The organism is Paenibacillus sp. SEL1 (genome assembly GCF_054602535.1).
Genome location: NZ_CM137723.1, coordinates 3,814,316 through 3,871,986, shown reverse-complemented (window position 1 = coordinate 3,871,986; position 57,671 = coordinate 3,814,316). Strand labels below are relative to the sequence as shown.

51 protein-coding genes and 4 pseudogenes (2 of these 55 running past the window's edge) are annotated in these 57,671 nt (G+C 41.7%); 15 read left to right on the top strand and 40 right to left on the bottom strand.

The genetic code is table 11. The annotated features are described in order from the left end of the window. A protein-coding gene (locus tag ACYCSE_RS18060) for a restriction endonuclease (protein ID WP_254349344.1) crosses the window boundary here: on the bottom strand, nucleotides 1-505 show its 5' portion. 125 nt of this gene lie to the left of the window's left edge; 505 of the gene's 630 nt are visible here — the first part of the coding sequence; it begins with the start codon at nucleotides 503-505; its stop codon lies off the left edge, out of view. 1,047 nt (nucleotides 506-1,552) lie between these two features. Further along, nucleotides 1,553-1,675: a hypothetical protein gene (locus tag ACYCSE_RS18055; protein ID WP_302057232.1), complete on the bottom strand. Its 123-nt coding sequence runs from the start codon at nucleotides 1,673-1,675 to the stop codon at nucleotides 1,553-1,555. Nucleotides 1,676-2,174: 499 nt separating this feature from the next. On the opposite strand from ACYCSE_RS18055, the gene ACYCSE_RS18050 reads away from it, so the two are divergent. Continuing rightward, entirely contained in the window at nucleotides 2,175-2,642 is a 468-nt protein-coding gene (locus ACYCSE_RS18050; RefSeq protein ID WP_254349343.1) for a copper amine oxidase N-terminal domain-containing protein, read from the top strand. Between the two features lie 543 nt (nucleotides 2,643-3,185). On the opposite strand, the gene ACYCSE_RS18045 is transcribed toward ACYCSE_RS18050, so the two are convergent. The 9 genes and pseudogenes from ACYCSE_RS18045 to ACYCSE_RS18005 all read right to left on the bottom strand — a co-directional run. Continuing rightward, on the bottom strand, nucleotides 3,186-3,965 hold the full coding sequence (locus ACYCSE_RS18045) for a hypothetical protein (RefSeq protein ID WP_459699184.1): 780 nt from the start codon (nucleotides 3,963-3,965) through the stop codon (nucleotides 3,186-3,188). A gap of 719 nt (nucleotides 3,966-4,684) precedes the next feature. Beyond that, on the bottom strand, nucleotides 4,685-4,936 hold the full coding sequence (locus ACYCSE_RS18040; RefSeq protein ID WP_459699182.1) for a hypothetical protein: 252 nt from the start codon (nucleotides 4,934-4,936) through the stop codon (nucleotides 4,685-4,687). 13 nt (nucleotides 4,937-4,949) lie between these two features. Next, nucleotides 4,950-6,113, bottom strand: coding sequence for a WXG100 family type VII secretion target (locus ACYCSE_RS18035; protein ID WP_459699180.1), 1,164 nt, complete (start codon nucleotides 6,111-6,113; stop codon nucleotides 4,950-4,952). A gap of 461 nt (nucleotides 6,114-6,574) precedes the next feature. Beyond that, nucleotides 6,575-6,796, bottom strand: a complete 222-nt coding sequence (locus ACYCSE_RS18030) for a hypothetical protein (protein WP_459699178.1) — start codon at nucleotides 6,794-6,796, stop codon at nucleotides 6,575-6,577. An 11-nt stretch (nucleotides 6,797-6,807) separates the two neighbouring features. Next, complete coding sequence (locus ACYCSE_RS18025) at nucleotides 6,808-7,884, bottom strand: WXG100 family type VII secretion target (RefSeq protein ID WP_459699176.1); 1,077 nt, start codon at nucleotides 7,882-7,884, stop codon at nucleotides 6,808-6,810. 268 nt (nucleotides 7,885-8,152) lie between these two features. After that, complete coding sequence (locus ACYCSE_RS18020) at nucleotides 8,153-8,704, bottom strand: RNA 2'-phosphotransferase (RefSeq protein ID WP_459702547.1); 552 nt, start codon at nucleotides 8,702-8,704, stop codon at nucleotides 8,153-8,155. Nucleotides 8,705-9,333: 629 nt separating this feature from the next. Continuing rightward, nucleotides 9,334-9,642 (bottom strand): hypothetical protein, encoded by a 309-nt coding sequence (locus ACYCSE_RS18015; protein ID WP_459699174.1) that lies wholly within the window; start codon nucleotides 9,640-9,642, stop codon nucleotides 9,334-9,336. Nucleotides 9,643-9,837: 195 nt separating this feature from the next. After that, nucleotides 9,838-10,245, bottom strand: coding sequence for a hypothetical protein (locus tag ACYCSE_RS18010; protein ID WP_459699172.1), 408 nt, complete (start codon nucleotides 10,243-10,245; stop codon nucleotides 9,838-9,840). A gap of 135 nt (nucleotides 10,246-10,380) precedes the next feature. Next, nucleotides 10,381-10,529: pseudogene (locus ACYCSE_RS18005) on the bottom strand (WXG100 family type VII secretion target); the annotation flags it as partial. 611 nt (nucleotides 10,530-11,140) lie between these two features. On the opposite strand from ACYCSE_RS18005, the gene ACYCSE_RS18000 reads away from it, so the two are divergent. After that, on the top strand, nucleotides 11,141-11,557 hold the full coding sequence (locus ACYCSE_RS18000; protein WP_459699171.1) for a hypothetical protein: 417 nt from the start codon (nucleotides 11,141-11,143) through the stop codon (nucleotides 11,555-11,557). 236 nt (nucleotides 11,558-11,793) lie between these two features. On the opposite strand, the gene ACYCSE_RS17995 is transcribed toward ACYCSE_RS18000, so the two are convergent. Continuing rightward, nucleotides 11,794-11,976, bottom strand: coding sequence for a stalk domain-containing protein (locus ACYCSE_RS17995; RefSeq protein WP_231109516.1), 183 nt, complete (start codon nucleotides 11,974-11,976; stop codon nucleotides 11,794-11,796). A 515-nt stretch (nucleotides 11,977-12,491) separates the two neighbouring features. On the opposite strand from ACYCSE_RS17995, the gene ACYCSE_RS17990 reads away from it, so the two are divergent. The 3 genes from ACYCSE_RS17990 (at nucleotide 12,492) to ACYCSE_RS17980 (ending at nucleotide 16,793) form a co-directional block, all read left to right on the top strand. Continuing rightward, nucleotides 12,492-14,768 carry a preprotein translocase subunit SecA gene (locus tag ACYCSE_RS17990; protein WP_459699168.1) on the top strand — a complete coding sequence of 759 codons (2,277 nt, stop codon included), beginning with the start codon at nucleotides 12,492-12,494 and terminating at the stop codon, nucleotides 14,766-14,768. 772 nt (nucleotides 14,769-15,540) lie between these two features. Next, the gene (locus ACYCSE_RS17985) at nucleotides 15,541-16,092 is read left to right on the top strand and encodes a hypothetical protein (RefSeq protein WP_459699165.1); all 552 of its coding nucleotides are present in this window, start codon (nucleotides 15,541-15,543) and stop codon (nucleotides 16,090-16,092) included. Next, nucleotides 16,065-16,793, top strand: coding sequence for a hypothetical protein (locus tag ACYCSE_RS17980; RefSeq protein WP_459699162.1), 729 nt, complete (start codon nucleotides 16,065-16,067; stop codon nucleotides 16,791-16,793). Before ACYCSE_RS17985 ends, ACYCSE_RS17980 begins: the two co-directional genes overlap by 28 nt. Nucleotides 16,794-16,936: 143 nt before the next feature. Here the strand turns inward: ACYCSE_RS17980 and ACYCSE_RS17975 are convergent, their stop codons facing one another. Continuing rightward, on the bottom strand, nucleotides 16,937-17,185 hold the full coding sequence (locus ACYCSE_RS17975) for a CPCC family cysteine-rich protein (RefSeq protein ID WP_025676434.1): 249 nt from the start codon (nucleotides 17,183-17,185) through the stop codon (nucleotides 16,937-16,939). Between the two features lie 177 nt (nucleotides 17,186-17,362). Then, entirely contained in the window at nucleotides 17,363-17,818 is a 456-nt protein-coding gene (locus tag ACYCSE_RS17970) for a hypothetical protein (protein ID WP_322162938.1), read from the bottom strand. 156 nt (nucleotides 17,819-17,974) lie between these two features. Between ACYCSE_RS17970 and ACYCSE_RS17965 the strand changes: the two genes are divergently transcribed. Further along, complete coding sequence (locus ACYCSE_RS17965) at nucleotides 17,975-18,262, top strand: hypothetical protein (protein WP_322162936.1); 288 nt, start codon at nucleotides 17,975-17,977, stop codon at nucleotides 18,260-18,262. A gap of 306 nt (nucleotides 18,263-18,568) precedes the next feature. Here ACYCSE_RS17965 and ACYCSE_RS17960 read toward each other — a convergent pair whose 3' ends face one another. The 10 genes from ACYCSE_RS17960 to ACYCSE_RS17915 form a co-directional block, all read right to left on the bottom strand. Beyond that, nucleotides 18,569-18,793 (bottom strand): hypothetical protein, encoded by a 225-nt coding sequence (locus ACYCSE_RS17960; protein WP_322162934.1) that lies wholly within the window; start codon nucleotides 18,791-18,793, stop codon nucleotides 18,569-18,571. A 606-nt stretch (nucleotides 18,794-19,399) separates the two neighbouring features. Beyond that, nucleotides 19,400-20,770, bottom strand: coding sequence for a transcriptional regulator (locus tag ACYCSE_RS17955; RefSeq protein ID WP_446674376.1), 1,371 nt, complete (start codon nucleotides 20,768-20,770; stop codon nucleotides 19,400-19,402). Nucleotides 20,771-21,808: 1,038 nt separating this feature from the next. Then, complete coding sequence (locus tag ACYCSE_RS17950; RefSeq protein WP_459702546.1) at nucleotides 21,809-23,140, bottom strand: helix-turn-helix domain-containing protein; 1,332 nt, start codon at nucleotides 23,138-23,140, stop codon at nucleotides 21,809-21,811. A 223-nt stretch (nucleotides 23,141-23,363) separates the two neighbouring features. After that, the gene (locus tag ACYCSE_RS17945; RefSeq protein ID WP_459699156.1) at nucleotides 23,364-23,819 is read right to left on the bottom strand and encodes an N-acetyltransferase family protein; all 456 of its coding nucleotides are present in this window, start codon (nucleotides 23,817-23,819) and stop codon (nucleotides 23,364-23,366) included. A 97-nt stretch (nucleotides 23,820-23,916) separates the two neighbouring features. Next, nucleotides 23,917-24,594, bottom strand: coding sequence for a VOC family protein (locus ACYCSE_RS17940; RefSeq protein WP_459699154.1), 678 nt, complete (start codon nucleotides 24,592-24,594; stop codon nucleotides 23,917-23,919). Nucleotides 24,595-24,727: 133 nt separating this feature from the next. Beyond that, nucleotides 24,728-24,955 (bottom strand): hypothetical protein, encoded by a 228-nt coding sequence (locus ACYCSE_RS17935; protein WP_459699152.1) that lies wholly within the window; start codon nucleotides 24,953-24,955, stop codon nucleotides 24,728-24,730. Nucleotides 24,956-25,252: 297 nt separating this feature from the next. Next, the gene (locus ACYCSE_RS17930; RefSeq protein ID WP_459699150.1) at nucleotides 25,253-26,428 is read right to left on the bottom strand and encodes an MFS transporter; all 1,176 of its coding nucleotides are present in this window, start codon (nucleotides 26,426-26,428) and stop codon (nucleotides 25,253-25,255) included. A 76-nt stretch (nucleotides 26,429-26,504) separates the two neighbouring features. Then, nucleotides 26,505-26,816: an ArsR/SmtB family transcription factor gene (locus ACYCSE_RS17925; RefSeq protein WP_061831898.1), complete on the bottom strand. Its 312-nt coding sequence runs from the start codon at nucleotides 26,814-26,816 to the stop codon at nucleotides 26,505-26,507. A 131-nt stretch (nucleotides 26,817-26,947) separates the two neighbouring features. Further along, on the bottom strand, nucleotides 26,948-28,996 hold the full coding sequence (locus ACYCSE_RS17920) for an iron ABC transporter permease (protein ID WP_430151284.1): 2,049 nt from the start codon (nucleotides 28,994-28,996) through the stop codon (nucleotides 26,948-26,950). Then, nucleotides 28,993-29,988, bottom strand: a complete 996-nt coding sequence (locus ACYCSE_RS17915; protein ID WP_165176047.1) for an ABC transporter substrate-binding protein — start codon at nucleotides 29,986-29,988, stop codon at nucleotides 28,993-28,995. Before ACYCSE_RS17915 ends, ACYCSE_RS17920 begins: the two co-directional genes overlap by 4 nt. A 168-nt stretch (nucleotides 29,989-30,156) precedes the next feature. Between ACYCSE_RS17915 and infC the strand changes: the two genes are divergently transcribed. From infC to ACYCSE_RS17900, 3 genes and pseudogenes are all read left to right on the top strand, one after another. Continuing rightward, complete coding sequence (gene infC / locus ACYCSE_RS17910; protein WP_322176073.1) at nucleotides 30,157-30,669, top strand: translation initiation factor IF-3; 513 nt, start codon at nucleotides 30,157-30,159, stop codon at nucleotides 30,667-30,669. 60 nt (nucleotides 30,670-30,729) lie between these two features. Further along, nucleotides 30,730-31,179: pseudogene (locus tag ACYCSE_RS17905) on the top strand (kanamycin nucleotidyltransferase C-terminal domain-containing protein); the annotation flags it as partial. A gap of 367 nt (nucleotides 31,180-31,546) precedes the next feature. Further along, nucleotides 31,547-32,095 carry a hypothetical protein gene (locus ACYCSE_RS17900; protein WP_250267920.1) on the top strand — a complete coding sequence of 183 codons (549 nt, stop codon included), beginning with the start codon at nucleotides 31,547-31,549 and terminating at the stop codon, nucleotides 32,093-32,095. Between the two features lie 105 nt (nucleotides 32,096-32,200). Here ACYCSE_RS17900 and ACYCSE_RS17895 read toward each other — a convergent pair whose 3' ends face one another. Further along, nucleotides 32,201-32,584 (bottom strand): DUF423 domain-containing protein, encoded by a 384-nt coding sequence (locus tag ACYCSE_RS17895; RefSeq protein WP_459699143.1) that lies wholly within the window; start codon nucleotides 32,582-32,584, stop codon nucleotides 32,201-32,203. Between the two features lie 219 nt (nucleotides 32,585-32,803). Between ACYCSE_RS17895 and ACYCSE_RS17890 the strand changes: the two genes are divergently transcribed. The 3 genes from ACYCSE_RS17890 (at nucleotide 32,804) to ACYCSE_RS17880 (ending at nucleotide 35,944) form a co-directional block, all read left to right on the top strand. Next, nucleotides 32,804-33,277, top strand: coding sequence for a hypothetical protein (locus ACYCSE_RS17890; protein WP_069291559.1), 474 nt, complete (start codon nucleotides 32,804-32,806; stop codon nucleotides 33,275-33,277). A gap of 32 nt (nucleotides 33,278-33,309) precedes the next feature. Continuing rightward, nucleotides 33,310-34,161 (top strand): DegV family protein, encoded by an 852-nt coding sequence (locus tag ACYCSE_RS17885; RefSeq protein WP_336077439.1) that lies wholly within the window; start codon nucleotides 33,310-33,312, stop codon nucleotides 34,159-34,161. Between the two features lie 157 nt (nucleotides 34,162-34,318). Continuing rightward, nucleotides 34,319-35,944 (top strand): S-layer homology domain-containing protein, encoded by a 1,626-nt coding sequence (locus tag ACYCSE_RS17880; protein WP_459699139.1) that lies wholly within the window; start codon nucleotides 34,319-34,321, stop codon nucleotides 35,942-35,944. Between the two features lie 69 nt (nucleotides 35,945-36,013). Here the strand turns inward: ACYCSE_RS17880 and ACYCSE_RS17875 are convergent, their stop codons facing one another. Continuing rightward, nucleotides 36,014-37,603, bottom strand: coding sequence for an amidohydrolase (locus tag ACYCSE_RS17875; protein WP_459699136.1), 1,590 nt, complete (start codon nucleotides 37,601-37,603; stop codon nucleotides 36,014-36,016). Between the two features lie 45 nt (nucleotides 37,604-37,648). Beyond that, a complete protein-coding gene (locus ACYCSE_RS17870; RefSeq protein WP_459699134.1) occupies nucleotides 37,649-38,347 on the bottom strand; it encodes a 4'-phosphopantetheinyl transferase family protein in 699 nt (232 codons plus the stop codon). A gap of 227 nt (nucleotides 38,348-38,574) precedes the next feature. On the opposite strand from ACYCSE_RS17870, the gene ACYCSE_RS17865 reads away from it, so the two are divergent. Beyond that, nucleotides 38,575-40,041, top strand: coding sequence for an RICIN domain-containing protein (locus tag ACYCSE_RS17865; protein ID WP_459699132.1), 1,467 nt, complete (start codon nucleotides 38,575-38,577; stop codon nucleotides 40,039-40,041). Nucleotides 40,042-40,151: 110 nt separating this feature from the next. Here ACYCSE_RS17865 and ACYCSE_RS17860 read toward each other — a convergent pair whose 3' ends face one another. The 6 genes from ACYCSE_RS17860 to ACYCSE_RS17835 all read right to left on the bottom strand — a co-directional run bounded on the left by ACYCSE_RS17860 (nucleotide 40,152) and on the right by ACYCSE_RS17835 (nucleotide 46,648). Continuing rightward, nucleotides 40,152-40,667 (bottom strand): acyl-CoA thioesterase, encoded by a 516-nt coding sequence (locus ACYCSE_RS17860; RefSeq protein ID WP_013309488.1) that lies wholly within the window; start codon nucleotides 40,665-40,667, stop codon nucleotides 40,152-40,154. Between the two features lie 100 nt (nucleotides 40,668-40,767). Further along, nucleotides 40,768-41,316, bottom strand: coding sequence for a helix-turn-helix domain-containing protein (locus ACYCSE_RS17855; RefSeq protein ID WP_039269838.1), 549 nt, complete (start codon nucleotides 41,314-41,316; stop codon nucleotides 40,768-40,770). Between the two features lie 243 nt (nucleotides 41,317-41,559). After that, nucleotides 41,560-43,131 carry a glycoside hydrolase family 32 protein gene (locus ACYCSE_RS17850; protein ID WP_459699129.1) on the bottom strand — a complete coding sequence of 524 codons (1,572 nt, stop codon included), beginning with the start codon at nucleotides 43,129-43,131 and terminating at the stop codon, nucleotides 41,560-41,562. Between the two features lie 98 nt (nucleotides 43,132-43,229). After that, complete coding sequence (locus ACYCSE_RS17845; RefSeq protein ID WP_254326027.1) at nucleotides 43,230-44,849, bottom strand: ABC transporter substrate-binding protein; 1,620 nt, start codon at nucleotides 44,847-44,849, stop codon at nucleotides 43,230-43,232. A gap of 18 nt (nucleotides 44,850-44,867) precedes the next feature. Next, nucleotides 44,868-45,749, bottom strand: a complete 882-nt coding sequence (locus tag ACYCSE_RS17840) for a carbohydrate ABC transporter permease (protein WP_013309484.1) — start codon at nucleotides 45,747-45,749, stop codon at nucleotides 44,868-44,870. Nucleotides 45,750-45,763: 14 nt separating this feature from the next. Continuing rightward, nucleotides 45,764-46,648, bottom strand: a complete 885-nt coding sequence (locus ACYCSE_RS17835; protein WP_230584986.1) for an ABC transporter permease — start codon at nucleotides 46,646-46,648, stop codon at nucleotides 45,764-45,766. 506 nt (nucleotides 46,649-47,154) lie between these two features. On the opposite strand from ACYCSE_RS17835, the gene ACYCSE_RS17830 reads away from it, so the two are divergent. Continuing rightward, nucleotides 47,155-48,189, top strand: a complete 1,035-nt coding sequence (locus ACYCSE_RS17830) for a LacI family DNA-binding transcriptional regulator (RefSeq protein ID WP_452566528.1) — start codon at nucleotides 47,155-47,157, stop codon at nucleotides 48,187-48,189. A 22-nt stretch (nucleotides 48,190-48,211) separates the two neighbouring features. Further along, nucleotides 48,212-49,186, top strand: a complete 975-nt coding sequence (locus tag ACYCSE_RS17825) for a PfkB family carbohydrate kinase (RefSeq protein WP_235307910.1) — start codon at nucleotides 48,212-48,214, stop codon at nucleotides 49,184-49,186. Nucleotides 49,187-49,536: 350 nt separating this feature from the next. Here ACYCSE_RS17825 and ACYCSE_RS17820 read toward each other — a convergent pair whose 3' ends face one another. The 7 genes and pseudogenes from ACYCSE_RS17820 to manZ all read right to left on the bottom strand — a co-directional run. After that, a complete protein-coding gene (locus ACYCSE_RS17820; protein ID WP_459699124.1) occupies nucleotides 49,537-49,767 on the bottom strand; it encodes a hypothetical protein in 231 nt (76 codons plus the stop codon). A gap of 181 nt (nucleotides 49,768-49,948) precedes the next feature. After that, complete coding sequence (locus ACYCSE_RS17815) at nucleotides 49,949-50,752, bottom strand: Cof-type HAD-IIB family hydrolase (protein WP_165176075.1); 804 nt, start codon at nucleotides 50,750-50,752, stop codon at nucleotides 49,949-49,951. Between the two features lie 27 nt (nucleotides 50,753-50,779). After that, the gene (locus ACYCSE_RS17810) at nucleotides 50,780-51,517 is read right to left on the bottom strand and encodes a DeoR/GlpR family DNA-binding transcription regulator (protein ID WP_155765258.1); all 738 of its coding nucleotides are present in this window, start codon (nucleotides 51,515-51,517) and stop codon (nucleotides 50,780-50,782) included. A gap of 202 nt (nucleotides 51,518-51,719) precedes the next feature. Next, a complete protein-coding gene (locus tag ACYCSE_RS17805) occupies nucleotides 51,720-55,985 on the bottom strand; it encodes a GH32 C-terminal domain-containing protein (protein ID WP_459702543.1) in 4,266 nt (1,421 codons plus the stop codon). Further along, nucleotides 55,986-56,627, bottom strand: a pseudogene (locus ACYCSE_RS17800) (glycoside hydrolase family 32 protein); the annotation flags it as partial. It abuts the gene before it with no gap. A 388-nt stretch (nucleotides 56,628-57,015) separates the two neighbouring features. Next, nucleotides 57,016-57,141, bottom strand: a pseudogene (locus tag ACYCSE_RS17795) (PTS mannose/fructose/sorbose transporter subunit IIC); the annotation flags it as partial. A 204-nt stretch (nucleotides 57,142-57,345) separates the two neighbouring features. After that, nucleotides 57,346-57,671, bottom strand: partial view of a PTS mannose transporter subunit IID gene (gene manZ, locus ACYCSE_RS17790; protein ID WP_459699121.1) — the final stretch only. Its footprint extends 499 nt past the window's final position; the window shows 326 of its 825 coding nt (coding positions 500-825); its start codon lies off the right edge, out of view — the gene reads right to left on this strand; its stop codon occupies nucleotides 57,346-57,348.

Sequence of the window (57,671 nt, the reverse complement as noted above, 5' to 3'; positions counted from 1 at the left end):
GCTGTTGTTCTTTGAATAGCTCAATCATTTTAATTAAATCGTTGCGATCCAACAGCTTTACTCCATTATAACTGGCTAACTGTTCACACGAAGTTGTGTATTTGCTTGAAGTAATGACAATAGATTTCTTAGCTCTGTAAAATCGCATAGAACTATAAACTTCCTGAACTGCGCTCAAACCAACAGGATTGCTTATTGCATACCGTTTAGCCTGAATGACATTACGGTAGCCCTCTCTGTCCGTAAATACCAAATCTGTTCCAAAATCTCTACTGTCTTGTGTTTTATACGCATCACCATAGCCTAAACACTGGAACAGCCTGAACAGATACATTTCAAAGTCCTTGCCATCCTCCATACGGTCTATTTCGTTAATGCCAATTTTATAAGGGTCAATATTCTGCGTTACTTTATACGGTTCCTGAACTCTAGGCTTCTTAAATAAGCGTAGCAACACCAAAGCAATCAATACAACAACGACACACACTATCACAAATATAGACAACAATGTTCCTCCTTAGCTACTTTGGCTCTTTTTCACACTATCTTATAATACAACATATAGGGATAATTTCCCATATATTTTGGATAAGTATAGTAAATTGTTAACAAAGAAACGTCTATTGCTAGGCGAATAGCTTCATATTCATGGGGGATGACTCTTCTTGACTCCTGTATACACATTCCTTCTTGTTTTGCCTTCCTCTTTGTAACCTTTGCTTCACATAGACATGCAAAGAGCCTAGACCAATTTTTTAAGCTTATATGTTGTACATTTTATTGAACGTCATTCCAGGTTTAGTGAATCACGAAGAAAAAAGAATAAAATTCCTGATTATAAGTAGTTTTCTTTTCCTTATACTTTTGACAAACTGTCATAAGCCTTGTTATGACTGGATTTAACGTAATGTTAATGTTAGACGCTGTGTACCTAGATTTTCAGGGGTTTTATCCATAGGGCTAACACCAAAGATTGAGTAATAATGATTACATCATTATTCCTTTTTCTTGATTTAAAACAATATAATTGACATAATATCAATAAACATCCTTACCAAAGATTTTTAAGATCGCTATATTTATAGACTTTTCCTACATTACTTTGAATGGCTTCATAGTACAAGAATTCTACTTTTCCAAAAACATTATTGGAGGCTAACAAATGAGTAAATTTGAAAAAAATCTAATTAAGTATTTGTCTTACGGTTTTTTTGTAGGAATATACTATTCCTTTATTAAAGGGCCAACAACAACGAGTACTCCGATCAACGGTATGTTTCAATTTTATACGGTACCCACTTCTACTTTTATTTTCAGAACATTATCAACCTCGTTTCTACTAAGCCTCTTTGCTGGAGTGGTGTATACAATTACTTTTTTATGTATAAGAGGAAATAAGTAGATTTTACCTGAATAATTTCAAGGTTAAAGAAGCCGTCCAAGCAACGGCTTTTCTTAATTAACGGTTCGAAGCAAATATTTATGAAAGCTTGTCCTGCTTGATTTTAGGCTTAAATAAAGAAGATTTTAAATCCCCTGAAGTAGCCATATCTTAGACGCGCCACACATGAGTAACCACGGAGTTGGAGATAGTCAGCAGCGTTGTTTTATGCAGTTTGACCTCGACTCCGATAAATGTTTGCTCACCCACTTGTACGGGTTCCATGTGTATCATGGTTATTACATACACCTCCTCTTTGTTCACCCAGGATATTTCATGTAGCCTTTTATAGTCTTTAAGTCATTCCTCTTCTCCAATTGAAATATCTTTTATATGGACATTTTGTAACTGCTTGATTCCCTTATCCATCCAACAATTATATTCAAATTGATATTGGAGCCATGGTGAATAACTCGGATTTATGTTGTTAGATTTAATGGGTTAGGAAGTACAGGTAGGTCAGTTAAACAGCTAACTACAATAGCTACGGGTTCCCCTACTTCAACCACCAGCCCATTCCACTTTGGATACACTACACCTGCTATTTGGAACAATATGAAATTTCTAACTAACAATAGTTCCAGTTCAGTTTACCCAAGTAGTGTCTCAGCTTAAAAGCAATGATGTATGGACTTATGGAGGAAAAATAGATTATACTACATCGGGGCAGTCAGAAAGATATTTCTTTTCAGTAAATTGATTATACTTCGAATTAAAAAAGGAGAAATACATCATGAAAAGGTTCTTTACAGTCTCTGTATTTCTTATTTTTTCACTTGTATTAAGCATTCCAGTTAGCGCCAAACATCCTTATAGTTATACAATTAATGTAGAGGTAAACAGTGTTCCTATCAATTTTGGAGCTAATTCAGATGTGCCTCCCTATATTGACAATGCTACAGAAACAGTTTTTGTTCCTCTTCGTTTTGTTTCTGAAAATTTAGGAGGAAAAGTAATAGATTGGAACAAATCTTTACAACAAGTCACCATCGAATCAAAAGATGGAACTGTAATTAAATTAGCGGTCGGTAGCAAAATTGCATATGTCAACGGTGAAAAGAAAACCTTGTCTGTTGCACCACAGAGTCCGGTAACTCGTATTCAAGTTCCACTGCGAATTGTTTCTGAAGTATTGGGAGCTAAAGTTGACGCTAAAAAAATAGATGGGACATTAAATGTGAACATTACAACTTCCAATTAACATTTCTTTAATCTAGACTACCTTCTTTACTTATAAGGTAGTCTTTCTCATTTAGTTCTCATTCAATGCGTACTCTTGCATGTTAAAAATAACATTCATTTCCGCCTCTTTCAACATTCGTTTACATATCACTCTGAACTCATGTTACATAGCCTTTTTGTTGACCAGAGCTAATGTTTTGTGACTAATTAATTGACCATCCCAAGTTTGCAGGAAAAGATCAATGATAAAATGTATACGGGTAACTTTATATGGCTTGTTTGCCATTAATAATTCTCATATTAATGCATAAAGCCATATGAGCATTCGCTTCTGTATTGTTGAACTAGAGAAAACTTATGGGATTGAACATGGAAGAGATAGGGGAAACCAGTATTCAGCAAAAGAGGCAAAGTCAAATAATTTTACTTTGGCAAAACACAGGAGGATTTATATTACACAATTTATCATAGAAAAGAGGGGATGAATTACATCCCCTCAGAGTGTCGAGAAAGTCCAGAGGACTTTTCGACACTCTGACCGCCCCGTAAAGGGGCGGTTTTCTTATGCTTGCATAAATGCTTCTAACGGTTCCAGAGTCGCGAACGTCTTCTTCGCATCCTTCTTCCGTTGCTCATCATAGAGTTTGGTCAACTCTTCGAATGATTTAGCTTTAATCTTCGTATAACTCGATTTGGTGTATCTGATTATGTACGTCTTTACCCCTTCCTCTTCACTCCACTCGTAAACGACATCATATTTGTCCCTCAAATTATTTAAATGAAGTGACCGGCGCAACACTGCAAAGTGTTCTTTAATGGCTTCATCACATTCCTCCATAATCTTCTCGTATGTGCAGCCAACTCGCATCAGAATCTCCAATGCCCGTTCATCGCCGTATCTCGCGAGAAATTCCTTCAACGAAACCAGCGCATATAGCATTATTTGTTCCTTGTCATTTGGATTCCTGTATTCATAACAGCCTACAACCAAATTGCGGTCGGTCATTTCCTCCTTACTGAATTGCATATTAAACAAATACTCGAGTGTCTTTTGCTTCATAACGGTTTCCAACATCTGTTCTTTATCAATCCTGATGCCCGTTGTCACCCACGGAAACGGTAGTTGGCCGTTACTTTCACGCGGTATGCTACCCCTAAGATTCAAAATCGGCATACCCGTAGCCATTGCGTACGACCTGTTATATCCGTCGCCCGCGAATATTTCCTGTTCTTCTTGCATGTGTCCTGCCCCTCCTTTTAGTACCAAGTTCCATTCGGCGCGTAGTGCCACCAGTTGTCTGCGAAGTGAATCTCCACTCGATTCCAGCGAATTGCGATCCAAATTATCCTCCGCACTTTCCAGTAATATCTTGGTTAAGCAATAGTTCTCCGTTCGTATTATGAGCTGTGACCTACGCTTATGGGCTTTGTCACTTCCGCTCTTCCAGTCCCGCTATGTCCATTGTCAGGCAACACTTTTATTTCCATCTCTCCAGGCACTTCATGAAGTCTCCGTTACAATCGGTTAGACGAACCGAGGAATAAGACCCTATAGTAAACTATTGCATATCCATAAAACTACCACTTTTTTGTGTTGGTCTCCTATTAGTTCATCACCGCTGCTTTTCATGAACCCGCGAAGATACTTCTGGGATAAATTGTATCATATGAGAACCATAAGTCCATCTAATGGTTGCGTTATCCTGCCCGTTGGCTAATGCCGGCTGCCATTCTACAACTTTATTTTTCACGGTCTAATGCTTTGTTTTTCAGTCTAACACTTTATTTTCACAGAACAATAGTCTCATTAGACTATTTTGTTCTTTCCATAATTTTAAGAATGTATCATACTTCATAACATTCACGCACCTTCCGTATACTTTACCCATATCACTAAGTTAGTAGCCTGATTGAAGACTCTCCTGTTTAAACCCGCCTCTTAATTCTTAGGTGCATGCAAATTATCTTCTTTAACAGATAAATTACTATGAAAAATGAAAAAAGCTCACTCCCATTTTATTGTTAAAGGAGCAAGCTCGGTTCGTATTATTGAAGCCTACTTTATGATTCAAATGTCAACTTTTCGGGAAATATACCACCTTCTTTAACGAAGCAACGTGCCATCCGCTGTGCAGCCCTATCAAAATAAAATTTATTTAAATGACTCGGATCTGGTAAAGGTTCAATTTCAGAAAATAGCTTAGTCTCTTTGTTCAATTGAATTTTCCCCATAATGTGTTCATTTGGACCATATCTATAAATAACTACATTCTCATCCTCATGTTCTTTAAAAAGTAAAACAAATGCTCCCATTATAAAATCTCCTCTATTCTATTTCCCATGGACGACCCGACCTTACCGCAGCTTTATGAGCAGTCTCATAGTCTGTTTTAAATATACCCTCAAATCTGGATTCAAACAATTCATGATTAAGCAAATCCATATCTTTTTCTGTTTGTAATCCTTTTTGTAATCTATCCCAAGCTTGAGCTATTTCGTAATCAGAATGAAATCTGCCATAACCACTTGATTTTATATGTTCATTTATGAAAACGTGTTCTTTGATTCTTTGAACTCTACTTTCCTTCATTCCAGAATTTTCAGCTATTGCTCTTACATCACTATCAGAAGCTCTGATTTGATCATACATCTCATCTGCTTCAGCTTCTCTACGGAAATATTCATCAATTGAAAGATCGTTTCTTCCACCTGTTTGTACTTCTGTTTTAGGTTCAGATTCTATTGAATTACGCAATTTTGAATTCGTATTATTCTTCGGAATCTCATACTTAATAGATGATTTCAAACTAATTTTAGGCTTGATTACCGAACTAACTCCTCCAAACAATCCTGCTGTACCGATCATATTAGCCCAGTGTTCCTTTGACCAGGCATTGTTGGGATTAAATGCTCCCTGAATCATGCCCGATACCCCAAATGTACCGAAATTGAGCATGTCATTCCATGAATCGTTTTGTTTAGCTGCCCGTTCCATGTACCCTTGATACATTCCCTTCGGAATGCCGTACGACATATAATCTAGAAAGCTCCAGACTGAATCAAACTTTTTCTCATAGCGTACTGAATTAGCGTCTACAAAATCCTGGCCTAGTTCAGTTAAGCTATCTACTGATTTTTGGAACGCATTCCGTGTATCTGGAGCAGGAACAGCACATGAATTCGGTGGAGGTGGTAAACAACTTGCGTCAATGTTACCTGCTTCCATCAGATCTGCTAATCTGAATTTATCTGCATGGTGACGTAATTCCCTAGCAATAGAATCCGTCAAGGTAACAAAGTCATTCATATTATTCTGAGAGGTTTGGAAGGAATAGAAAAAGTGCTCTTTAGTTAGTCCTTCCCACAATTGCCCCATAGATGAAATTTGTTGTACTAAATTACTATTCATTTGAGTTGCCGTTTGCTGTGCTAACTCAAACTGCTTGGAGACAGCCATAAGCTGCTCAGGTGTCACTTTAATTGTTGTCATAATATACCTCTGTTTGAGTTCGTTATGACATAGTAACATTATTCCAATTTATGGAAAACTAACTTAATTCCTAATTGTTATGTGAAATAAGATAACTTTATACCTATGACCAAAAGCTTATAGTCATCGCTTTCAACTCCTGATCTTCAAACATATCCTGTAACTCAGGAATCAACTTTAGGAGTTTTTTATAGTTATGTAGCTGTTGTTTCGTGATACCGAGTTCCTTAACAATATCGGTAATATCTTTTAGATGGGCATTTTGTTCATCTGCTTGATTCCCTTATCCTAGCTCAACAACTAGTCATGTTTGACATTGGAGCATGGTAAATTGAAGTTGACGCATCTACGTATGAAGCAAGGTGTTTGTAAATGTCATCCTCCTTTATTCAGATTGACTAACTATGTAAAAGGCCCACTCCCGTTTTTATTATTAAGGAGTAGGCTCAAATTGTACTTTTTCAAATGTCTATGCTATCCCACAACTCTAGAATAGTCTTATCATCAATCTTCCCATTAATGAACAACTCTCTTGCTGATTCAAATGATTGCGAAAAACTGTCCCTTTCACGAGTAAGAAAGTACTCTTCTTCATTCTGGCTAATCCAATAGCTATCATTTTTATAGTAGAACTGAAACTCTTCTCCCATTTCAAAACGTTCCACCAATTCATCGTATTCCAAAACAGTCCCTCCTACTTCTTGTTAACTCTTTTAAATGTCCCATCTTCTTTCCATTCAAAAACATGTTCATGAGGCCACTCTGGATGCTGCTTTGAATTTCCATGATTCGTGTAGTCTACATCGCGTGTAGCCCTTCCATTTTCATCATAATATCTTCTTGTTTTTATCTCACCTGTATTTTTATCCAGAATATCAATTGATGAGTTAGGTTCACCTTTAGCTGGATGTGGATTCGTTGTCGTACTTGTATGATTTGATGAAGGAGTAACATCTATCGACGTTCCCTTGTTGGAAGTAAGTGTCTGTTTAACTGAACCTCCACCTTCTCCTTTCGCCATCTGCCACAATTCCGCTGAGCTCTTCCCTATTCCGCTTGCGCCTTTAACTGCGGTTGTACCTCCATGTGCCGCTAAAGCTGCTGAGCCAATCAATCCAGGTATTCCGATAATACTACCAACTCCCGTGGATGAAACAGCAACTGATAATCCTTCTCCACCTGTTCCAACGATTACCTCACCAGCTCCCTGCAATGTTGTAGCTACGTGACCAAGAATTTCACCTACTTTAGCTGCCATTGGATGATCATAGTCACGGTCTTTGTCAGGCAGCATCCCCAAGGTTAAATCTTCCTGAATAGCACCTTTCGCTCCCTGAGCAGTATCCCACAGAATTTCTCCTTGAAGCTTGCTAGCTTCCATCTGGGCTTCAGCCTTGGTGATCTCCGCTTTTCCGATCTGTTCAAAAATTTTATGTAACCAACCTTCGCCGCTTGATGCCGTTTTAACAGGCATACCATTCCCTGGCACATCCAGTACAACTTTTTCTCCATCTACCTGTGTGAAGTTTTTTGAAATAAAAATGAGTTCTTGTGCAACCGTAGAAAGTCGTTCAAGTGTCACGACCATGGATTGTCTAGAGACCTGAAAATCTTGGAAAAACCTCTCTCGGGTAGCACCAGACCAACCTTGTTGGACAAAATCAATTCTTCCATTCAGTAAATTCAACATACGTTCCATTTCGTGTTTACCATGCAAGAACTGGTCAGCCACTTCCATTAGCTTATCAGGTGGAACCAATATTCTCCCCAATTGATCACGTCCATTTTAATTTAGATGGAAATAATCTTATCAGAAGGAGATGTTTAGGGATATCCACCTGTTATCCTGAAATTTCCTTTTATATTATGTGACAAATGGACTGATATAAACGGATTTACTATGTCATAAGTATTGTATCAATGCCTGGCAAAGTAAATTATTTGACTTCACTCTTTTGAGAGCATCCAATTTTATAGAAATAATAGATTCACTAACAGATTCAAGTAATGCAACTGACTTTTTAATACAAACGAAAATATCATTGTTGAATTTTTTTGAAATATTGTGGAGGCACAAAATCGGCAAGCCAAACACCATTGTTAGCGATATAGAAGTTCACATTATTATCCAGCGCTTTTACTGTATCGACTTCAAGAATGACTAATTCACCACGTCTCTTACCTGCCAATGTTGCAAATTCAAGTGTCTCAGATAGATGAACATATTTTCTCCCCATTGGTTTAATTCCCTCGGTAATAATTTTATCAACTACTTTGCTATTTGTTCCGTGATAAAGAGCAGTTGGCGGAATGGATTCTTTGTAATCTAATCTTCCTGCACTGTGCCCGTAGTTCGCTCGTATGTATCCATTTACCATGTGGTATCGCTTCTTTAGACAATTAGTTACGACTTGATCAATCCCTGCTTCTCCTATATCCAACCATCTATTCTCTGATTTAATTGCTGAAATTAAGTCTTGCACGTGGCAATAACCTTCATGGTCCAACTTAATTCCAAACTGTTCTGGTGTATGCCTAAGAATTTTACTCATAAATTTACTAAGGCTCTCTTCTTGTTTTGGTGATAACATCATATACTCCTTCTAATGTAATATTTGCTTTATCTAAAGTAACCAATCTGATGATTCATAGCGTCTTGTGAAGTAAAGCACCAATCCCCCGATAAGGAAACATGTAGCTCCAATTAAAAAAAACCTTAGACTATATCTGCTATAAGCCTCCAATAATACTGCAACTCCCAGCCCACAAGGGAAATACCCGAAAATACCTCTTATCAAAGCCATGATAAAAAACTTACGATTCATACATTTTTCTCCTCACTAATCGTACTTCATTATATAAAAACGAACAAATTTATTTCATCCATATCCATCCCATTCCACAGCAATCCAAAGTCTCCAACAATAACTTCCATTCTAAGCCTAAATTAAAAAGACAACAGGTGATACCTGCTGCCTCTACTCGCCATTATTCAGCTTCCGTCAACATTTTTAAAATGCCAGTAAATGAGCCGTCAATCGACATAATATCTCCATTAACTTGTTTGCTAAATTGAGACTCAGTAAGTTTATCTTTTCCTGCTGTGTGATTCTTAATGAATTTTATAAGGTCTGCTTTCTGATTTGCAGTATCCTTTAATGCTTGTTCACTTTCTTTAATTTTTAACTGTTTTATTTAGTTCCACTTTAGCCACGCTGAGCTACTTCTTTAATTTATCGCAGTCAGCCTTGGATTGAGCTATTACCGCTTTACTTGACTTATTTTTCACTTCGTTTTTATACCGCGCTGATGCTTGACTTAATTTCTGAGTTAGCTCACGAACTTCTGCCCCCAGAACAGCATTAAGTTTTTTTTGTGCAACTTTAATTTCTTTTACACGATCTTTGTAATTCTCAAAGTATATTTTTTCGATTTCACTTGTTGACATTGCTTTTGTAGATGTTGCTGCCAATGCTTGTGATGGAATTAAAACAATAAACATTAATAATAGTAGAATAGCTTTTTTCATATGTATCTCCTTCTTAGGTAGTAGTGCAATTATCATAAGGGAAATGAAGGAAATAGACAATATGTCTTATTTTATTATCATGATATTTCTAAGGAAGCGTTAGAATGATTATAATAGAAATGCAAAACAAATAATAAACAAAATCCATTAAATACTTTTGCAAGCATTTGGAACTTAGCTCTGAACTCTCACATATTAGTTCATTTTAAATGGAACCGATATTTCTTCACCAATTTCATCTACAGTTTCCTCGCTGATTTCCCTTACATCTTCATCCAAATCTTTGTTTAAAGATTCTTTCATCAAGTTATAGCTACTTTTTAAGTTCAGATTAACAACAACTGAAGAATATACATCTACTATCTCTGAAGATGTATCATCCCATATTTTCTGGAGAAAGCTGTCTAATCTTTTTCTCAACGAATCACTTAACAATTCGTAAGTATAAGTCTCCCTGTCAGCAAATTCCGAAAAACATTCCAACGTTTCAAGAATTTTTAATTTCTCTAAATTTTCAATGGAGTCTAAATATTGAATAATATAAGACTCTAACTGTTCTTTAGACATAACATCAGGCAATTGTTTAATTTCATTCAAATTCATTGTTCACCTCCCAAGATCCACTGGTATATAGGTAATATTTTGCTGATGGGCCTTCCCATTCTCCACCCAAGAATCTGCCATTTCTTTGGTTACCCCTCGCTCCTGCATGGATTGTCGAGAACCCTGAAATTCCTAAAAAAATCTTTCTCGAGTAGCTCCAGACCTGCCTTGTTGGACAAAATCAATTCGTTCATTTCAGCATACGTTCCATTTCATGCTTTCCGTGTAAGAACTATTCAGCCACTTCCATCAATTTTATTAGATGGAACCAATATTCTCCACATACCATCACGCCCGCTTTAATTTTGATGGAAATAATCCTATCAGAAGGGGTGATTTAGGAAAATCTACTATCCTGTTATTTCCTTGTAATCCATGTGACATGTGAACTGAAATAAACAGATTTATTATGTCTTAAGTATTGTATGTCAATGTTAGAGGATGAAACTATGTTACTTATTATCCCCCTATTCATGCCTGAAATATGAGCAAATTCCAATAAATTCAAGCCTTCTTGTTGTAGATAGTGTTCTAATTTTGCTCTAATCGTAATCGTGGGTGTAATTTTCACATGGATAAACCACCCTTCAGCGTGAACTCACTATATGATGCATAGTTAAAATTATTATGTAATTGTGAAACAAGTAATAAAATGGTTTAGCGCTCTGATGGTACCATCTTTTTGGACAAATCATAATACTTTTCATGCAGTACTCGAGATACCTTTTTGGAAATTTTTCAAAATTTTTCTGATAAATAGATCATTTTGAATACTAGATCTTTTGTATTTTACTTAGTATTTGCAAAAAATATTTTAGGAGAATTCATCTTATGAAGAAAATACTAACAGTATCATTGTCTGCTGCATTAATGTTATCTTTGTCCGCTACATCTTTTGCGAGATAACAGTTACATAGCAAATGCGGAGCAATCAATATCTGCAACTCAAGATCAAGGTAATGCTGATGGTAATGAAGTCAAGGATACCTGTTTAATTACACCTATGGATGTTATAACTATTCCTGCTGTTCATCATATAGGAAAAGGAGCTTTCAAAGATTTCTTCACACTCTCTCCTCAGAACGGTAAAAAATTGAATATTTACACTAAAAATAATGGTTCGTCAACAGTTTATCTTAGTGTAAAAGTCAACGGTCAGGACTTCGGAGAAACAACTATTCCTGCTGGTGGACAAAAAACTAGGAATTTTGAACAATTAGTTGGTATTGGCTTATCAGGTAACTATAAAGTATATATTTACAACAATGACGGCTCTCTCTATGACCTTAACATAAGTGCTAGACAATTCTAATTACAAGTGGTTTGTCTCTTTTGTAAGATAGACTCCTGTTTTCATTCGAACGTCTTAAATTCCATTTTGAAATTTGTATGGAAGCTAAGTCGTAAAATTAGACCATGTGTAAAAAAATCGCACATTGGTTTCCAACTACTCAAAGGCTTGGATTATGTGTGTTGCCGTTTGATGTACAATATCAATAGTCTTCAATCATTATACTTTATAAATAGTATACTCTAGATTTAAAAATATTAATTAGAAGTTGTAATGTTCACATTTAATGTTTCACCTATTTTTTTGGCATCCACTTTTGCTCCCAACACTTCAGAAACAATTCTTAAAGGAACTTGAACACGAGTTGTAGGAATCTGCGGCGCAGCTAACATGGTTTTCTTTTCATCGTTGACATACGCAATCTTACTACCGATCGCCAATTTAATTATAGTTCCATCCTTTGATTCGATGGTGACTTGTTGTAAAGTTTTGTCCCAGTCCCTTACTTTCCCCCTAGATTTTCAGAAACGAAGCGAAGAGGAACAAAAGCTGTATTTGTAGCATTTTCAATTATATGGAGGTGAATCTGAATTAGTTCCAAAATTAATAGGAACACCGTTTACCTGTATATTAATTGTGTAATTATAAGGATGTTTTGCACTGGCTTGTACGCTTAGTACAAGTATAAAAATAAGGAATACGGAAACCGTAAAGAATCTTTTCACGATGCAGCTCTCCCTTTGTTAAAATCACAAAATTATCAATTTACTGAAAAGATATATCTTTCTGACCTCCAAGATGTAATTTTCCTGTGAGTCCATACATCGTTGCCTAATAATAAGAATAAAGCAAGGGAGTTGTTTTTTTATTCCAAACTTTGCTATTGTTATAGAGTTTGATTATACTTTAGCCACTATAGAATCGCGTATTTCTACCGAGGAGGGATCAAATTCCGATGAATTTAGCCGTCAAGTTGATGCAAAAATTCAAAGACCGCGATACCCAGAATAAGCTGAAAGGCTATCGGGACAAAGCGGAGCTCATTAGGAAACGGAATTTGGAAGCATGGGACGATCAGCGGCTGAAAGCGGAATCTCTCCGGCTGAAAAAGGATGCAAAATTGGGTACCCCTTTGGATGAGCTGCTTGTCGATGCTTATGCGTTAGTCTGCGAGGCAGCGAAGAGAAAGCTCGGATTACAGCCTTATGATGTCCAGATCATGGCTGCCATCGCTCTGCACGAGAGATTTGTGATCGAGCAGCATACCGGCGAAGGAAAAACGCTCTCTGCTGTTATGCCTGCTTATCTAAATGCGCTGACCGGCGAAGGCGTTCATGTGCTCACTTTTAACGATTATTTGGCAAATCGGGATGCGGAGTGGATGGGTCCGATCTATCGTTTCCTCGGGTTAACGGTAAAATCGGTTCAAGAGGGCATGAGCTTGTCCGAGAAACGAGAAGCGTACGCCGCGGATATAACCTATGTTACGGCCAAAGAAGCGGGATTCGATTATTTGCGCGACACGATTACACTAAGCGAAGCCGATACCGTGCATCGTCCTTTCCAGTACGTTATCGTCGACGAAGCGGATTCACTGCTTCTCGACGAAGCTCGGGTGCCGCTAGTCATCGCTGGCGAGCCGGATTCTTCCGGCAACGACGTAATTCGTTTCGCAGATGTGACTAGGCAGCTTGAGCAAGATAAGTATTACGACTTCGACGAGTTCAAGCGGAACGTTTATTTGAATGAGGCGGGCGCTGCGAAAGCGGAGTCGCTGCTGGGATGCGGTAATTTGTACGAAAGCCATAATAGTCATTTGTTGTCGTCGTTAAATTGCGCGTTGTATGCGGAAACGTTATTGAAAAAAGACGTCGATTACATCGTCCGGGACGGTAAAATCGAGCTGATAGACGAATATACCGGCCGCGTGGCGGAGAACAGGCATTTGCCAGAAGGACTGCAAGCCGCGCTTGCAGCTAAAGAAGGGCTGTACTCGAAAGTCGGCGGGAAAATTCTCGGAACGATCACCCTTCAACACTTCATTAGCCTGTATCCAAAAATTTGCGGAATGACGGCTACCGCGTACGCTTCCGCAATGGAATTCAAAGAGATTTATGCACTGCAGGTCGTGCAAATTCCACCGAACCGGCCAAACATACGGATCGATCAACCGCATCGGATTTATACCCATAAGGAAGCCAAGCTTAAGGCGCTTGTCCAAGAAATCTTGTCCGTCCATGCGATGGGACGGCCGATTCTCATTGGTACGTCAAGTGTGGAGGAGTCTGACATGCTGGCAGAGGCGCTAGCAGTTGCCGGCGTACCCTGCCATGTTCTGAATGCGAAAAACGATGCAGAAGAAGCCGAGGTCATTGCAAGAGCGGGAGAAATCGGCGCCGTGACGGTGTCTACGAATATGGCGGGACGCGGCGTCGACATTCGGCTCGGCGGTGGCAACCCTACGCAAGCAGAAGTTGTCGCCAAGCTGGGAGGGTTATACGTGATTGGTACGCATGTAAACGAAAGCGTGCGGATCGACGACCAACTGCGCGGGCGTTCTGGGCGCCAAGGCGACCCTGGAGCTTCCGTATTTTTCGTAAGCTTGGAGGACGAGTTGTTACTTCGGTTCGGCATCCATAAAGCGATTCGCGCCCACAGGCAGGATGAGGCTCTCGAAGACTCAGCGCTACGCAGCAAAATCGCGCATATTCAACGTGTTATTATGGGCCAAAACTTCGATATCCAGCAGGAACTGAACTGTTATTCGGATATGGTGGAGGATCAGAGGCGAATTCTATACGAGGAGCGGCTCGCAATTTTAAAAGGCAAGAAGCCGATGAGTCCTTTGGAGCAGCGCGTACGGCTTTTTTATATCGACAAGTTCTGGGCCGACCATCTAGCATACGTTTCTTACCTTCGTGAAGGCATCCACTTGGAAAGCCTTGTCAGCGGCAATCCGATCGACGAATTTCATGCACAAATCACCCAAGCATACGAGCAAATTCCAGCTAAAGTAAATAGCGAGTCGGCGAATATGCTTGTAAGGCTCGGAGGTTCGAATGATCCGGCGAAGTGGGAAGAGTTCGGTCTGAAGAGTCCTACTTCCACTCGGACTTATATAATCAACGATCAATACATCCAGAATATGCGCAGCTCATGGACCGCAATGACTGTATTTGCTTTTGGGATTCGCAAGATTTTGAGGCCGATATTCAAACTGTCAAAGTTTTGATGCAGCGTAGCTTTTTCGAGGATGACCGGGACGAATACGAGCGAACGCTCGATTCATCCTGCGCTGAAAAAGTTGAAGCGAAGCATTGACTCCGTGTTGACTTCGGACGATAAAAAATACATCGCAAGGGCGTGCAGGCGCATGGCGATGTAATCAAAGTTGAAGTACTTTGAATTAAATCTGTTTCCCTAGAATCTGATTATATATCTTGTCCGCTTGGATTTCTCAGTTTTATCAACGGTATAAACATACCAACTACTGCCGCCAAAGCTATGGCGGCTTTTTTGCATTCATTTTGAGGGGGGATTTATATGCCGATGGCAACAAGCGTAGCCGCTATAAAGCAGGCATTCTCATTGAATGTAACCGCCATCGGATGTTGGGCTGATAGTCAAGTCTGATTCTGAGATTGAGCCGTTATTCTTCTCTTTTTCTCAGCAATAAGTAAACCTAGCAGTATATATCCTCTGTACAATAATCCAATTAAAAGCACTCCACCAGCAATAGAAAGGAGAATAACTAAAATATTAAGTATAAATAGAAATAACTCCAAAAAGACACCTCCAAAGTAAATTAGCCTTATATTTATCCTATAGTAAGAGTCGTGTCGAAGTATCATGAAGCTTGTCATAAAACAAAATAAGAAAGCAGTTGAATGAAAGAACTAAGTTATTCAAAAAGGCTAGTGGTCAGAATAAAATACTATATCTGTGCAACTTCCTTTCGTTTTTCTGGTATATATGATAAAAAAATGAAATCAGGTGTTTATTGAATGAGACGAATTTTTGTTTCTCTACTTGTAGCTTCCTGCCTTCTTATTTCTGGCCTGCTTCCAACGGCTCTGAGTTATGCGGAGAATTCAAATTCCACTCTTCCCGTTGTAGCAGAGGATGCGGCTGTGTTCTATCTGGTTCCGCACCAACTGACTGCCAAATTAAACAAGTCTTCTTTATCGCTGGATTCCGTCTCCCTAAAGGCCGCTCCACTGCTGAGGAAAAATAATCATTTGTATTTCCCGTTCAAATGGCTGGAAACAGCTCACTTGGCAACCATCAAGCGAGATGCAAAGACAGGCAGCACGTGGGCGGAGTTTGACACTGAGAACTCGGTACCTTTTTCCTCATTTCGGTTGATGCCTAACCAATCAAAGATTTTCAGGTACTCAGACGGAACAATGACAGCGCTGGATGAGTCAATCCCTAAAACGTTTATGAAAAACGGTCAATTGTATATTCCAGCGTCACTCCTGCCTAAGATGGGAATAAATTATACATGGAGTAATGGAGTAATGGAGTCATGCACTGGATGTGGAACGATAAAGTAGCCAAAGCGCTTCATCCAACGTATACAACGGACAAGGAAAACATCACTTTTAGCGCATTAGTACAAAAAGAGTTCGGGCATGCTTATGTTTTGGTGAATACAGGACACGGTGGTATGACAAGCTCCATTGGAGGTGGCATAAGCACGTTTAAGGGAACAGAAAAAACAACTGAAAAGTCAATTATAGTGAATGGAAGAACATTTCAGCGGATTGAATATTCAGTAGGCCTTCGCCCTGGTCCAAATCCACTGGAAATTACGACAAATGATAAAGGATCTGCTAAGATAATGGTCCATCGTAAAGTATTAAACCCGTCCTCCGTTCCTATCAGATACAACCATCCCGAGAACGAGCAAGACATCCGCTTCACCAATCCGACACAGGGGTACCTCCGTGTACAGGCTGGAGATCCAATAGCAATTGCTGGAGTCGTGACAGCTACGTATCTGGAAAGCAATGAAGTTTCTTTTGGTGTGGCAGCATTTCAAAACGATGATTTTATTGAAGTTGAAAAAAAGACCGTTGTCCCACTCAAACAGGATAAATCCTTTAACGGTTCTATCGTTATTCGAAAACCCGGTACTTATTTGGTCAATATTCTAAGTCCAGATGTATTCGTGGGAGGTAGTTCACCGTACGGCTCTGTCAAATGGGCTGAGATAGCAGTCGAAGTGTTGCCTAAAACCAAGAAAAACCCATAATTCTTCTCTTTCAGATCTAACACCAGCTAAATATGGACCAGTATATTAAAGGAGCAGCGGCGGACACAAGACTTGATAAATAAAGTCTTGTGTCCGCCGCTGTTGTCATTGAACTAACGTTTCCCGTTAGCGTAATGAGACTGTCACTTTTTTAAAAGTGGTTTCCAGTTCTCATTACGCTCATCGTTAATCGTTGGCTTACGATTAACACGTCCTTGTAAATAAGCTTTTTGATATTGCCTTAGCGATTCAATATTTGCTCCCCCTTCATAATCGGGATCGTGATATTGAACAACATCATCCTCCCAAAAACAAATATCACAAATGTCATAGGTACCTGGTGGTTCATAATCCAGTGTCTTATAACCACAGCATGGACATGCATATTTCATATATAGTGACCTCCACATAAACAGTCAGCACTTTGATGTGTTCGCTATATGATTACCTAGCTTGCCCGCTAGCGTAATGAGCTAAAGTAACTTATTAAATGTATATCTAATCGTCGATCGGTACAAGTTCTTGTCCCTCGACAACTCGACTTTTGATAGGAACAAATTTCTGCCTCTTCAATATGGTGCTTTTGACTGTGTAAGAAGAACTTGTCCTTTTGGTAGACCTGTCCCACCGTAAATAGTCACTTTATAAGCGCCTGAAGGAACAAGTGGCATACTATCATTATTTATAAGTTCTACTGTTGCGTCTGCTGCAACACTTACATTAAAAATAACCGTATTCTTGCTGTTGTGCTGTACTTCGACCCTAAAAGAGTGTGCTCCAGTATTTTTTGCATTAAGTTTAATATGTGGATATCCAACTGTCACAGAATAATCTTTTTCAGGGTCCACTTTATCACCCGCTAAATCCCAAGTTAGTGTATCTTCGAGTGCATCAGGACTGCTTTCAAAGATTTCATTTTCTTCTTTGGATTTTAAATCAACATTATTTTTCAAGGCACTTGAAACGCCAATAATAAGTAAAATAGATGCAGTGGTAACAATAATCTTCATAACTTTGTTTTTCATTCATGTAACATTCCTCTCAATGAACAAATTTCAACTAGCGTTTCCCGTTAGCTTAACAAGGATTTCTTTTAAATACTAGGCTTTTCCTATACTAATTTGAATGGCTTCATAGTACACAAATTCTCCTTTTCCATAAACATTATTGGAGGCTAGTAAATGAGTAAATTTGAAAAAATTATAATTAAGTATTTGTTTTACGTTTTTTTTGTAGGAATATATTATTCCTTTATTAAGGGGCCAACAACAATGAGTTTTTCAATCAACGGTATGTTTGAATTTTATACAGTACCCACTTCTACCTTTATTTACAGAACTTTATCAAGCTCGTTTATACTAAGCCTCATTGCTGGAGTGGTCTATACAATTGTTTTTTTATGTATAAAAGGAAATAAGTGGATTTCCCAGAATAATTCCAAAGCAAAAAGAGCCGTCCAATCGCAATAGCTCCTTTTCTTTATTGACGGTTCAAAGCAATATTGCGCCACTGGTAACGCCACTTTAAGCTTGCTCCTACAAAGGAGATAGTTATAAAGAAATATGGAATGCCAATCTTTATTGTAATTATATTTGCAAGCATTTGGATACTTAGTAGCTACACTAAAAGTCATACTCAAATCGAAGTATTCAATTATTTATTCAGTTGAAACTCAAATAGCTTAAAGCTCCCTTAGTTAGTACATAAGTTATATTTAAGGACGAAATCAATACAAGGTATTTTTATAAAAAAGATCAAGCCCAAAATATACTTTTTCAAATTTCTATGTTATCCCACAATTCTAAAATAGTCTTTTCGTCAATCTTTCCATTAACAAACAACTTTTTTTTCGCTGATTGAAACGACTGCGAAAAACTGTCTCTTTCCCGAGTAAGAAAATACTTTTCTTCATTATAGCTAATCCAGTAGCTATCGTTTTTATAATAGAACTGAAACTCTTCCCCCATCTCAAAACGTTCTACTAATTCAGTGTATTCCAAAACATTCCCCTACTTTTTATTGATTCTTTTTTACGTTCCGTCTTCTTTCCACTCAAGTGTTCTATTTCATGCCTTGGTAAGAACTGATTAGCTACTTCTATCAATTTATCAGGTGGAACTAATATTCTAGCCATTTTACCACGCCCACTTTAATTTTGATGGAAATAATGTTATCAAAAGAGATGTTTTAGGGGAATCCATCTACTATCCCGTTATTTCCTTTTAAATCATGTGACATTTGAACTGAAATAAACAGACTTTTATATCTAAAGTATCATAGTCCCTTGTTATAAGATACATGGGCCAACGTAGCACTATTAGCTTTCAATTCCCTAACCTGACCATACCCTGTAATCCAGGAATCCGTGCCAGGATTTTCTTGTAAGTATGTAGCTGTATTTTGTGATGCCAAGTTCCTGAATGATATCAGCTTGTGTTCTGCAAAGAAATTAAAGTTATTTACCTCCCTATCATCGTCTGGTTATTTCTATTTTTGATTACCATAAATCCTTTCTAGCTCAACAATGCACTTATAAATATTATATATATATTAAAAAGGCTAGACGGATCATTCCATCTAACCTTTTTGAGAATAGTTTAATCAGCTTACTCTTCATCTTCGTTAACCGCTTTAATCAGATTTCCATAGACTTCCTTCGTGTGAGCAGATGCATGTTCTTTAAAATGTGTAAACAACCTCATACATCTAATTGCTTGTATTCTATTATTAGCTTCAGCAGACTTTTCCAAACAGCTGAACAAAAATGTGAAGCCGTCTGAAAATCTCCCCTTACGCAAAAGATAGATTGCCAATTCCCTTGAAAAATGAGTAAAACGTTCTGAACTAATTTGTTGAGTATATACTCCTACCTGATTTTGTTCATTCAAAAGAGACTGAATTTCTGCTTCAAACAATTCAAGGATGTGATCTATATTTATATTATATCGATTAGCCACCTCAATTATATTATCTATTGCGGGGAGTATTTCATCTTTCTTTGAAGAAAAATAAGCAACATAATCAGGGATTACACTTAAGTCGCCTGACATAAGCCTATTCACATAAATATTAGCGCTTGCCCATTCTTTAAATTGATTTTTCCATTCTAGGGTCGTTTCATCTTTCTCTTCTACCCAGCTTAAATCGGCATATCTCTGGATATGTTGGAGTGCTGTCTCATAATCTTTATTAGCATCACAAACTTCAGCACGTATTAAATGCGAAAATGCCCAGTAGACAAATGAAGGGTATAGCGGCTTCTTTGTATGTTCACTATTTTCAGAATGCTGTTGATCAATTTTGTATTGTATTTTCGCTTTATTTCCCAGCAATTTAGCAAAATAATCTAATTTAACCCATTTTCGTAGAGAACGATATGTATTCACCAACGCTCTTAGTGCATCAAGCTGATCTATTTCATCTAATCTTTCAACGTAAGGCTCGAACTGAACCGCTGCATCATAGTTTTTCTCTTGATCGTCTCCAACACGAATCGTAAACAATCGATAATGGCAAACCGCCAATCGCTCTGAATGTTGCTGTCTTTCACTCTCGGCCACATTTTCATAAAGAAACGCCGCTGCTTCATTGTGACCATCTCTGTAAATATTCTCAGCTACTTCAAAGAGCAACGGAGGATAGATTGGATTATCCAGCAACAAAAATACAACTCGTTGCAAGCAATCGAGTCGGTCAAGCTCCACACATCGGTACAAAAAAGGGCTAATTCTTCGCCAGTTGAGCGTTTCTTCTATGATACACTCTTCAATGTAACGTTCATAAAAATAGTCTGGTGGTAATTCCATCCCGGCAGTAATGCGATCCAATTGGTTAACGGATAAAATACGATTTCCAGTAACAATACTGCTAACCGTACCTACATTCAAATCAATGATGTGTCCAAACTCGGTCATGGTTAAGCTTTTCCGTATCAGATAGGTTTGAACTTCTGCTCTAATCGTAGGTGTGATCTCCATAGATAAACCACCCTTCATCATAAACTTTTCATATGATGCATAGATAAAAAACTATGTAATTGAGAAACAAGTTATAAAATTAATTTATTTGATCACTCATGATTATACCGTTTTTTAGAATAAAATCATATATATTTCAGATATTTACTCAAGATACCTTTTTGGATAGTTTACAATGATTTCATAATTAAGTGGAATATCAGAGGACAACTCAAGCAATACAAAGTTACCAGATTGAGTAGATGTATTCAAATTCCATTATAATTTATCGGTAGATTCGTCTTAAAATTGGTATGTAAAGCTGACCAACTACCGTCTACAATTTGCGTATGGTATCAAGTCGAAAAATAGGCTGAGTCAGGAAGTGGAAGTGCTATGCCTATATTTGTGGAAATTGAATGGTAATTTGATTTTAACCACCTCCGGGGTATATAAAAGCAGAAATCAGCGTCCATTAAATAACTATACGGTGTAGATAGATGTGCTAGAGGAAATTGTAGAAATTAAAGAGATGTTTTGGGTGAACGCCCCCATTTAATCTAAATAATAACATATGGATATTAAAAACAAAGAAACCTAGACTTATTATCTAGGCTGTAACAGTATACGTAGTGTACACATATGAATTTAGAGTCTGTTCATTTCAGTCAGTTATGAGATTTTAATAAAATGAACCCGTACATGTCAGTAAATTGAAAACAGCTATGAAAGCTTTATTTATCCAGATATTTTTATGCAGCAATTGCAGTGCTGTGGACATCCGTGGAGCCATAAAATATTTAGGGTTTATTCATGTATAGCAAAATAATATTAAAATACGTCATATAAAAAAAGAGCTAGACGAACAATCCCATCTAACTACTTGATAATAGTTGATTTTCTATGCTCTACTGTAATCATGAACTTGCGACATTTTATTCTCACATTCCTCCATGTTGCCCTGTGGGCTCATAAGTAGACCCTTTGTCTTGGTGCTGAAGAAGGGGAACCGCTACTACTACTAGTATAAAACTGGTAACTAAAAAAGATAGAATTACTTTACGTTTCATCATTATCCACCTCATTAATTAAATTTCTATATGCTGTTTTCGTCTCAGATGCTGCACATTCCTGATAGAACTCATATAGCTTTACACACTTAATTATATACGACTTATTATTGGTTAATGTAGATTTTCCCAAACAATTTAACAAAAAAGTAAATCCATCCACAAAATTATTTTTGTTAAAGTAGTAAACCGCTAATTCATGTGTGAAATGAACATAACGTTCCATAACTAATTGTTGATTGTACGTACCTACACACTCAGGTTTATCCAGCAAAACTAAAATTTCTGTTTGAAATTGATTTAGTATATTATCAACATTTAAATGATATCGATTAGCAGCTTCAAGTATGTTATCTAATCCGGAAAGTAACTCTTCTTTCCTTGAAGAAAAAAATGTTACATAATCAGCCAAAACACCAATTTCACCAGCATGAAGTTTATTTACATAAGTATTGGCTTTAGACCATTCTTTATATCTCATTTTCCATTTTGAAGTGACTTCATCAGTTTCTTTCACCCAACTTAAGTTACCATATGTGTACGTATGTTGAAGTGCCTTCTGATAATCTTTATGAGCTTCACAAACTTCAGCACGAAGTAAATGAGAAAATGCCCAATAAGCAAACAGAGGAAAACTTGGTTTCTTTGAATTTTCTTTTTTCATATGATGCCGTTGTTGTTCCAGTTTGTATTGAATCTTAGCTTTGTCTCCCAAAGCTTTAGCGAACAGTTCTACTTTGTCCCATTTACGTAACGAACGGTATGTATTCGCCAAATCTTTTAACGCTTCTAACTGATCTATCTCATCTAGTCGTTCAACATATATTTCAAATTGAACTGCCGCCTCATAATTTTTCTCTTGATTGTCTCCTTGCCTCGTATGGAACAAGCGGTACTGACACATAGCGAGGCGTTCTGAGTATTGTTTTTTCTCACTTAAAGCTACATTTTCATAAAGTATGGCTGCCGCTTGGTACATCTTTTCATGAAATAATTCTTCAGCAAGCTCAAATAAGGATTCTGAATAGCCTAACTTATCCATCAAAAGATTGACCACATCATGAATGCAGTCCAGTTTGTTTAATTTCGCACAATTATGTATAAAAGGACTCATTCGACGCCAATTCGGATTAGCCTCTGTTAAATACTCAGACACATACCGTTCGTAGTAATAGCCAACAGGATGCCCCATTGCTTTTGTAATTCGGTCTAGCTGATCCACTGAAAGTGTGCGGTTCCCATTAATAATACTGCTCATGGTGCCCGGATTCATTTCCGCTGCTCTAGCTAAATCACTTAGGATTAAATCATTATCTCTCATATGTTTTGCTATCTCTGTGAGTATCGTGGTTGTTGTGTTGTACAAAGTAACCACCCCTTATCAGGAACTTATTAGGATATCAGCTCATTAAAAAAGGACTATTGCAATCCAATGATTGTATAGCCTTTCCGCAATTCATTGTACCATCTTTTGGCACAATATCATATACCTTTCAGAACCTTACTTAAGATACCTTTGAAGGGTTTGCAAAGAAAATTAAGCTCTATAAATCCTGAGACATACGAATCATATCTCTACATTGTATGCCATTCTCATAAATTTCTTCTAGATAGTTGTGTCTAACAAAGAAATCTAGATCTACACCAACAATTCTGAACCCACATTTTTGGTAGAGAGCTAACTGCCCAATGCTAGAGTTCCCTGTGCCCACCTCCATCGTTTTATAACCTTGTGTCTTGGCTGTTTCAATTGCATGTGTCACTAATTGTCTACCTATTCCTTTACCATGCATATCTTCTGATACTGCTATATTCACTAACTCAACTGTTTCAGGTCTTGTAGGTAAAAGGACATAGACTCCGACAATATGCTGGTCAATTTCTGCTACATAACACTCCCCTCTTTTCAAATATTCCTCAACAAGTTGGTGCGAAGGATCAGCTAGTAACAAAAGCTCTATTGGATAATTTTCATTCGAATTAAGTAGTCTAATATTCATATATTCTCTCCTGAATGTATTGTGGTCCCCGGACTTCCCTCTTTCGTAGGCTCATTCCAGAAATCCGGGGGTGGTGGCGATGAGATGAAGCCTTAACTTAGATTGATCTCAATTCATACAAACCATTGTGAAGCGAAAGACGGGCAGAGCATGGAGCTTCAAACAAGACACTGGTGTTAAATACGGCCGGAAGCCTATCATCAGGAAACCAAGGCCGTTGCTTGTCTATGACAATAAAGGAACCTTCTACATCCCCTAGCGGCGCGAATTTCTGTCCAGCCCCTCCCCATGAATTAAGTTGGAACGTTTCGGTAATTATTCTAGATACCTCTGGAACATCATCGACCGGAAGACCAATCTCGCTTATACGAAGTATAGAGTTGGGTCCGAAAGCTTCAGCGACTGCATTATCGAGTGTATGGTGGGCAATGAATTCAACAAGGTTATGATCTGGATCATAGAAATAAAGCGCTGTTGCATTCCAGTTTTCGAAAAAAAACTCATCTTCTTCTTGGGGTTTTGAAATCAATGAAATCCCACGGTCGATGGCCCACTGTTTTGCCTCTATGAATTTATTTGTTGGAATCGTAAAGGCAATATGGTAAAACTCATTTTCTATGTGGGAGGATTCCTGAAAGGCAAGAACCGATTCCCCTACTTGAAACGACAACCGCGAAGGCCCCTCCTCTACAACCTGCAAATCCAGGAGAGAGCCGTAAAAAGCTTTCATCGCTTCGAAACTGTGTGTGCCTAAGAGCACTTCCTTTAATTTCAATGCAATCGTCCTCCTCATAAATAATTGATAAGCCCATTATCTGTACGTATCCAAATTGGCATTTTGTCTAGGACTGTATAGGACCATTACATTGGTTGTTGATTATCCTCTAAATCGCTTAGAAGTTTGGCGTTCACATCCAACGCCGCAATTGAAGTAGTATATCCTGTTCATCCAGAGATTTACTTTTCGCCATTTCTTGATAAAGCTTGGGCTGGTCCCGAAATGCTCTTGCATTTCCAATCAAGTATGCCTTCTGGAGATATTCATGAGCTAATACAGGGTTGCTCTGATGAAGAAGTGTTTCCGCCATCTGAATATAAGGTTCAGCATGTATAATCCGGTACCCTGCACCTTCCAAATCTACAATCTCCTCATTTAAAAGCTCTACTGATCGCTGAGTATGCCCGTTATAATTGAGAATTTGAACGTATTGATGCAAGGTTACACCTGTACATAGAGATGTCTACTTCCTCATTGCGATTAGCGAAAACGCTTAATTAAGGATATCACTCCCCAAATGAGCAACGCCAAAATCCCGATAACGATTACGAATGTCATTAAGATCGAAGTCCATACGAAATGCAATCAACATCACCCCATGCATCATTTTATGGTCATCATCGTCTAGAGTACTCTTCTAATATCTCTCCATATTTTAATGCACGTTGACTTCCGTTGCATTCGAATTGAACAATTTTATTTTTATAATCATAGATAAAAACGCCAGCAGTGCAAACATCATTCCGCTCCAGATGAGCTGGTGTATTCCCAAGTGAGAGATAAACCACCCGCCCATAGCAGCCCCTATCGTAATACCCAGATTAGAAAATGAGACAAATAGACTGTTACCAAACTCTGGAGCTTCTTTTGCTTCAGTGGTTAACCATGTTTGACTAATAATTAGCCCCCCGGAATGCACGGCCCCCCAAATGAGTACAACCACAATCATCGGTAGGAAAGAAGCTCCCAGAGCATAAGTGAATACGTAAATGACCATATATAGCAATGGGAACATGATGACGGTCTTGGTCAGATTTTTATGTAATAATCCTCCAAATAAAAAGTTTCCAAAAATCATGACGATTCCAAAGACCATCAACATCATACTGATCCATGACCCGTTCATAAGAGTTACTTCTCCAAGATATTCGGCAAAGTAGCTATACACCGAAAACATAGCTGCAAAGATAAAAATAACAGTCACAATGTTGAACCACAATTGAGGTTTACGTAATATACCAAGCTGTTTGCCATAAGACATCTTTTCCTGAACGGGCAGGGAAGGAAGCCATACGAGTATTCCCACAAATGCAATCATGCTTACGACAGCTCCAAACAAGAAAGCAGCTTCTAACGATATCTTTTCAGCAAGATAGGAAGTCAAAGGCACGCCAAACGCAAATCCTACTGTGATTCCAGCGAAAACCTTGGTGACGGCTTTACTACTCTTTTCAGGGGGGACAAGATGAGATGCAGTCACGAGAGCGACCGAAAAAAAGACAGGATGAAAAATAGCAGGAAGAACACGAAAAATGAGCATGACCTCAAAATGAGTGGTATAGGCATAGACAATATTAGAAATGACAAAACTAAATACAGCGGTTAATAGAATGACTTTACGATTCATGCCGGAAACGAGTAAGGTCAAGAACGGACCTGAAATGGCAACAACTAAAGAAAAAATACTGACGAGCCAACCAGCCTGGGCAGCTGATACATTGAATTTTTGGGTTACTTGAGGGAGAACGCCTATAATCCCCATTTCCGTTGTAATAATGCCGAATACGCCTAAAGCCAGAATGATAATAAGTAACGGGTTAACCTTTTTCATTTTAAGTATAAGCCTCCAATTTAATTATATATATAGATTTATAGATATGTTATGTGAAAAAAAACCTCCTTTCAGTTTATAGTTCCTTTTGAACGTACTCGGCAAATTCCCGGATTGTTTTTTCATTCCGACGATAGTACGTCCACTTCCCAATACGCTCAGACTCTAACAAACCGGATTTTTGCATCGTTAATAAATAACTTGAAATCACAGACTGCGCAAGTCCCGATTTAGCCTGAATATCTCCCACACATACACCAATTTGAAAATTAAGCCCTTGCTTTAGATAAGCCTGTTCATCAAAAAACTCTTCTGGTTTTTTTAACCACAGCATAATTAGACGACGAGTTTCGTTTGACAATGCTTTATAAATCAGTGACGGTTCCATATAAAACATTATATCTATTTTATTAGATTTGTAAATATAAAGTCCAATGATCACGTAGAAAAATAAATAATAAAGGCTGCTTCCCCACGGAAAATTCCGCTGGGAAGCAGCCTGTTCAAGTACATATTCAACTACACTGACTTACTCTTATTGGAGCGATACATCAAGTATAGGAAATACGGTGCACCGATCAGTGCGATCAGCAATCCGGAAGGAATTTCGGTCGGCGCAAGCACTGTCCGGCCAATCGTATCAGCCAGCACCAGCATTACTGCTCCCAAGAGGCTCGACAGAACAATGGAGCGGCGTACATGGTGCCCAATCAACGTACGCACGATATGCGGAGCAATCAGCCCGATGAAGCCAATTGTCCCCACACAGGCTACCGCTCCACCCGCCAGCAGCACACCCACTGCCATGGCCAGCAGCCGGGTGCGGCGCACCGGAAGTCCCAGTCCCATAGCGCTGCTATCGTCAAACACCAAAAGATCGAAGCGGCGAGCTAGCCACCAGGCTATTGGCAACAACACGAGCAGAAAGGCCAGAATCGTCGCCACCTGTCCCCAGTTTCGAGCGTAGGTACTACCCGTCAGCCAAATATAGCCTGTGCTGCCCCAAAGCGAGCCTTGGATAATCAGTACCTGAATGCCGGCTGCTCCGATCGCTGATACAGCAATCCCAAGTAGGATGACCACAGACGGGTTTAGGTGCTTGTTCCATGATAAAAAGAAGATCACCGCCGCCGACACCGTCGCTCCGGCAATCGCCGCGATGGGCAGCATATAAACAGGTAGCCCAGGCCAAACGATAATCACTGCAAGCGCACCAAAGCCAGCCCCTGAAGAAACACCAATGATCGAGGCATCCGCTAAGGGATTACGAACGGCTAATTGGATCAAGACACCGCTGACCGCAAGCGCGATACCAGCCCCAGCTGCCACCAGCGTGCGCGGAATTCTAAACTGCAGCAAGGCCGAATTTGCGTTCTCACCGCCGAACAGGCCGGACAATAGATCGCCGACAGGAATTCGCATCCCTCCAAACATCAGGCTGAATACAGTCAACAGCACGGCACCGCATCCAAACAACGTGACCAGCCTGCCATACGGTAATTTCCGAGAGCGCACACCTATGTTCATGGAAGACTGCCCGCTAATACCAGAAGGCAGCTTCATTTTCCACAGAATCAGCCAAATTAACCAAGGAGCACCGATCAAGGCCATCACTGCTCCGGTCGGCAGGTCCATGCTTGATTGGTGGACCATTTTCGCCAGCACGTCAGCGCCCGTCAACAGCAATGCCCCCCAGAGGAAGGAACCGGGCAGCACCCAACGATGCATTTTTAGACCGCTTAAGCGCACCAAATGCGGAGCTACCAAACCCACAAAACCAATGGGTCCAATGACGCTGACTGTAATGGTTGACAGCAGGACAGCCAATACAATTCCCACCGCCCGGGTCAAGCTAACCTTTTGCCCGAGTGACGTGGATGTGGACTCATCCAGATCCAGGACATCAAACTGCCTTGACAGCAGAACGGCAATGACCGAGAGTCCTACGACCCAGGGCCAGGCGTAAGTTGTCCCGCTCCAGTCGTTTTGCACAAGCGAGCCAGAACCCCAGAGAAACAGTCCCTGGGTTTCAAATGAATAAAAGATATGCAAAGCTCCGGTAAACGAACCGAGAACCATGGATACAATCAAGCCGGCAAGCGCCAACCGAATCGGACTTCCAGCTCGTCCCCCGCCCATGAAGTAAGCGAGTACCGCTGCAAGCAGGCCGCCGACAGCGGCAAATAGAAACGGCGCCTGATGCAGCAATCCGGGAAACATCACCGCGCCAAGGACGACCACAAAGTAGGCACCAGCGTTAATTCCTAGTGTATCAGAAGCCGCCAGCGGATTTTTGGTGATGGCCTGGAGCAGAGCACCGGCGATGGCCAGCGCACCACCTGCTAGGATTCCGATGACCGTACGCGGCATTCGGAGATCCCACACCATGTTATGATCAAGCGTATTCTGACGCTGGGTCAACGCCTCAATTACTGTATGCAGCGGGATTGAAGCCTCTCCATAACACAAGCTTACAAAAAAAAGCACGATGAGGACGATCAATCCGCCCCCAAAGATGCTTCCTACACGCCAAGTCTTCGATAAACCCGTTGTGTCTGTTCGGGTCATTTCGTCAGAGCTCCCACTACTTGATCAACCAGTACTTTGGATGAGATAGGACCACCGAATGTCCATGTTGTACCGTCCAGCGGATAGGTACGTTTTTCTTTGACAAAGTTCAGTCCGTTCCATACCGAGTTGTTCTTCATCGCGGCTCCAAATACATCGTCCGTCTTTTGTGTAATATAGATAAAATTGCTGTCCTGTACAGCTGGAAGAGCTTCAATGCCAACGGTGCTAAACCCGTATTTCTCGGTCTGGTCCGACTTCCAGTCGTTCACCATGCCGATTTTCGCAAGCGTTCCCACTACAACCGAATTTTCTTTGAACATTCGTAGACTGGCAGCATTTTGAGCTGTAAAGGCCTGTGTCAGCGCATAGTGAAAGTCTGCTTTGCCCGCCTTCTCCAATGTAGCCTTTGCATCTACATAGTGCTGGTCAAGTTCGCTTAGGACCTTATCAGCCTGTTCCGTTTTACCGGTAGCTACAGCTACTTGCTTAAAGATTTCAACCATACGGTCGTAATCATAGCCGTTCCCCTTGTAAGGATCGAATTCTATCGTTGGTGCAATTCCTTTAAGCTGCGCATAGATCGCTGCATTGTTATCGGCGTTAGAGATAATAAGATCCGGCTTGAGCGCTGCAATCGCTTCTAGATTCGGTTCGCCCCGTGTGCCGATATCAGTTACGGTATCAGCCAGCTTCGCCTCCGGTGTTACCCACAGCTTGTAGTTTTCATTGTCTGCATTGCCGACCGGCTGTACGCCAAGTGCAATGAGATCCTCGGTAAACGTCCATTCGAGTACCACGACACGTTCCGCTGGCTTGTCCAGTTTGACTTCCCCGTGGTCGTCCTTAACCGTAACCGGACCAGCCGTTGTGGATGTCTGCTCAGACCCTGCAGTACCTTCCGTCTTCGAGCTATCCCCAGCTGCACCGCAGCCCGCCAATACAATAGTAAAAACTACAAATAATAATAGGCTATTCAACATCTTTTTCATTTCTCTCAATCACCCCTGTATGTATATTGCATCGGAAAATGATAATCATTATCAGTAAAAGATTATAGGGCTTAGTGACTTTTGTCAATACGGATAAATCTAAAATTGAATCGCAAACAGGTTCCGTATATGATAGCTTTATCATTGTTTAAGGGAGGCTACATTTACGTGGCAGTATTAATCAACGAGCAAATTAAAGCTGACGAAGTGGTACTCACTGGACTCGCGGGAGAGAAGCTCGGCGTTGTCTCCAAGTCAGAAGCCTTGGCTATGGCCCGATCCCAAGGGGTGGACCTGGTATGTACCTCACTCATGAGCAGTCCACCGCCCTGTAGCTTGGTCGCAAAGGGCAAAGGAAAAGCGCTGGCGCAAAAAGAAACCGCAGCAAGCAAAAATGTCGGCCGAGCCGCAAGAAACAGCGGCAAAGAAAAGGTCAAGGAGCTTCGCTTCACTGCTCATATTGAGGAGCATGATTACGACACGAAGCTGCGTCAGGCAGACAAACATCTGCGTTCCGGCAAACCGGTGCAGTTGGTCGTTAAAGCGTCTGGTGCAAAAGAAGCACCTGTCGCCAAAGCGGTACTAGAGCGGTTACTAGTCGATCTGAAGGAAGCCGGAGTTAAGGATACTGGAATCCAGACGGGCGGCAAGGGCTCACAAGTGAAATTAAACCCTCGCTGAATGGCAAATCGGTAAATTGGACAAATCACTAAGACCGTAGGAAGCAGAGGGAGATCACTAATGGACATGAATGGACCTGTCAACATTTCTCGAAGTGAGAGACTTCAGACTTGCCACGAAATAGCTGCGAGGTTACATGAAGTATACAGAGACAAAATTCTGGCTATAGGGATCTATGGATCTGTTGCCAAAGGTACTGACGGCCCTTTTTTTGACATTGAAATGTTTTGTGTACTGAGTGAACCAAACGGCCCCATAGAATTTAGCCATGAATGGTCGGCGGGCCCCTGGAAAGCTGAGGTGAACGTCTGTAGTTCAGACATTCTTCTTAAAATTGCCTCTACTGTTGAGGGCGATTGGCCGTTGACACATGGACCCTTCTTTTCCCCACTTCGTCTGTATGATCCTAAAAACTTTTTTTCTATATTAAAGGAAGCGGCCGAATCCCCAACAAAGGAAGATTTCAGGCATGCCATCAACGAAGTGCTTGTAGGTGAAATGTATGAGTTTAATCGAAAATAAAATTGCTTTAATTGCGCTTACTATAATATATCATTTTTTTGATATGCCCAATCCCCCTTTCAATAAGGGGGATTTTACTTTTCTTCTGGATGGATGATACTGCTTTGTTATATTTTTCCACTGTAATATATTTAAAATTTAAACCACTTGATTTCACCCCCTACCTCCTTTATTCTCTGTATATGTAACTCTGGCTTTGCTTATCTGAGAAAATTTTAGCGTAGGGCTTTGTATAGATTTTATTTTTGTTAATATCCAACAACAGGGCCTTAGGCACTATGATAGATTACGTTTTAATGATATATTGATAGGTACTATAAAAGACTAATTACCCATGGCTTGGGCTGGAGGATGTATGAAAAAGGAATCAAATCAAGACGAAACCAGTTATTTATTTAATGTAGATGTATTAGTTAAAGGTCGTTCGAACGTAGAGGCCCTTCAGTTCCTGCTTAATCTCTTGAGCCAAAATGAACAAATTGCGGATAGCCGGATTCAATCCGGTATCGAACTTGGCAATTTAATTGAAGCTGCACTGTACCTAAAAAAACAGTCGGCCGTGAATAACCCATCTAATGCAGCCGCTACGCTCGCGGAAAAATTCTCTAAAAAGAAATCAGCCGCAATTACGAACAAGCCACCAGTCGTTCAAGAGATCAAACAATCCCACGTACAGCCAAAGCCTGCAATTCAACAAGACCTTAGTACGTATGAATGGATCAAACGCTATATTCAAGATAACACGCTTGTACGGTTAATCGTGAACCGCTATGGCGGACAGCGCAGCATTCCTTGCCGCATCCTCAATCTGGATCATGATAACAGCCTACTGAGTGTGTATCATGTAGATGAGAAGCAAGTGTACTCCTTTAAAATGAATGAGATCGATGAAATCACATCGTAAATGTAATATTTCATAAAAAAACGAAGCATGAAAAAAGAGAACGGGCAGGAAAAACATGACGTCTTTCTTGTCCATTCTCTTTTTTTGCATTATCCGAAAAGAACTCTAATCCTCTTTCTTCAGACCCATGGCAGCCCATGCCAGCAATATCCATCCTGCAATAAAACACACGCCTCCTAGAGGGGTAATAGCCCCCAGCACACGGATTCCGGTCAAACTTAGCACATACAAGCTACCAGAAAATAAAATGATACCCGTCAATAACAGACGCGCTGCCCATCTTAAACGGTTGGAAGGACCCCACTGTCCGGCAGCCAACGCAATGATCAGCAAACCGACAGCGTGAATCATATGATATTTCACACCTGTTTCATACACGGCCAAAGCATCCGCGTCGATCCGGGCTTTCACAATATGTGCCCCGAACGCTCCAATGGCTACCGCCAACATCATCAATATAGATCCCACAAATATCCATTTTCGTTGCATGTTTGTGTACTCCTTTTCATCTCATCCTTTTAGCCGAATGTTCTTCTTATTTTATCGAAACCGTATGAAGTTTACCAGCCAGCGTGTGTGAACAGGCCGCATACAGAATTGGATGATTAGACCCTGTCTTCTGAAGGATAATGTGTAGGATGGCTTGCTTTTTTGTTTATTTTGTGGAAAATTAGTACCTGTTCGGACTATGTTCAAGGAGTGGAAAAAATGAGTTACCAAGATCCTAATTTGCAAAAACCTGCTGCGTCTGAGGAGCACCCTGTTTTTTCAGAAGCTCCTGTGTTTCAGCCTCCGGTCAAGCTCAAACATTCCGGTCCCGGAATTGCTTCTTTTATTATGTCGCTTGTCAGCCTGATCGGATATATTATTCTGGCTATTATGGTCATTAATCTGCTGGCTCATTTCAGCCAATACCAAACGTTGAACCCGGAAGTCGCTCTACAGCAAACCGGAACGGTATTGCTTCCTTTTATTTTTTTAGGCAGCCTGTTGCTGAATTGTAGCGGACTTGTGGTTGGTATCATTGGAATTGCGTTAAAAAACCGTAAGAAAACCTTTGCTATTACAGGCTTAATCATTAATGCACTTATTATTGTGGGCTTTATTGCTCTTCTGGCCATCGGTCTTTCCGTTCCGAATAGCACAGCGGATATCTATCCTTCCTCCGTGCAATCTTTATAATTTTTCTGCATCACACAGAGAGGATTCAATGTATGAACAAAATTAAAATTTTTGCCGACAGTACCAGTGATGTTCCTGCTCACTGGCGTCAACAGTACGAGATTAGCATTGTGCCATTGTATACAGTATTTGGTGATGAGGCATTGCAGGATGGGGTGAACATTCACCCGGAACAATTATTTCAACGTGTAAGCCGCGAGGGACATTTACCTCGTACCGCCGCACCTTCTCCGTCGGATTTTATTCAAGCCTTTGCGCCCTACATAGAACAAGGGGACGACATTTTATATATCAGTCTGTCTTCCGAGCTATCATCGACGTACCAGAATGCGCTACTCGCTGCCTCTGAATTTCCGGAAGGCCGCGTTACGGTTTTTGATTCCTTGAATTTATCGTGCGGCTTTGGCCTGCTTGTGATGAAAGCTGCTCGTGCGGCAGCCAACGGCAATACGATAGAGCAGATTGTAGACATGTTGACGAAAACCAGGCCGCTCATAGACACGGAATTTGTCATTGATACACTTGAATACCTGTATAAAGGCGGAAGATGTTCAGGCATGCAAAACCTAATCGGCAGTCTGCTCAAAATTCGTCCGGTGATCAAAGTGATTGACGGAAAAATGACGCCTGCCTACAAAGTCCGCGGCAAACGTGAAAAAGCTTTGGATCAGATGCTGCAAAATGCACTGAATCAACGAGATCAGATGGATAACGATATCATTATTGTCGTGCACGCTTTGGCCGAGGAAGACGCGCTAATGCTGCAAGCTCGCTTGAAAGAAGAAACGAACGCACAAGAGGTACTGCTAACTACAGCAGGCTGTGTCATTTCCAGTCATTGTGGTCCACAGACCATCGGTATTATGTATGCCAAAAAAGCATAGTTTATCCAATATCAAACCCGTTGCCGCATAGGTGGCGGGTTTTTTGGTATTTTTCCAGCAATTTAGCAATGAATAACTTTCCTCTTTTTGATAGTATTATTCGTCGAGTAACGATATATGAGTCTACAATCTATCATAAAAAAGAAGGTTATTTGGTATGAGTTCCAAACGATCACGTTGGTTAACCAGGCTCACGCTTTCAGCAACTGCAGCCATCACAATATTCACAACATTCACTTCATACTTAGCTGCTCCAGCAGCAGCATCCGGCGCTACGTTCCAAGATATTGCACACAGCTATGCCTATCAGTCTATTATTTCCCTGCACGCTAAAGGAATTTTGAACGGTACACAACCTGATTACTTCTCTCCTAAAAAGGCTGTTACCAGAGCCGAATGGGTTACCGCACTGGACCGTACACTCGGTCTGGAGCCTGTACAAGCGGCCGTTTCCTCCTACCGAGATGTTGCCAAAAAGACGTGGTACTATGGATGGATTGAAGCGGCTTCTCAACTTAATATCGTTCAGGGGGGAACGTCCGCTACATTCCAACCTAATAGTCCCATAACCCGTCAAGAAGCGGCCTTAATGATCGCACGTCTCATCCGCTCTTCGGGCGGATCAGGAGATGCTACTTCCTCCTTCACAGATACTGGCGAAATTGCAGATTGGGCCCTTGATGCGGTAACCACCGTAAATCGTTACGGCTTTATGAAAGGTGAAAGTAACTATTTCCGTCCTGCATCCTCTCTGACCCGTGAAGAAACAGCAGTAGTGCTGGAACGACTGCTAACGTATTCAACAAAGCATGCTAACCAAACTGCTTCCACCGCTTCTTCCATCCGAATAGGCTGGCAATATGATCAAACCGTTCAGCAGTTTGAAAATACGGTGCTCCAATCCAACATCAACACCCTATCACCACGTTGGTTTTTTCTAAATGAAACAGGTATTATCAGCGATTATACCAATTCGTCGCTGCTTGCCTGGTCCAAACAGCATCATAAAAATATCTGGGCGATGGTAGGCAACCGTTCCAACCTGGCACTGACGCACCAAATTCTGTCCAGTGAGGTTCTACGAAATACAACCATAACTCAGCTTGCTAATGCCGTATCTGTGTACGGTTTGAACGGACTTGTCATTGATTTTGAAAATGTAGATGGTCAGGATCGTGCCAATTTAACATTGTTCGTCCAACAATTAAAAGCTAAGTTGAAGAGTCAGAATACGGTACTGGCGATTTGTGTATCTCCTGATTACGGAACGGACTGGACTGCCGCGTTTGATTATAAACAGCTTGGCGCTGCGGCAGACTATCTGATCCTGATGGGATATGACGAGCATTGGGGAGGTAGCTCGATCCCCGGCTCTGTGTCCTCACTGCCATGGCTCCGTGAAAGCGTGCGGCGTTTTGTACAAACCACCCATCCGGAGAAAGCGATCTTGGCGTTGCCATTATTTACACGGAACTGGACGCTTAACGCTAGCGGGCAATCAATCGCTTCCTCTGATATTTCATTAGATCAGCAAAACCAGCTAGTATCTCGTTCCGGCTCCAAACCAATCTGGAATGAGGATATTCAGCAGTATACCGTGTCTTACAAAGACACGCAGCTTCATAAGCTGTGGCTCGAGGAAGGACGATCCTTCACTCGTAAGTATCGCTTGGGACAGGATGCTGGGTTTGCTGGCTTCGCCTACTGGTATCCGGGCGGAGCAAGCTCTGATCTGTGGTCCAGTGTAAAAAACGCAGACCGATTTATACAGCGTGGTTTATAAAATACGAAGCCTTCAACCTCACATGAAAAGTGAAGTTGAAGGCTTTTGACATATATACTTATCCCCAGCCTATGACCGATATGCAACTTTCCCGTTTACAACTGTCATTCGTACCTTAACATCAAGTAAAGCTTGCGGGCTTTCCGATACAACACGGTCAATGACTGTAAAGTCAGCGGCTTTCCCTTCAGCTATCGTCCCTCTTTCATCAGCCTCACCGGCTGCTACTGCGCTTCCCGTGGTAAACAAATGAATGGCTTCATGTACATCCAGCTTTTCAGCGGGAAGATAGCCCTCATGCATTTCTTCCGGCTTGGCACGAGTCACTGCCGCATGAATACCAAGAAAAGGGTTTAACGGCTCAATCGGCGCGTCGCTACCTCCAGCACATGGAATGCCTGCTTCCAGTAGCTTTTTCCAGGCATATAAATATTCAGTCCGTTCTTTCCCCACCCGACCCAGTACCCAAGGGAAGTCACTTGCGACAAAACGGGGCTGGATGTCCGCGATCAGCGGCAGCTTCGCCATTCTCTTGACCAAATCACCCCTAAGCACCTGTCCATGGATCAGGCGGTCTGGCAAACCGCTTTCCTCCGTGAGCGCATGAGCCTCCATCGCTGTCAAAATCATGTGCGCCGCCCCATCCCCTATGGCATGCACAGCCACCGGATAGCCTGCGGCTCTGACAGCAGCCACCATATGATTCAGCTCTGGCTGCGGTTGGATCGCCATTCCACAGGTATGTGGAGCATCACTATAAGGTTCGGATAATAAAGCCGTTCTTCCACCAATAGCGCCATCGGCAAACATTTTTATCGCACCGATTTTAAACCACTCATTTCCGGTACCTGCACGCAGCCCTTGCACTTTCGCTTCTTCCAAAAATGGATGATAGATGAGCTGGTGTGTGCGAAAAGGAAGACCTTCTTCCCTCAGCTCCCTGTAAATTCGCTGCATCGTCTCCACGCTGCCCAAAAAACGTAAATCCTCTGTGTGCGCAGCAGTCAAACCAAGCCTCAGCGCATCCATACAAGCCCGCCGAATCGTATCCTTCTTAACCGAATAATCCGGCTCTGGCTGCACGCTAGTAAAGGCAAAGGATGCTTCCTCATAAATCAATCCGTTCAACCGTCCATCTGCATCTCGCCCATAGGCTCCCGAAGCCGGGTCAGGGGTGTCCTCGTTAATACCCGCACGTCGAAATGCCTCTGAATTGGCCAAGAACGTATGAAAGCACGTACGAGTGAGATATACCGGATGCTGATCTGTAATGGCATCCAGCTCGGCTATATCCGGTATTTCAACAGGAATAAACGCATTTTCATTCCAGTTGAGTCCTAAAATCCATTCTCCTGGCGGTGTTACAGCGACCCGTTTGCGCAGCATAGCCAGCATCTCTTCCTTGGAGGTAGCTGATGTTAAATCCAGCATAGCCAGCTTCATACCATGCATAGACAAATGCATATGTGAATCGGTTAAGCCTGGCAGTACATAGGCGTCTTCCCAATCCACAGTTTCATATTCCTTACCGGACAACTGTAATTCAAGCTCCCGAGCATACCCGATGGCCTGTATCCGTCCATGCTGTACAACGATAGAGTCTCCTTTGGAAGCCCACTCCCCATACAACCGGCCGTGCTTGAACAAAACGAATGTCAACGCCACTCATCTCCTTTATTCAACTATACGCATATCCACTTCATATTACGCCTGTGTTGCCACTTCCAAGCGTAGTGTATTTATATCTATCTGCTGCACCTGCTGGGCAAATTGGTCATGAGCTGCACAGACAGCCATTTTATAATCCTGATCCAGCTCATACTGCTTAAAATGACAATACTCGGTGGTAAAGCCCTCTGTCGTGAAGCCTATGAATGGCTGTGCCTTCAGCTCGAATGAAAAAGACTTCAACGGTAGGTTTAGTCCCTGCCCCTCGGCCTTCACAAAGCTTTCCTTAAGCGTCCATAGGTCGTAAAAATACGATAAGCGGCTGTCTGCGTCCTGACGCATTAACGCATCATACTCTGTGTCTGAAAAGCACACTCTACCTACCGCAAAATCAATAGGACGGAGCTGTTCAATGTCGATTCCAAGCGGGTGATCATCAATAGCGCATACCACCCATTTTCCCGAGTGAGAAACATTAAAATGGAATGCGGGTGCATTGATCAAGGAAGGCTTACCGAATGCATTGTATGTAAATTGAAGACTGGCATTAGATACCTTCAATTGCCGGCAGGCCAACCATCTCAGCAGCACATCGGCATATAACCCCCTCAAAGCATCTTCCCGATGTAAAAAACGATCTAACTTGTGCTGCTTTTCCAGCGAAACCTGATTTACCAGTGATTCGTAATGCTCCTCAGCCTCCGGCTTGCTCGTATCAATCGCGTATATTTTCATGGTTGCCTCCTGTATACCTAATGAATATCAGCCAGTTTGTAACACTCACCGTTCGATGGAAGTCTGTTAGATATGGATGGCGTGTGCCGTGTACATGGTCAATATACTACTCTAGCACTTTCAATTCAATATGGATACAATTGGGATAAGTAGCTCTATTAAAACTACTTCATAGAGTCCATTAATGAAAGCGCTTTAAAATAAAACATACAGAGGAGGACGAAACAATGAAATATGATTTTGCCCGCTTGCTGTGTATTATGCTCTCTATTTTGCTGACGTTGAGCATTTTTCAGATGTTTTCACCTAAGATCGCTTCAGCCGCTTCAGCGAATGTTGTGAATGGCATTCAGTTTAAAGATACAGATGGAAACGTGGTCCATGCCCATGGGGGTGGTATGATTAAAGTAGACGGTTACTATTATTGGTTTGGTGAAAATCGTAATCCCAACGGCACATTCAAGGCGGTATCCGCCTACCGTTCCTCTGATTTAAAAAACTGGGAGTTTCGTAAAAACGTACTGACCAGCAGCTCCGCCGTAGAGCTGAATGTTTCGAATATTGAACGTCCGAAAGTGATTTATAATGAAAAAACACGTAAATACGTATTATGGATGCACAAGGAGAATGGGGTTAATTACAACGAGGCCCGAGTGGCTGTCGCCTCTTCCGATACGGTGGACGGCGATTACACGTATCAGGGCAGCTTCCGTCCTCTGGATTACGATTCACGCGATATGACCGTATACAACGATAACGGTACAGCTTACCTCATTTCGGCTACCCGGGTAAACGCAGATCTGAACATTTATCGTCTGACACCGGATTTTCTGCAAGTTGAATCGCTGGTGACTACACTTTGGCCTGGACAATATCGTGAAGCTCCGGCGATGTTCAAAAAAGGAGACGTCTACTTCCTGATTACATCCGGGGCAACCGGCTGGAATCCCAATCAGGCCAAGTATGCTACCGCATCCAGCATTGAAGGAACCTGGAGTAATACGATAAACTTCGGGGACGGTACGACATATGGTTCACAGTCAGCTTACGTGATTCCTGTTGAAGGTGCCCAGACAACTTCATACCTGTATTTGGGCGACCGTTGGGCGGGTGCATGGAGCGGTCCTGTGCAGGATTCTCAATATGTATGGTTGCCACTGCGTTTTTCAACAACGACTTCATTAGCCATGGATTGGTTCGACAGCATTAATATTGACACCGCCAGTGGTGTGGTCGAGGGGATAACGACGCCAATTGCCATTGATCCGGATGCCTATTATCAGCTAGTCAATCGCAAGAGCAATAAGCCACTAAGCATTATTGGCAATGCAACGACGGACGGCGCAGATCTGGAGCAGCGTGCAAATTCCGGGGCAGCAAACCAGCAATGGCAGCTCAAGGATGCAGGCAGCGGATATTATAAAATTATAAACCGCAACAGCGGAAAGCTAATTGGTGTTGAAAGCGGTACGACAACAGACGGTACAGTTATTGAGCAGTGGAGCGACGGAGGCTGGTCCAGTCAGCATTGGCAATTAGTATCCGTAACCGGTGGTTATTACAAGCTGAAAAATCGGGCAACCGGCAAGCTGATCGATATTTCTGAAGGCGCCACCGCCGATGGAGCTAAAGCCATTCAATGGGGCGATAACGGTGGGACAAATCAGCATTTCCGTGTAGTTAAAGTAGAATAGCTCAAGTTATTTTCAAAAGGAGCCGTATTCCAAGCAGATCATGGTCGACTGCTAACGGAAAAGACGGCTCCTTTTTACGTAAAACGATGAAATTGATAATCTCTAGTACGTTACAGTTCCCACGGATAATCTGTTGTCAGAAAACTAGCCAACTGCTTGCTTTCTTCCCTCCGCTGACGCCGTATGGCTGCGCGTGATGGAGCCGTCTGGTGCAATTGTAACTGCTCTTCTGTTTCTGGAATCACCTGCGGCACGGTCACTTTACGGTTGTTCTCGTCCAATGCCACAAAGGTCAGGAAGGCGGTGGCTGCGATTTTTCGATCGCCAGTCATCAGTCCTTCACGAATTACCTTTACGAACACCTCCATCGAGCTGCGGCCTGTCCAGGTTACGAACGCTTCCAGCGTGACAGAATCACTCGGATGGATAGGTAGCAAAAAATCCACCGAATCCGTAGAGGCTGTAACTGTGTTCGTACGACACAGCTTAGCAGCTGCAATAGATGCGATATCGTCGATATACGACATCAATCGGCCGCCGAAGAGCGTGTTATGATTGTTGATATCGTTGGGAAATACTCGGGACGTCTTGAAGCAGTAGGTTTCTCGGATGTACTTGCTTTCCATGGGTTCTTTCCTCTCTTTTTCTCGTTGCTCTCTTTTTATATCTCTGGATTTTGCAAAATCCTGATGTGGAAGCCTGTTTTAGACTATGCTAATCATCCCACTAATCCGCATAATAAATCAATACATAAAAATCGGCATCCTCTTCCGAATCATTGCGGTAAGTATGTATGTCAGATACTTGAAATTGCACAGCATCCCCTGCACTCAGCTTGAGCTGTTGCCCCTGCATTTCAAAGTACATCTCCCCACGGATCATGAGAATCGTTTCCTCACCCAGATGCTTCTCTGCCTGGTGTGTAAAGCCTGGCTTCAGACTTACCGTGAACACCTCAAACTTCTTTTCAGCGTGATACGGGAATACAGGGTAAACAAAATAGTTACCGTCCTCATCAATAACCGGATGCAGGTCTTCCCTCCGAATTTTCGTGATTTGCGGCGGGTCTTCTTTGAGAAAGGTGGAGAAGGATACATGCAAACCGTTCGCAATTTTCCAAAGGGTTGTTACCGTAGGATTGGATTTCCCCTTCTCAATCTGAGCCAGCATCCCTTTGCTGACCCCTGTCAGTTCAGCCACCTTATCCAAACTTAATCCTCTAGTCTTCCTGATTTGAGCCAAATTAGAGCCAATAATATGCTGCATTGAATCCACGGACGTTGCCTCCTTGTATCCAAAAGTCTATATAAGAAGAATACACAATTTACTCGAGAGAGGTTCATTCGGAAAATGAATCTACAACTAAGTCTTAACAGACCTATTGCTATCTAGCTTACACAAACTCATTATCTTATCCAATATAAAAAAGTGTCAAATTGAAAAATCAATTTGACACTCGCTACTCAATGAGTTCCTTCGTGAGATAATTAAAATTTGAATGATATCAATAGTTAACGTCTACACATTCTCATTTCCCCAAATGCTTACCAGATCATTGATCTGAAGCGACACGACCCTTAGTTCTCCACCAATGGCGTAGAGTTCTAAACCCTTACTTTCGAAGTCCGGAAAAATCATGTCTGAAATGATTGCTTTTCCATGATTGCCGAAGACTTCGACACTTGACCAATCCAGATAAATGCTCAACTGTATCCTCTCATGCTCTGGCTTCATAGTGGCCTTGTGTATTGCTGTGAAATCGGAATGAAAATCAGTGGCGCTCGACTTCGTCCGATCGACGAACAATTCCTCATTCGAGATATTATATCCGATGATCGTCTCCTGACTGGCGGACTTCCGTACTTTAAACCCGAATTCCACGGCAGTACCGATTTCAAATTCTGCAATAATTTCTGCCTTGGCTGCCGAAATATCAGACAACACGTTCATACCTGGCTTAATCGTCAAATCTTGCAGAGACAAAATCGGTTTTCTTAGCTGACTTAATTCATTTATGGGTGTTTGGATTAGGCGAAGTCCCTCTGGGTAAGTCCTTAGCTGTAGCTCCCGGGGAATTGATGTCTTGCCACGCCATTCCTTTGAAGGAAGCGTGGTAGCATAACGCCAATTATTCATCCAGCCGAGCCAAATTTTCCGTCCGTCTTCGTTCGAAATGCCATTCCAGGACACGGCCGCGTAAAAGTCTGACCCATAGTCTACCCATTTGATAGTATCGATAGATTCCAACGCTTCATCTGGCGTGAACGACTTACCGTCAAAGCTGCCTACGAAATACATCATGCCAGAACCGCCTGCCGGTGGTTCCGGATCGTCTGGATTCACACCATTTCTATCCCCGACGCTTAGCATCAGAATCCACTTCGTGGTATTAGGATCCTCATCCACTTGGATTCGAAATATATCAGGACATTCAAATATCCCTCGGTGGATATGCGGAATGTCGGAACCGAATTCGCTTGCAAAAGACCATTCTTTCAGGTTTGGAGATGTGTAAAATTCTACACGGTCCCTTACGGCAAGAACCATGATCCACATTGATGATTCATCATGCCAAATCACCTTCGGATCACGAAAGTCTAGCGTGTCCGTTGGAAATAAAACCGGGTTACCTTCATATTTTGTCCAGGTTCGACCCTTATCCTTGCTGTAAGCAATGCTTTGCACCTGCGGCTTTCCAGGCTGAGCCTTGTTGCCCTCATTCGTATAAATGGCAATCAATCCTGATCCTTCCTCATTGAAAAATCCGCTGGTATTGTTCTTATCCACCACTGCACTCCCCGAGAAGATCGCTCCGTCCTCTCCAGGTGGAATTGCCGGTGGAAGCTCAGTCCAATGCACTAGATCCTTGCTTACCGCATGACCCCAATGCATGTTGCCAAAATCAGGTTGCGTATCATGGGGGGTATGCTGGTAGAACAGATGGTACTCTCCTTCAAAGTAAACCATGCCGTTGGGATCGTTCATCCAATTTTTCTCCGGTGAATAATGAAATTGAGGCCTGTACGTCTCACTATAGTTACTTTTTCTCTTTCTGCCGCTATAGTCGTCCGTTAGGTTTAATTCTTTCATAGTATCCGCTCTCCTTTTGATTGTTGATAAGGTATTTAACATAATAATTTGAGTTTGCTCGTTTGCAAATGAATTTGAGATACTACCATTTAAATGTTTCAACCTTGATCTTTAAGATATCTGTCATAGCCTTTTTGTTTGATTTCCAGCCATTTATCTAGCCCCAGTCTGGACAGCTCGGCTTTATATTCGGCCCATTCTTCTTCCACTTTACCCGTCTTGATCCATTCCGCCCGCTTGCGGTTAACGTAAGCAAACAAATCGGTTTCCAATGTGGAGATCTGCTTCTGATCCTCCAACGAGAAGAAGACTTTCGGGAAATTATGGTCAGCCTTCATATAAGGAACGAGTCTTTCCTTCATGAGCTTAAGCCGTCCCACTGCATCATTGGGCTTGGTCGTTACTTTTCCGTAATACTCGTCAAGAATTGCCAATGGACCGCCGATATTCGTTTTTTGCCGCAGCTCGACAGGGGCCGTTCCCTTAAGCGGAAGATGCTTCAGCATATGACTCGCTTCATCGTATTCAAAAATGTTCTGCTGAGTTTTGTCGCCGTAGGTGCCCCAGTTGTCCTGTACGGACTGGATAGGATCATACAGTTGGTCAATCCATTTTGCCGTAAGCTCAAGATTTTTGTTGTCACTGGTAATCACCATTCTCCCCCGGTCAAAGCCGAGATTGTTCGTGCGGGTCACATTGACTTCACCGCTTGGTCCGGCGAGCGGATTCATCAATTCATATTTATCGTTATCTCCTGAGATGTTCGCCTTATCCCATTGAAAGTAGAGACCATATTTTTCATTCTGGCCTTTGGCCAGATACGTATTGTAATCTTGCTCGAATGACTCTTCGTCGATCAGGTTCAGCTTATACAGCTCATTAAGATATTTAATCCCCTCTTTATAACCATCCTGATCGGCAGTGAAGACCACTTTCCCCTCATTGGTCACTACCGTATGATCGCCGTTGTCCCCAAGACCGAATGATCCGAACAGAAAATTCAGGTCCTCATTGCCGTTATTGAGCATAAAGGACAGCGGGATTTCATCCGCTTGGCCATTTCCGTTAGGGTCGCCATTTTTAAATGCGAGCAGAACTTTTTTTAAATCCTCGGTGGTTTTTGGCATTTTAAGTCCCAGCTTTTTCAGCCACTCCACATTGATCCATGGCATGTCGTTTACAGAATGAATGCTCTCCTTCTCAGAACCCAGTTCTTCAATCCAAGGAAAGGCATAAATGTGCCCGTCCTGTGCGGTTATCATGGATCTGTACTCAGGTGCTTCCTTCAATACCTTCTGCAGATTCGGCATATATTTTTGAATCAAATCCTCTAAAGGGATAATAGTTCCATCCTTTCCGAGATTCAACAAATCATAATCAGAATATCCGGCATCCAGTATGGCATCTGGAAGATCTCCACTGGCAACAGCAAGGTTTCTTTTTTCAATGAAGGAATCGGAGGTGAAGTTGGTAAAATCGATATGCACCCCTGTTTTTTCTTCCAGCCTTTTATAAATCAACTTTTCATTTGGATCGGAAGGTGCCAGCGGTGAGCTTTGAGTCATAAAATGCAAAGTAACTTTCTCTTTAAGCGGCAGAGTAACATTTTCCAGCTTGTAATCTTCGGATGCCGCAGAATTATTGCCTGAACCGCCACATCCGGCAAGCAGTGAAGTAGAAAGTGCCAACACAGACAAGGTTAGTAATGTTTTTTTCATCTCTATTCCCCCGATTTGTTATTTGATCGAACCTACCATGACACCCTTTTCGAAATACTTCTGGAAGAATGGATACATGACAATCAAAGGCAAACTTGATATGACAATGGCAGAGTACTTAATCATTTCAGACAATTTCTTAAGCTCCGCTTGTGCCATCGCATCGGCAATCATGCCGGGCTGAACCTGATTCTGTATCAAAATGGAGCGCAGTACTAGTTGAAGCGGAAACAGCTTCGGATCATCCAGATAAATCATGGCGTCGAAATAAGAATTCCACTGTCCGACAAAAGCGTATAAAGCTAGAACAAAAATAATAGGCTTGGAAAGCGGCAGGACGATTTTAAAGAAAATACTGAGCTCGGAAGCTCCGTCTATACTCGCCGCCTGGAACAATTCTTTCGGAAGTCCCTGGAAATAAGTCTTTGCCAGAATAATATTGAATACGCTGATCGAGCCGGGCAGAATAATGGCCCAGACCGTATTCAACATGCCTAAATCCTTAATCACCAGGTAGGTAGGAATCAGACCGCCACCGAAAAACATCGTTATCAGGAAAAAGATCATAATGGACCGTTTCCCTACCAACTCTTCAATCGCAAGCGGATAAGCCGCGAAGACGGAAAATAATACGGTTGCGAACGCAAAGGCTGCTGAATAAAAAATAGCATTAAAAAAACCGCGGATCATGGCACTGTTGCTTAGGATTTTGGCATATCCCGTGAGTGTCCAGTCTGATGATGTAATGGCAAACCCTTTGGTAATCAGGGTATTTGGAGTTAAAAAGGACGAAAGCACCACATAAACCAGCGGTAACAGAATAGCGAGAACAAACAAACCAAGTAGAATATAATTGATGATGAGCAGAATCCGGTCCTTCCCGGTGTAATGAATATCCATAAATACCTCCTTCTTTAATACAGCCCTTCTCCTTCGTTCAGCTTCTTGACGACGGTATTTACGAAAATCAACAGGAATACATTAATTACGGAATTGAACAACCCGATTGCCGTAGAATAAGCATAATCGCCGGATTGCAACCCCACCTTGTATACGTAAGTCGCGATGATTTCCGAGGTAGGTGTGTTCAGAGCCGTCTGCATCAGGTAAGCCTTTTCATAGCCGATCGACATAATACCTCCTGCAGCGAGAATGAACAGGACGGCCATGACGGGTTTAAGAGCTGGCAGATCAATGTGGAAGATTCTCTTCATCAATGAAGCGCCATCAATTGTTGCAGCGTCATGCAACTGCGGGTCCACATTGGCTAAGGTGGCCACATAAATGATAGAGGACCAGCCCGCTGTTTGCCATATACCGGACAAAATATATACCGTTCGGAAATAGGCAGGATCAGTCATAAAAGCAATCGGCTTGCCGGTGAAGGTTGTTACCAAAGCGTTCACTATTCCAGCTGGCGATAGAAAAACAAACAGCATACCGGCAACAACAACAACCGAGATGAAGTTAGGTGCGTATACAATAAGCTGAATATTCTTCTTGAACTTCGCTCCTCTGACCAGATTTAGCATTAAGGCCAGAATGATTGGTACTGGGAAGCCGAGAATAAGACCGTAAGCGCTTAATTTAAGCGTATTCATTAAAATGTCATAAAAATTTGGTGAAGAAAGAAACCGCTGAAAATGTTCAAATCCAACCCATTCGCTGCCGAGGATGCCTTTTCTTGGGCTGAAATTTTTAAACGCAATGATCGAGCCGTACATGGGAACATACTTGAAAATGACGGTAAGAATTATGGACGGAAGCAGAAACAAATACAATATATAATTTCGAAGCATATAGCTTAACCAATGGTTTCTTTTTTTTGTTTCTGAAGCCTTTAATCCCCTTTTTTGAACGATCGAATTTGCCAATATTTTCCCTCCTACTGTTCACGGCTTGTTATACGACACAAAATATAAGCCATGTTATGTCATCTCACTGACATAATTAACCAAGATGTTTTTCAAATACTTGCTTGTAATATCCACACCTCCAACAGAACGAGAATTTTACACATTCCCAAAATGAATGGGCTTACAATTTACATTTGAACATATTTTACTCTTACAATTTATCAGATGTACATTTAATTAGTCAATATATTTCGGATGAAAAATTCATTCAAAAAGCGTATTTCAAGATAATTATAATGTTTTCGACAAAAATCTATCAAAAACGCACAATATAAATAAACAAACGTAAACTTTTATTGTTCATTTGAATAAATACATTGTTAAAAACATGAAAATACTATATATTTAGAAATATGAAGAATCTTAATTCGGAGAATAAGGTGAACAATATGACGAGAAAGTCAAAGGTTACGATACAAGATATCGCTGATGCCTTGGGAATTTCCAGAAACACTGCCTCCAAGGCGCTTAATGGAGTGGAGAGTATTCCCGCCGTTACTAGGGACAAGGTAGTCAAAAAAGCAATGGAGCTTAAATACAAACAATTTTCTTATATGGAAACAGTTTCTGAAAAACAAGGTAATATCGCACTTTTGACCTGTAATCTTCCTAATAGCTCACACTTTGGATCTTTGTTGATCAGCGGACTGGAGAAGGAAATCAGCAAACAGGGCTATACTTTATCTATTTATTTTGTTCGTGAGAATGATATCAATTCAATGACCCTACCCGGCAATTTTGAACCTTCGAATGTGGCTGGCATCTTCTGCATCGAAATGTTCAGCAAGGAATACAGCAAGCTGATCACAGATCTTTGCATCCCAACCATTTTTATTGATTGCGCTGCGGATATGATGTATCCAGAATTGAAGGCGGATCTGGTATTAATGGAAAATGAACACAGCACATACTGTGTTACCCGGAAATTGATCGATCATGGCTATGAAAGCTTCGGTTTTGTAGGCGATTACAATCACTGCAAAAGCTTCAATGAACGCTGGACCGGATTTAATAAGGCCTTAGCAGAAGCAGGAATCGCCGTAGATCCTACCCATAGCATTGTAGCGCCTGACCGCAACTTCTTTATAGAGGAGAACTGGATGGAAAAGCAGTTGGATGCCCTGAGGGAGTGTCCCTCCGTCTTTATTTGCGCCAATGATTTCATTGCCATCAGCGTGATCAAATCTTTGAAAAACAAAGGGATTAAAGTCCCGGAAGATGTTGCTGTTTGCGGGTTCGATGATGCTTCGGAATCCCGGGTTGTCGAGCCTCATCTTACAACCGTGCATATTTATAGTAGTCAGATGGGGATTATTTCAGCCGAAATGTTATTGTCCAGAATCAAAGACAATACCATGCCATACCGAGTGACTCATGTTGCAACGGATATCGTATACCGGGACTCGACCCCTGTTCTAAACTAAATCTACCAAGAGGTGAATCAAAGTGAAAAATGACAGAACGGTTCTTTGTGTGGGCGAGTTGCTCATTGATTTTTTCTGCACGGATATTGATGTTAATCTTGCCAAGGGTCAGCATTTCTCCAAGCAGGCCGGCGGCGCTCCGGCAAATGTAAGCGCAGCTGTAGCCAAGCTCGGAGGAAAAGCGTCATTCTTGGGGAAAGTCGGGGCTGATCCCTTTGGCATGTACCTGAAGCAAACGTTGGATGAGCAGCATGTGGATACGTCCATGCTCCTTTTTGATCCGTCAACGCCGACTACACTGGCCTTTGTTTCCCTTGCCGCTAACGGCGAACGGGATTTCGTGTTCAACCGCGGAGCTGACCGTCAACTGTCTCTGCAGGATATTGATAGAGAATGGACCCGGCAGGCAGCCATTCTGCATTTTGGCTCGGCAACGGCCTTGCTCGCCGATCCTTTCCGAGAAGCGTATTTGTCTTTATTGGATGGAGCGAAGGCCAACGGGCAATTCACCTCCTTTGATCCCAATTACCGGGGGGACCTCTGGAAAGACAGGCAGGAGGAATTTATCACACTGTCCAGAAGAGGAATACACAATGCGGATTTGGTAAAGGTAAGCGAAGAGGAATTAAACATCATTACAGGGCTGGCTGACCGCGATGCTTCATTGGATCTTTTGCATGGGTTGGGAGCCAAGACGGTGGCGGTTACCTTGGGGAAAGAAGGAACCCTCATCTCAAGTGGTGCCTCCCGTTCGTTAATCGGCAGTATCGCTGTCAAATCGATCGACTCTACTGGTGCCGGAGATGCCTTCGTCGGAGCAATGCTGTATCAAATCAGCCAGCTGAGTCAGCCTAAGGCATTTACCTCCAACGCGAAGCAGCAGCAGGAATTTGTGACACTTGCCAATCAAGTCGGCGCCATCGTGTGCACTAAAGTTGGAGCGATTGCAGCCTTGCCGTCGTTGGAAGAAGTTAATCGTTTCGTAGCGCAAGGTTGAATCAAGGAATAAAGCGTAAGAACAGCAAAAGGTGTCCGACGATCTCTAAGGTCGCTGGACACCTTTTTAGTTATTCTTTGGAAGGAGAAGTGAGGAAACTAAATCATATCGAGGGAGTTTAATCAAAAGAAAACGAGTACTTATCCTACGTAGTCGTTTTCTTTTATATAAGGCAGGCCAGGATTTTTTTCGATTGCCAAAAACTTTTCATCTTTAATTAACTCAGATATTCTCATAAACCATTATAATTCATATTGCAGACTTAGCATTTATCCTGATCGGATTGCAAAGCTATTGCTAATGCAATAAATGATCCTGATGATACATCTATGAGTAAAATGATAATTCGATCAACTAGATACTTTTAGTTGTTGGATGAGGCGTGCATCCTCTTTTAGCACTTCTTTGGAAAATAGCATTTTAGCTGTGATAGGCATCATAGGTCTAGAAGAAAATCCATTAAACAAGCCCCATTTTGTATCTGAAGTTAAATAAGACGCTAGGATCTGAACGCTAGCTTTTTCTATAACTGATTCTACAGCAGAATAATAAGTATGAAAAAGGTTTTCATCCTCACTCATACCTAATAAGTTTCCTAATAGACATATATCTGCTTGATTTTGGGGCATCAAATCCAAGAAACAATACTCTGTTGTCAGGTTGCCTCCTGCTATTCGAAATAAGTAACTAGTTAACCCCTCTCTTCTATTTCCAATGCCTACCGTCTTTTGGTGTTTGGATATCCAATGTCACTGGATCATTTCAAACGGACAAAATGTATTCCTCCAAGCCTATTTTCAAACCGTCTTCATCATTGCTCGATGTAACCCTGTCGGCAATTTTCTTAACTTCCTCTGGCGCATTTCCCATTGCAATCCCAAGGCCTGCGTACAAAATCATATCCATGTCATTATAGTTGTCTCCAATGGCCATCGATTCACGATAAGTAATATTAAATATCCCCTCGAGCTCCTGAATGGCATACGATTTGGACACCATCTCATCCATAATTTCCAGATAAGTTCCCTTGGATTTATAAACACTGATACCAGTAACTTCTTTATTGATTTGTTGTACAAGCCGCTCAATGTCTTCGGGATCTCCCATGCATAAAATTTTGTGAATATCATGATCTTCTTCTATATATGAGGGGAGTAACCTCTGTATGGGGGAGCCATTAATAATTTCCGCTTCCTGAATTACCCAAGGATTTTGAATGTTGCCAACGATCCACTGGTCATGTCCATACAAGTTAAAACTGATAGAAGGATAATGATCCATTACAATATCGTATATTCGTTTAATGCTCTTTTTCGATAAACAGATGCTATGAAGGATTTCCCTGTTGCCGCCCAATATTAGAGCACCGCTATAACAAATGACGGGAGCGTGAATATTGAGCTCTTGCTGAAGAGGAAAAATGCCGCTTGGCATTCTCGCTGAAACAAGTACAAAAGGGATATTTCTTCCCACAACTTTTTGGATTGTATTTTTGGTGTCGGACGTAATTTGATGTTTTGAATTTAATAACGTCCCGTCAATATCGCTAAAGATCGCTTGTATCATGGCCGATGGCTCCCTTGCGATTATTTATCACGATTCTTCCTCAAGCGCCTTGATAATTTCTACTCCGCTATCCTGCAACATCAGCAATGAGTGCTCCGGTGCATCCTGATTTGTAATTAGAATATCAATTTCGGAAAAATTCAGGCCTTTAAACGGGCTTGTTAAATTAAATTTTTTGTAATCAGCAAGTAAAAATACTTCTCTGGCACGTCCCGATACCAGCTTTTTAACTAAAGCATCATCACGGTTTGCAAAATACACTCCGTCTTCCATGATGGCGGCAGCTCCTAAAAAAGCTTTGTCAAAAAAAACATCGTTCAACTGCATAGCCGTGTAGTGGTCATAAAAAAAACGGTTTTCATGATTAAATTTGCCCCCGAGCAAGTTTATGTTAATTTCACTTTTTGCTGATAAAGCTTCTGCATTATCCAACGAGTGTGTATAAACCGTGAGATTCTTGTCCAATTGCCCACAGAGCAGTTGAATGGTAGTCGATACATCCATGAAACAAACATCTCCGTCAGCGATGTGCGCGGAAGCTGCTTTTGCAATGAGCATCTTTTGCTTTGTTGCTGAAGTTACACGTTCCTTGTAGGCTCTTATTTCTTCTTTTAATAAGGGCAAGGCAATACCTCCATGTGTTCTGATAACCCCCCCTTCGTGAACAAGCTTAATAATATCCCTTCTTGCCGTATCTCTCGAGATGTTCAATAAATTACAAATTTCCGAATTTGATAATTGGTTACGGCTTTGGAGATACTCCAAAATTTTTAAAAGTCGTTCCTCTTGGTAAATATAAAGCCCCCCCTATTCCTATATTCACTATAAGCGATTAGACGCTTTTTGTTAAGTGTTTTTAAGTATTTTTATAAAGATAAGCAAATTGCTTATATTGTGTATTTCACATAGCAAGTCCCCGGTCCGCATGCATATTGCATTAAGAGTCCGGGGACTTTATTCATTTTGCCTATTTATTGATAAATTCAATCTTTTGAAGCAAACGTTTTATCATAACTGCCGCCTCGGCGCGGGTAGTTGTTGCATGTGGCTCATAGTGTCCAGTGTCCATACCTTGTGCGATGCCCTGAGCTGTAACAGCGGCTACTGCATTTTGCGCCCAAACCGCGATAGACGAGCGGTCGGCATATCCATCTAGCGATTGCCCGTTTTTGCTGTTGACTGAGACATACCCGGTATATTGTAATGCTTGATGGACAAGTAGAGCCATCTCCTGGCGGCTAATTCCCGATTCAGGACGAAAAGCACCGTCTTCATAGCCTTTGACCAGCCCAGCTGAATAGGCTGCGCTGAGATATCCGCTGTACCATGAACCCTTGACTACATCCCTAAAGGCTGGAGTCGCCCGTTCTTTAAGCCCAAGTGCATGAACAAGCATAGCGGCAAATTCGGCGCGGGTAACAGGCCTGGATGGCTCAAATATTCCTTTTATCGAACCGACAACAATTCCTTTTGCGGCAAGCAGCTCTATGTCGGCTTTGCCCCAGTACCCAGCTGGTAAATCACCGAAGGTTGGGCTGCTGTTGACAACGGTATATACACCATTGGAATTATGCTTTATTTCAACGGAGGCTCCATCATCCCCAGCCCGAAAAATGCTCGGTACAAAGATAAGTTTCCTTCTGGCTTCGTCGTAGCAAACTGCGGTGGAACGATTTGGGTCCATCGCTGATGAAAGCGGAAGTGTCCGGCTCACATAGGTATCACCGAAATCAAGAGCGGTTGTTGTACTGCCTGTTACTGCTTCAGCCTTGAAGTCTATAGGAGTCGTTTCCACGGTTGCGCCCGCTTTTACAGCCGCTTCTTGAATAGCCGCATTTTGCTGCATTGTTGCCTTGGATAACGTAATTCGCAGCCCTGGCACGCTATTGGAAGGTGAGGTATTTCTATTCACCCTGCTGGCTGGAAGGGTGTACGTCCCCAGTTCTGTAATTAACTGAAGATCCAGAGTTCGATGCTCGCTCCAAAGCTTATTGGCCATGCTGGTCAGCTCAACGATAACCACGTCAGCCCCAGCAGCTTTCACATGCAAAGTTAGTGCAGAACCTTTTCTTACCGGCAAAGCTTTAAGCAAAGTAAGATCATCCACGACCACTGCGGCTTCTTTCCTGCCATCAGCCTTTTGTGTAATACCCGGAGCATACTCCAGTATTCCTGAAGTGGCGGAAGCCGGAATAGATGCCTTGACTGGCAGCTTTACCGCCTGGCTGTCGCTACCCTTGTTGTTCTGAGAATTGCCACCGGAATGGCCGGAATTGGAACTTGATATTATTCGAACACTATTAAAGAATGCTGTTGTATCCCTTACATTTAACCCAAAGTATCCTCGTGTGTAACTTTGGTCTTTGGTATCAATCACCAGTTGTCCGTCCAAATAAGCCTTTATGGTATCCCCGACAGCTACAATTTTGAGGTGATAATCCTGATTTGTCCGTAGTTTCAGCTTCGCGTCATTATTGTAGATGGCAAGATCACTACCGGTCCCTTTAACAAATTTCATCAACTTAACTACATTATTCTTTACATCCAGATTAATTGCATACGCATTTTTTGCCGTAGGGTCTGAACGAAAGACCAAGGCACCTGCGCCGATGGGGTTTTCTATGTTATCTTTTTCAGGATCATCGGGATGCGAATCTGTATCCGGCACTTTAATGTCCGCTTCATATATAAAGTTCTCACCGAAATTACTTGCCAGAATAAACGCATCCCCTACGCCCTGCCCCTGTTTTCCATTAATAGTATCCGCCCATTTGCCGCTGATCGTCGTCCAATCTGACAGTACGGAGACACTAGATGGGGGCGCTTTCCAGACACTTTTTAACGGAAATATTTTTAAAGACTTTAATTCCACATCCCCGCCCTTACTGTAGATTTGCATTCCTTTACTCGAAGGATGAGGGAATATTTGGTCAGTTATCACTGTTTCTCCATTATTCCCGAACACCTCCAGCGCCGACCGGTCAACAAAAATATGCATTTTCACCGTACCGTTTAAAGCCTTCAGCGGGCCCTCATGTTTATTTGTGATATCAGGTCCGAAATCATAATTCCCGGAATTCGTACGGTCAACGAACAGCTTTTCATTGTAGACATCATACCCGACCGTTGTATATTCCTCAGTTCCTTTACGAACCTTAAAACCAAACTCAGTTGCTTCGGTGTTGGAAAGATCAAACTCTGCAATCATTTCAAATGTATCGTCAGAAAAGTTGGATAGGAGGTCGCTTTCTCCCTTAATCTTTTCATTTATATATGAAATTCCCTTTGTTTCAGCACGAATGCCGGCCAGAGAAATTGGTGTTTGTTTTAAGCGTAACCCTTCCTCTGTCTGGGTCAGTTCCATCATTCGCGGCAGTGACATGGAACTTCTCCATGTTGAAGTAGGTGTATCTTGAGCATAAGTCCAGTTACTCATCCAGCCAAGCCAGTATTTCTCGCCCTTCTCCCCTTCAATTCCGCTCCACTCCACAGCGGCATAATAATCAGCTCCATAATCGGACCATAATATTTGGTCGGAAGAATTCTCATTGGTGAAGGTTTTCCCATCAAAGCTTCCTACAAAATATTGAATTCCGGATCCGCCTGCAGGTCCTCCCGGATTTATACTTACCTGCAGAACCCATTTCTTTTTTGAAGGGTCGCCATCAATAGGCAATTCAATTAATGCAGGACATTCCCATACGCCGCCTATACTTCCGTTTGTAGAAGGTATCCACGAACCTGAGACGGCAGACCAATCCGTTATGAGGCCACTTTGTGGCAAATTGCCTTTTTCCGGCTCTTGTGCAACCTGGTCAACGTCTTCCGGAATTGGTTTGTCATTATAAACATTGATATCATCCAGGTTGATATGCCCCCAACGTCCCGTTGCATTGTCTACAGCTTTGATATATAGCACTTCACCAATATAATTGGAAGCATCCCATACGTATCTGCTATACGTTTCCTTTTCGGATTTCGTATTTGTTTGACGAAGCAATTCCTGATCGTCAGAAGCTCTGACTAACGATAAATAACGGTTGCTGACGTCTTTGCCTCCGCCCATCATCAGGTTAATCTCTCCGGAGCCACCCAGTTTGAAATAGGATGAATGCAGTTCTCCAGTAGCATCATCCCCCTTGTGACTATCGGAAAACCCCCATAGATGATACTTGCCTTGCTGGTCGAAAGTTCCACCCCACCAATCCTTTCGATCTGTTACATGGTCATTAGTAAATGCTTCCCCTTGTACACCGGTCCACCCAGTCAGATCCCCTGTTTCAAAATCATGGTTAAGTATTTCATTCTCCTCTGTGATGATATTTTTGCCCAACTGAACATTCTGGAAGAGCACAGAGGAATTCGCCAAATGCAAGCCGAAAACGCCGGAGGAAAAGGTAGAATCATTTACATCCTGAGTAAGTTTACCATCTAAATATACTTTTATATTCTCTCCATAGGTCCTCACCTCTAAAGGGTAATCCGTATACGTAGCGAGAGATACAGTGGCCTCGGCTAGGACTGATTGCTTCCCGTCCTCAAGCTTCATCAATTTTATTTTATCGTTGTGAGCGTCGAGGCTCGCCATATATCCATTTCTCACCTCGGCATCTGCCCGAAAAACAAGTGAGCCGATTTCATCTCCGCCATCCGATAATTCAATGTTCGCCTGATATCGAAAGTTTTCCCCGGCTTGCCCGCTCATTATATATGAATTCGCCGCGGAAGTCCCGGTCATTCCTTTCACGGTGTCTTCCCAGGAACCGCTTACAACAGTCCATTTTGACAAATTGGTCACAAAGTTTGATGTATTATTGAATTTCACATTTCGAAAAGAGGCTGTTGAATTCCATGCGGTTAACCCATAGTAGCCGTATACAAATTCATCATCCGTTTGTTCGATAACCGATTGGTTGTTTACAAAAACCTGAATGTGATGTCTATCCGTTACAATTTGTAAATGATAGGTAGATGAAGTATCCAAGCGCAAAGAACTGGCCCCAAGTTCAATGCTTTCTCCATTCCTATTTTTGGTTAAAGTTACGCGATCATTTTTGGCATCTAGATTGACTACATAGCCGTTGGCCGCACGCTTATCAGAACGAAAAACCAGTCCTCCTGATCCTTCCCGGCCATTTTTTGCATTAAGGGTAATGTCGCCCTCATAGTTGAATGATCCACCTTCTTGTGAGGAAATCGCGTAAGAAGTGGAATCCAGACTATTGGCCTGTATTCCACCATCTGGACCAAATTCACTGGCATAAGTCCAATTTTTTAAATTGGGAGAAGTATAGAACATCACCTTATTGTTAGCGACTAACGACATCACCCACTGATTGGATTGTTCATGCCAAAATACTTTGGGATCGCGCCAATCGGCGGCGGGAGGTTCAGGCATTACCGGATTCCCTTCATATTTTTTCCATGTTCTCCCTTTATCCAAGCTGTAAGCAATGCTTTGAACCTGACCCTTATCACCTGAATGGGTAAAGATGGCTACCATTGCTTCCTTTCCAAAGCCGGCTGTATTTCCCCAGTCGATTACAGTGCTACCGGAAAAAATCTGTCCGTGGATATCAGGAGAAAGTGCAACAGGTAGATGTTCCCAATGAACAAGGTCTCTACTCACTGCATGCCCCCAATGCATCGGTCCCCATGTCGTCCCATATGGATAATTTTGGTAAAACAAATGATATTCACCCTTGTAATAAACCATTCCATTGGGATCGTTCAACCAGTTGGCCTCGGGAGAAAAATGAAATTGATTGCGGTACGTTTCCTGATAATATCCTGGATCTGATGCAAACGCTTTCGTGAATGAAGTTAAAGATAATAATAAGATGATACTAAGTGCTAAAGAACAAATCCGATTCATATTTTTACTCCTCATCTTGTTCACTCCCTTTATAACTAATTTTATAAATCAGTTCAAAACGCCTTATAATGAAAGCCTATCCCCGGTGATGGATAACTCCTTGACCAAATAGTTTTAAGAATTATTCAAGCCAAGACACCGAGAGCGTATCCAATAATACCAATTGCGAATAGCGCAAAAAATGAGAGCCATGGCGTTCACTTTCTTTTTAAGCAGTCTCATGCAAAGGAAGGTCAGTAAGAACGGTAGTAACCTTACTGTACAGCCGCTTAATCGTCGGAATTAAGGAACCAAGAACGTACAAATATTTTGTTTGAGTCGTTTTTGGTCATCATCTTTTCTTCCATATGTACTCCCCTTCTTTCATAAAATATTTTCTTATAGCTCTTCAATTTCCGCCGTATTTCGAACTGAGCTGGATGTATAGCAGAGCCAGCACAGTTCCTACGATCCCAAAACCAACTAGATTGATGTTCGTGAAAGCGGCAATGACAAATCCCAGGAAGAAGAAGGGATGTTATAGCCCACTGCAAATAAGCAACATACTTAACTTCCTCTTCACCATCTTTCATATCCTCTTTTAATATTTTGAACTCCAAGTAATGTTCTTGACAAAGCGTTTATATTTAACTCTATAGTTCAATATCTTATGTTTACGCTGCTTTGGTCACAAAAATCCGACAAAGTCCGGCCAAGGATGACTCCCTGACCGCACGTTTTAAGCCAAAACACCAAATGCGTACCCAATAATGCCTACTGCGAATAAAGCAAAAATCAGAGCGATTGCGTTCACTTTCTTTTTCAGTAGCCTCATACATAAAAAGGTCAATAATAGTGGTAAAAGTCCAGGCATCAATTGATCCAAAATCATCTGAATGGTCGTAATAACCTCTTTTCCATCCGTTCCCACATATCTTGATACCACCAGCGGCACATTCAGGGTAGTCCATTTAGAAACAAGTGCGCCCATAACGAAAAGCCCCAGTATGGAGGCTGACTCCGTGAGTTTTTGCAACCGGTTTCCCGACATATCGGAGACAATCT

Bases quoted from the DNA above. Each gene is read 5' to 3' on its own strand.
- ACYCSE_RS18055 (WP_302057232.1), bottom strand. From the start codon at position 1,675: ATGATACACATGGAACCCGTACAAGTGGGTGAGCAAACATTTATCGGA.
- ACYCSE_RS18050 (WP_254349343.1), top strand. From the start codon at position 2,175: ATGAAAAGGTTCTTTACAGTCTCTGTATTTCTTATTTTTTCACTTGTA.
- ACYCSE_RS18040 (WP_459699182.1), bottom strand. From the start codon at position 4,936: ATGGGAGCATTTGTTTTACTTTTTAAAGAACATGAGGATGAGAATGTA.
- ACYCSE_RS18035 (WP_459699180.1), bottom strand. From the start codon at position 6,113: ATGACAACAATTAAAGTGACACCTGAGCAGCTTATGGCTGTCTCCAAG.
- ACYCSE_RS18020 (WP_459702547.1), bottom strand. From the start codon at position 8,704: ATGTTATCACCAAAACAAGAAGAGAGCCTTAGTAAATTTATGAGTAAA.
- ACYCSE_RS18015 (WP_459699174.1), bottom strand. From the start codon at position 9,642: ATGAAAAAAGCTATTCTACTATTATTAATGTTTATTGTTTTAATTCCA.
- ACYCSE_RS18010 (WP_459699172.1), bottom strand. From the start codon at position 10,245: ATGAATTTGAATGAAATTAAACAATTGCCTGATGTTATGTCTAAAGAA.
- ACYCSE_RS17990 (WP_459699168.1), top strand. From the start codon at position 12,492: ATGAATTTAGCCGTCAAGTTGATGCAAAAATTCAAAGACCGCGATACC.
- ACYCSE_RS17985 (WP_459699165.1), top strand. From the start codon at position 15,541: ATGAGACGAATTTTTGTTTCTCTACTTGTAGCTTCCTGCCTTCTTATT.
- ACYCSE_RS17980 (WP_459699162.1), top strand. From the start codon at position 16,065: ATGCACTGGATGTGGAACGATAAAGTAGCCAAAGCGCTTCATCCAACG.
- ACYCSE_RS17975 (WP_025676434.1), bottom strand. From the start codon at position 17,185: ATGAAATATGCATGTCCATGCTGTGGTTATAAGACACTGGATTATGAA.
- ACYCSE_RS17970 (WP_322162938.1), bottom strand. From the start codon at position 17,818: ATGAAAAACAAAGTTATGAAGATTATTGTTACCACTGCATCTATTTTA.
- ACYCSE_RS17965 (WP_322162936.1), top strand. From the start codon at position 17,975: ATGAGTAAATTTGAAAAAATTATAATTAAGTATTTGTTTTACGTTTTT.
- ACYCSE_RS17955 (WP_446674376.1), bottom strand. From the start codon at position 20,770: ATGGAGATCACACCTACGATTAGAGCAGAAGTTCAAACCTATCTGATA.
- ACYCSE_RS17950 (WP_459702546.1), bottom strand. From the start codon at position 23,140: ATGAGAGATAATGATTTAATCCTAAGTGATTTAGCTAGAGCAGCGGAA.
- ACYCSE_RS17945 (WP_459699156.1), bottom strand. From the start codon at position 23,819: ATGAATATTAGACTACTTAATTCGAATGAAAATTATCCAATAGAGCTT.
- ACYCSE_RS17930 (WP_459699150.1), bottom strand. From the start codon at position 26,428: ATGAAAAAGGTTAACCCGTTACTTATTATCATTCTGGCTTTAGGCGTA.
- ACYCSE_RS17925 (WP_061831898.1), bottom strand. From the start codon at position 26,816: ATGGAACCGTCACTGATTTATAAAGCATTGTCAAACGAAACTCGTCGT.
- ACYCSE_RS17920 (WP_430151284.1), bottom strand. From the start codon at position 28,996: ATGACCCGAACAGACACAACGGGTTTATCGAAGACTTGGCGTGTAGGA.
- ACYCSE_RS17915 (WP_165176047.1), bottom strand. From the start codon at position 29,988: ATGAAAAAGATGTTGAATAGCCTATTATTATTTGTAGTTTTTACTATT.
- ACYCSE_RS17900 (WP_250267920.1), top strand. From the start codon at position 31,547: ATGAAAAAGGAATCAAATCAAGACGAAACCAGTTATTTATTTAATGTA.
- ACYCSE_RS17895 (WP_459699143.1), bottom strand. From the start codon at position 32,584: ATGCAACGAAAATGGATATTTGTGGGATCTATATTGATGATGTTGGCG.
- ACYCSE_RS17890 (WP_069291559.1), top strand. From the start codon at position 32,804: ATGAGTTACCAAGATCCTAATTTGCAAAAACCTGCTGCGTCTGAGGAG.
- ACYCSE_RS17885 (WP_336077439.1), top strand. From the start codon at position 33,310: ATGAACAAAATTAAAATTTTTGCCGACAGTACCAGTGATGTTCCTGCT.
- ACYCSE_RS17880 (WP_459699139.1), top strand. From the start codon at position 34,319: ATGAGTTCCAAACGATCACGTTGGTTAACCAGGCTCACGCTTTCAGCA.
- ACYCSE_RS17870 (WP_459699134.1), bottom strand. From the start codon at position 38,347: ATGAAAATATACGCGATTGATACGAGCAAGCCGGAGGCTGAGGAGCAT.
- ACYCSE_RS17865 (WP_459699132.1), top strand. From the start codon at position 38,575: ATGAAATATGATTTTGCCCGCTTGCTGTGTATTATGCTCTCTATTTTG.
- ACYCSE_RS17860 (WP_013309488.1), bottom strand. From the start codon at position 40,667: ATGGAAAGCAAGTACATCCGAGAAACCTACTGCTTCAAGACGTCCCGA.
- ACYCSE_RS17850 (WP_459699129.1), bottom strand. From the start codon at position 43,131: ATGAAAGAATTAAACCTAACGGACGACTATAGCGGCAGAAAGAGAAAA.
- ACYCSE_RS17845 (WP_254326027.1), bottom strand. From the start codon at position 44,849: ATGAAAAAAACATTACTAACCTTGTCTGTGTTGGCACTTTCTACTTCA.
- ACYCSE_RS17840 (WP_013309484.1), bottom strand. From the start codon at position 45,749: ATGGATATTCATTACACCGGGAAGGACCGGATTCTGCTCATCATCAAT.
- ACYCSE_RS17835 (WP_230584986.1), bottom strand. From the start codon at position 46,648: ATGCTTCGAAATTATATATTGTATTTGTTTCTGCTTCCGTCCATAATT.
- ACYCSE_RS17830 (WP_452566528.1), top strand. From the start codon at position 47,155: ATGACGAGAAAGTCAAAGGTTACGATACAAGATATCGCTGATGCCTTG.
- ACYCSE_RS17820 (WP_459699124.1), bottom strand. From the start codon at position 49,767: ATGAGTGAGGATGAAAACCTTTTTCATACTTATTATTCTGCTGTAGAA.
- ACYCSE_RS17815 (WP_165176075.1), bottom strand. From the start codon at position 50,752: ATGATACAAGCGATCTTTAGCGATATTGACGGGACGTTATTAAATTCA.